Annotated in this window: 45 protein-coding genes (2 of these 45 only partly in view); 13 read left to right on the plus strand and 32 right to left on the minus strand. The window is 69.3% G+C overall.

Translation table 11 applies throughout. The features are described 5' to 3' along the window. Positions 1–278: 278 nt before the first annotated feature. From AB0O21_RS24270 to AB0O21_RS24280, 3 genes are all read right to left on the minus strand, one after another. The gene (locus AB0O21_RS24270) at positions 279–899 is read right to left on the minus strand and encodes a hypothetical protein (protein WP_365173791.1); all 621 of its coding nucleotides are present in this window, start codon (positions 897–899) and stop codon (positions 279–281) included. Between the two features lie 202 nt (positions 900–1,101). Next, positions 1,102–2,007, minus strand: coding sequence for a DNA methyltransferase (locus AB0O21_RS24275; RefSeq protein WP_365173794.1), 906 nt, complete (start codon positions 2,005–2,007; stop codon positions 1,102–1,104). A 22-nt stretch (positions 2,008–2,029) separates the two neighbouring features. Continuing rightward, entirely contained in the window at positions 2,030–2,620 is a 591-nt protein-coding gene (locus tag AB0O21_RS24280; RefSeq protein ID WP_365173796.1) for a hypothetical protein, read from the minus strand. A 543-nt stretch (positions 2,621–3,163) separates the two neighbouring features. Here AB0O21_RS24280 and AB0O21_RS24285 point away from each other — a divergent pair. The 10 genes from AB0O21_RS24285 to AB0O21_RS24330 all read left to right on the plus strand — a co-directional run bounded on the left by AB0O21_RS24285 (position 3,164) and on the right by AB0O21_RS24330 (position 16,017). Then, on the plus strand, positions 3,164–3,979 hold the full coding sequence (locus tag AB0O21_RS24285) for a hypothetical protein (RefSeq protein ID WP_365173798.1): 816 nt from the start codon (positions 3,164–3,166) through the stop codon (positions 3,977–3,979). A gap of 357 nt (positions 3,980–4,336) precedes the next feature. Beyond that, complete coding sequence (locus tag AB0O21_RS24290; RefSeq protein WP_365173801.1) at positions 4,337–4,705, plus strand: pilin; 369 nt, start codon at positions 4,337–4,339, stop codon at positions 4,703–4,705. Between the two features lie 314 nt (positions 4,706–5,019). After that, the gene (locus tag AB0O21_RS24295) at positions 5,020–6,717 is read left to right on the plus strand and encodes a hypothetical protein (protein WP_365173804.1); all 1,698 of its coding nucleotides are present in this window, start codon (positions 5,020–5,022) and stop codon (positions 6,715–6,717) included. 6 nt (positions 6,718–6,723) lie between these two features. Further along, the gene (locus AB0O21_RS24300) at positions 6,724–7,674 is read left to right on the plus strand and encodes a PrgI family protein (RefSeq protein ID WP_365173807.1); all 951 of its coding nucleotides are present in this window, start codon (positions 6,724–6,726) and stop codon (positions 7,672–7,674) included. An 89-nt stretch (positions 7,675–7,763) separates the two neighbouring features. Further along, positions 7,764–9,533, plus strand: coding sequence for an ATP-binding protein (locus AB0O21_RS24305; RefSeq protein WP_365173988.1), 1,770 nt, complete (start codon positions 7,764–7,766; stop codon positions 9,531–9,533). Continuing rightward, positions 9,530–11,932 (plus strand): DUF87 domain-containing protein, encoded by a 2,403-nt coding sequence (locus AB0O21_RS24310; RefSeq protein WP_365173809.1) that lies wholly within the window; start codon positions 9,530–9,532, stop codon positions 11,930–11,932. The genes AB0O21_RS24305 and AB0O21_RS24310 overlap by 4 nt, the downstream gene beginning before the upstream one ends. A gap of 40 nt (positions 11,933–11,972) precedes the next feature. Continuing rightward, positions 11,973–12,968, plus strand: a complete 996-nt coding sequence (locus AB0O21_RS24315) for a replication-relaxation family protein (protein WP_365173812.1) — start codon at positions 11,973–11,975, stop codon at positions 12,966–12,968. Continuing rightward, positions 12,965–13,900 carry a bifunctional lytic transglycosylase/C40 family peptidase gene (locus tag AB0O21_RS24320; RefSeq protein ID WP_365173815.1) on the plus strand — a complete coding sequence of 312 codons (936 nt, stop codon included), beginning with the start codon at positions 12,965–12,967 and terminating at the stop codon, positions 13,898–13,900. Before AB0O21_RS24315 ends, AB0O21_RS24320 begins: the two co-directional genes overlap by 4 nt. Further along, positions 13,897–14,787 (plus strand): extensin, encoded by an 891-nt coding sequence (locus AB0O21_RS24325; RefSeq protein ID WP_365173817.1) that lies wholly within the window; start codon positions 13,897–13,899, stop codon positions 14,785–14,787. Before AB0O21_RS24320 ends, AB0O21_RS24325 begins: the two co-directional genes overlap by 4 nt. Positions 14,788–15,153: 366 nt before the next feature. Further along, on the plus strand, positions 15,154–16,017 hold the full coding sequence (locus tag AB0O21_RS24330) for a helix-turn-helix domain-containing protein (RefSeq protein WP_365173819.1): 864 nt from the start codon (positions 15,154–15,156) through the stop codon (positions 16,015–16,017). A gap of 716 nt (positions 16,018–16,733) precedes the next feature. Here AB0O21_RS24330 and AB0O21_RS24335 read toward each other — a convergent pair. Beyond that, positions 16,734–22,952 (minus strand): RHS repeat-associated core domain-containing protein, encoded by a 6,219-nt coding sequence (locus tag AB0O21_RS24335; RefSeq protein WP_365173822.1) that lies wholly within the window; start codon positions 22,950–22,952, stop codon positions 16,734–16,736. A gap of 489 nt (positions 22,953–23,441) precedes the next feature. Here AB0O21_RS24335 and AB0O21_RS24340 point away from each other — a divergent pair, with 489 nt between their 5' ends. Beyond that, positions 23,442–27,626, plus strand: coding sequence for a ricin-type beta-trefoil lectin domain protein (locus tag AB0O21_RS24340; RefSeq protein ID WP_365173824.1), 4,185 nt, complete (start codon positions 23,442–23,444; stop codon positions 27,624–27,626). Positions 27,627–29,082: 1,456 nt separating this feature from the next. Here AB0O21_RS24340 and AB0O21_RS24345 read toward each other — a convergent pair. The 19 genes from AB0O21_RS24345 to AB0O21_RS24435 form a co-directional block, all read right to left on the minus strand. After that, a complete protein-coding gene (locus AB0O21_RS24345) occupies positions 29,083–29,523 on the minus strand; it encodes a hypothetical protein (RefSeq protein ID WP_365173826.1) in 441 nt (146 codons plus the stop codon). Between the two features lie 37 nt (positions 29,524–29,560). After that, positions 29,561–30,037 (minus strand): hypothetical protein, encoded by a 477-nt coding sequence (locus tag AB0O21_RS24350; RefSeq protein ID WP_365173829.1) that lies wholly within the window; start codon positions 30,035–30,037, stop codon positions 29,561–29,563. A gap of 59 nt (positions 30,038–30,096) precedes the next feature. Next, positions 30,097–30,630, minus strand: coding sequence for a hypothetical protein (locus tag AB0O21_RS24355; RefSeq protein ID WP_365173831.1), 534 nt, complete (start codon positions 30,628–30,630; stop codon positions 30,097–30,099). Between the two features lie 144 nt (positions 30,631–30,774). Continuing rightward, positions 30,775–32,589 carry a vWA domain-containing protein gene (locus AB0O21_RS24360; RefSeq protein ID WP_365173833.1) on the minus strand — a complete coding sequence of 605 codons (1,815 nt, stop codon included), beginning with the start codon at positions 32,587–32,589 and terminating at the stop codon, positions 30,775–30,777. An 88-nt stretch (positions 32,590–32,677) separates the two neighbouring features. Then, complete coding sequence (locus AB0O21_RS24365) at positions 32,678–33,754, minus strand: AAA family ATPase (RefSeq protein WP_365173990.1); 1,077 nt, start codon at positions 33,752–33,754, stop codon at positions 32,678–32,680. A 914-nt stretch (positions 33,755–34,668) separates the two neighbouring features. Beyond that, complete coding sequence (locus AB0O21_RS24370; protein ID WP_365173836.1) at positions 34,669–37,380, minus strand: BTAD domain-containing putative transcriptional regulator; 2,712 nt, start codon at positions 37,378–37,380, stop codon at positions 34,669–34,671. Between the two features lie 130 nt (positions 37,381–37,510). Beyond that, on the minus strand, positions 37,511–37,960 hold the full coding sequence (locus AB0O21_RS24375; protein ID WP_365173838.1) for a pilus assembly protein TadG-related protein: 450 nt from the start codon (positions 37,958–37,960) through the stop codon (positions 37,511–37,513). Continuing rightward, positions 37,957–38,343: a TadE/TadG family type IV pilus assembly protein gene (locus AB0O21_RS24380; protein ID WP_365173840.1), complete on the minus strand. Its 387-nt coding sequence runs from the start codon at positions 38,341–38,343 to the stop codon at positions 37,957–37,959. Before AB0O21_RS24380 ends, AB0O21_RS24375 begins: the two co-directional genes overlap by 4 nt. Before the next feature lie 44 nt (positions 38,344–38,387). After that, positions 38,388–38,801, minus strand: coding sequence for a TadE/TadG family type IV pilus assembly protein (locus tag AB0O21_RS24385; protein WP_365173843.1), 414 nt, complete (start codon positions 38,799–38,801; stop codon positions 38,388–38,390). A gap of 3 nt (positions 38,802–38,804) precedes the next feature. Next, entirely contained in the window at positions 38,805–38,999 is a 195-nt protein-coding gene (locus AB0O21_RS24390; protein WP_365173845.1) for a hypothetical protein, read from the minus strand. Between the two features lie 40 nt (positions 39,000–39,039). Then, positions 39,040–39,939 carry a type II secretion system F family protein gene (locus AB0O21_RS24395; protein WP_365173847.1) on the minus strand — a complete coding sequence of 300 codons (900 nt, stop codon included), beginning with the start codon at positions 39,937–39,939 and terminating at the stop codon, positions 39,040–39,042. Next, positions 39,936–40,850, minus strand: a complete 915-nt coding sequence (locus tag AB0O21_RS24400; RefSeq protein ID WP_365173850.1) for a type II secretion system F family protein — start codon at positions 40,848–40,850, stop codon at positions 39,936–39,938. Before AB0O21_RS24400 ends, AB0O21_RS24395 begins: the two co-directional genes overlap by 4 nt. Next, entirely contained in the window at positions 40,847–42,199 is a 1,353-nt protein-coding gene (locus AB0O21_RS24405) for an ATPase, T2SS/T4P/T4SS family (protein WP_365173852.1), read from the minus strand. Before AB0O21_RS24405 ends, AB0O21_RS24400 begins: the two co-directional genes overlap by 4 nt. Beyond that, positions 42,196–43,059: a hypothetical protein gene (locus tag AB0O21_RS24410; RefSeq protein WP_365173854.1), complete on the minus strand. Its 864-nt coding sequence runs from the start codon at positions 43,057–43,059 to the stop codon at positions 42,196–42,198. The genes AB0O21_RS24405 and AB0O21_RS24410 overlap by 4 nt, the downstream gene beginning before the upstream one ends. After that, entirely contained in the window at positions 43,056–43,589 is a 534-nt protein-coding gene (locus AB0O21_RS24415) for an SAF domain-containing protein (protein WP_365173993.1), read from the minus strand. The genes AB0O21_RS24410 and AB0O21_RS24415 overlap by 4 nt, the downstream gene beginning before the upstream one ends. Positions 43,590–43,829: 240 nt before the next feature. Next, positions 43,830–44,381 (minus strand): hypothetical protein, encoded by a 552-nt coding sequence (locus tag AB0O21_RS24420; RefSeq protein ID WP_365173857.1) that lies wholly within the window; start codon positions 44,379–44,381, stop codon positions 43,830–43,832. 287 nt (positions 44,382–44,668) lie between these two features. Next, positions 44,669–45,061 (minus strand): hypothetical protein, encoded by a 393-nt coding sequence (locus AB0O21_RS24425; RefSeq protein WP_365173860.1) that lies wholly within the window; start codon positions 45,059–45,061, stop codon positions 44,669–44,671. Between the two features lie 562 nt (positions 45,062–45,623). Next, positions 45,624–46,310: a hypothetical protein gene (locus AB0O21_RS24430; protein WP_365173862.1), complete on the minus strand. Its 687-nt coding sequence runs from the start codon at positions 46,308–46,310 to the stop codon at positions 45,624–45,626. 85 nt (positions 46,311–46,395) lie between these two features. Next, positions 46,396–46,869: an ATP-binding protein gene (locus tag AB0O21_RS24435; RefSeq protein WP_365173864.1), complete on the minus strand. Its 474-nt coding sequence runs from the start codon at positions 46,867–46,869 to the stop codon at positions 46,396–46,398. A gap of 446 nt (positions 46,870–47,315) precedes the next feature. Between AB0O21_RS24435 and AB0O21_RS24440 the strand changes: the two genes are divergently transcribed. Continuing rightward, positions 47,316–47,876 (plus strand): amino acid transporter, encoded by a 561-nt coding sequence (locus tag AB0O21_RS24440; protein ID WP_365173996.1) that lies wholly within the window; start codon positions 47,316–47,318, stop codon positions 47,874–47,876. A 128-nt stretch (positions 47,877–48,004) separates the two neighbouring features. Here the strand turns inward: AB0O21_RS24440 and AB0O21_RS24445 are convergent, their stop codons facing one another. Next, positions 48,005–48,781, minus strand: a complete 777-nt coding sequence (locus AB0O21_RS24445) for a class I SAM-dependent methyltransferase (protein WP_365173867.1) — start codon at positions 48,779–48,781, stop codon at positions 48,005–48,007. Between the two features lie 167 nt (positions 48,782–48,948). On the opposite strand from AB0O21_RS24445, the gene gltX reads away from it, so the two are divergent. Then, complete coding sequence (gene gltX, locus AB0O21_RS24450) at positions 48,949–50,343, plus strand: glutamate--tRNA ligase (RefSeq protein WP_365173998.1); 1,395 nt, start codon at positions 48,949–48,951, stop codon at positions 50,341–50,343. On the opposite strand, the gene AB0O21_RS24455 is transcribed toward gltX, so the two are convergent. Further along, entirely contained in the window at positions 50,336–51,322 is a 987-nt protein-coding gene (locus AB0O21_RS24455; protein WP_365173869.1) for a glycosyltransferase, read from the minus strand. The two genes, gltX and AB0O21_RS24455, sit on opposite strands and share 8 nt — an antisense overlap. Beyond that, a complete protein-coding gene (locus tag AB0O21_RS24460) occupies positions 51,237–51,920 on the minus strand; it encodes an HD domain-containing protein (protein WP_365174000.1) in 684 nt (227 codons plus the stop codon). Before AB0O21_RS24460 ends, AB0O21_RS24455 begins: the two co-directional genes overlap by 86 nt. A gap of 5 nt (positions 51,921–51,925) precedes the next feature. Beyond that, positions 51,926–53,647, minus strand: a complete 1,722-nt coding sequence (locus AB0O21_RS24465) for a carbamoyltransferase C-terminal domain-containing protein (protein ID WP_365173871.1) — start codon at positions 53,645–53,647, stop codon at positions 51,926–51,928. Then, positions 53,647–54,444: a radical SAM protein gene (locus tag AB0O21_RS24470; protein ID WP_365173874.1), complete on the minus strand. Its 798-nt coding sequence runs from the start codon at positions 54,442–54,444 to the stop codon at positions 53,647–53,649. Before AB0O21_RS24470 ends, AB0O21_RS24465 begins: the two co-directional genes overlap by 1 nt. A 14-nt stretch (positions 54,445–54,458) precedes the next feature. Further along, positions 54,459–55,565: a hypothetical protein gene (locus AB0O21_RS24475; RefSeq protein ID WP_365173876.1), complete on the minus strand. Its 1,107-nt coding sequence runs from the start codon at positions 55,563–55,565 to the stop codon at positions 54,459–54,461. Continuing rightward, a complete protein-coding gene (locus tag AB0O21_RS24480) occupies positions 55,562–56,671 on the minus strand; it encodes a radical SAM protein (RefSeq protein ID WP_365173879.1) in 1,110 nt (369 codons plus the stop codon). The genes AB0O21_RS24475 and AB0O21_RS24480 overlap by 4 nt, the downstream gene beginning before the upstream one ends. Beyond that, a protein-coding gene (locus AB0O21_RS24485; RefSeq protein ID WP_365173882.1) for a D-2-hydroxyacid dehydrogenase crosses the window boundary here: on the minus strand, positions 56,671–57,671 show its 3' portion. 1 nt of this gene lie beyond the right edge of the window; 1,001 of the gene's 1,002 nt are visible here — the last part of the coding sequence; only part of the start codon is in view: it crosses the right edge, with 2 bases visible at positions 57,670–57,671; its stop codon occupies positions 56,671–56,673. Before AB0O21_RS24485 ends, AB0O21_RS24480 begins: the two co-directional genes overlap by 1 nt. Next, positions 57,663–57,671, minus strand: the end of a protein-coding gene (locus tag AB0O21_RS24490) for a glycosyltransferase family 4 protein (RefSeq protein ID WP_365174003.1). 1,278 nt of this gene lie beyond the right edge of the window; 9 of the gene's 1,287 nt are visible here — the last part of the coding sequence; its start codon lies off the right edge, out of view — the gene reads right to left on this strand; the stop codon is at positions 57,663–57,665. The genes AB0O21_RS24485 and AB0O21_RS24490 overlap by 10 nt, the downstream gene beginning before the upstream one ends.

The raw sequence follows: 57,671 nt of genomic DNA on the forward strand, positions 1-57,671 counted from the left end.
ACCGCTCGGGCCAGGGCGGCAGCAGCGGCTCGATCAGCTTCCACAGGTCGTCGTCCACGATCCACGGCCGAGTACTCACACGACCGTCAACGGCCAGATTATCACAACGGACACGCTCGACCTGCACATCTCACCAAGATCGTGTTACGAGCTCAAAGAACTGCTTACAGACAGACGCGACGAGCGCATCCTGACTGACCCGCAGGGTTGTCGGTCACGAACCCTCGCCGCGCGACCGGGGCGGGATCACGTGGTTTGCGATCCCCCGAGCGTGGTCGTCACTGTGGCGTAACGGAAATCTCTGGTCTCTTGTAGGTGACCAGAACCCCGCCCGAGGTGGTGAACTCTTCTCGCCTGAGGCGAAGCGTGCATAGGCTTGAGTCGCGGCAGTCCTCCATGGTGGCCAGTACAAGCGGGATCGACGCAGCTAGGTCCCATGATGAGGACAACAGCACGAAGGCCCCCAGGCGAATTGCACCCGCCAGACGAAAGGCGATGGTGACTTCGGGTACTGCCCCGCGCCCGGCCCTTGCTGCGGCCCTGCGCTCCCGCAAGCCGGAGGCGCAGCCGCACGGCGTGCCACGATCCCCTTCCGGCCGTAGGAGCGTAGAGCCATCACAAACATGCCAGGAGTCGTTGCCGCTTCGCAGCGCCATACACAGCGAGATGTCGTTCGCACTGACCATGATCGGCAGACTGTCTCGTTCTGTCATGACTTCGGCACCATGGGTGGCCGTGAACACGCTGCCTCCGAGCAGATCCGCCACCTTCCTGGCGACCGTCTGGTCCTTCACAGCGACCCGCCATCCAGACAGGGTCACTGGACGGCCGTCAACGCGCGCCATTGCAGAGAATCTCCCGACGAACCCCTCTGCGACATCACCCGGCATGTGCTTCATGCCATTCCTGATCGCATAGTCGGGGACAGCGGTCTCATCCCAAGGTGCTCGGCATCTACGGGAGAGGCTCCGTCCCACCTCGCCATGGCGTTCCGGCCCCCCGTCCTCATCGCCGACGTCCGGCGATGAGGAGTTGGTCGCGCGTTGCGGCGTCGCCGCGCAGCCGCCTGATCTTGCCGACCTCGAGCCACCAGGGCAGGGTTCATCCTCCGGCCACTGTGATGGCCGTTTCCCGTGCCCCAGCGGCAAATGGCTCCCACACCAGTGAGGCGGGCCGGGTGAAGACGAGGACGTCCTCGTGCTGGACGACGGAGAGGGGAATGCCCTGGCGGCGCGCATCGCGGACGTTCTTCATCTGGAAGAAAGAGGGGCGGGTGATGAGCTGACTGTCGCGGATGCCGGCGAGGAGAGCGACGCAGCGCTCGGTGGGGATGAGGGCGGCGGCCCGTCCGGCGGCGAGGACGGCGGATGGCAGGTCGATGAGTTCGCCTCGTTCGCGCCAGGGGCGGGTGGTGACGACGGCCGTACCGCCAGGGCGCAGCATGATGCGGCACTGGGCGAGGATCTCCGTGAAGGCGGTGAGGAGCTGTCCGGTGGGGACGTGGGCGAGGTTGGCGGGGTCGTGGCTGTAGCGGTAGTCCTTCTTGACCACGCCTGCCTCGCCAGTCTCGCGGGTGGAGCGGACCTGTCCGTGGACGCTGGGCCCGTAGGGGGGTGAGGTGACTACGAGGTCCACCGTTCCGTGCAGGGCTGCCGGGATGAGCTCGGTGAGCTTGCGAGCGTCTCCGCAGTGGACGGCGCCGGAGCCGGTGCCGCCTTCGTGTGCAGCGGAGGCGGCGTTGAGGCGGGCGAGGTGGGCCCACTTGGGTTCGTACTCGACGCCAAGGGCGCTGCGGTGGAGGTGGATCGCTTCGACGAGGGTGGTGCCGATGCCGCACATCGGGTCGAGGACCAGGGCGCCGGGCTTGGTGTAGGTGCGGATCGCGTGGGCCGCGATGCAGGGGAGCATTTTGGCGGGGTGGGCGGCGGAGCCCGGTACGTAGCGGTCCCTCCGCTGAGCGGGGGCGGAGGTGGGGGCGGTGTTCCACACTGAGATGGGAGCAGGCATGGGCGGTCTCTCCTCGCGGCCGTCAGGCGTGGTGGATCGCGGATAGGACGATCAGGTCGCTGTGTGCGACGCCAGGGCTGGCGTCGATGGGCGGGGCGGGCACCAGGTGGTTGCCGGAGGGGTGAGCGTGGGCGATGACGATGTGCTGCAGGTAGCGGAACCCTGCGGTGCGCGCGCTGGCGATGAGCGAGCCGAGCGGGTCGGTGAGGATTCCGGTGTCGCGGCGCTGGCGCGTGGCCAGGAGGAGGAGTCCATCGTGGGGAAGGACGCGGTGGGCGCGGTGGAAGAAGCCGGGCCAGCCATCCTCCATGGCTCCGGGCATCTCGCTTCCGGCGGCCGGGAGGTCATCGTGGGGTGTGGGGAGGGCGTCGGGGTGGAGTTCGGCGAGTAGGACCTGGGCCGTGCCGGTGGTGCCGCCGGCATCGGTGTAGGTCGTGCAGCGGGCACGGGCGTCCATGCCGGGGGCAGCGTCCTGGAAGGAGATCTTCAGCAGGACTGCGGACGTGCGGCCGGGGCGGCGGGTGTATTGGACGCGGATGGTCTCGACCGCCCAGTCGGGCAGCACCCTGCCGGGGGCAGGGGCCGCGTCGGGCTCGTTGGGGGCTGGGAGCAAGATGGTGGTGGGCAGCGGGCGAGTGCTGGGAGTGGGAGCGGTAGCTCCACGGCGAGGCGAGGTATTGGGCATCTGCGGGTGGGGCCCGGGGTTCTGGGATGACGGTCCGTCTGGTGCTGACGTGAGGGATAGGGACGTGGCCGGGCCGGATTGCCATCGCCGCTGAAGGCGTTCGATTCGCACGCGGGCGAATGAGGCCAGACTGCCCACCCGGGGGATCCTCGGCCGCTCCCGTTCCCTTTAGCAGGTCAGACTCCTGCGGCCCAGGGTCGAGCCACCTGCGAGCCACTGCCGAGCCACCCCCCGCCTGCGGTGCGACCGGTGGAAGACCCGGCCGGAAATTTCTTTGTGTTCGAAGTGCGGCTGTGCGGCTGGGTGGCCGCCGCAGGCCAGGCGGGGTGGGCCGGTCGTGGGCCATCGCACAGAGCGGACCAGTGCACCGGGCAGGGCGCGGGCGTCGCGCGCGAGGGGCCCGAGCGTGGCACGGCGGGCTGAAAGGGGTGGCGACAGAAGTTGTCCGCCACTCCTGCAAGGAGAAGTGCCATGCACCACATCGCCCGTCCCTCCCACCGCTCGGACGCACGTGCCGAAGGGCGTTCCCCGCTGCGGAACCTGGAGGAGTCCTTCCTGGCGCTCGCCGCTGCCGCCGCCCCGCTCACGCTGCCCGCGTACCTGGTCTGTGAGGAGCCCGACAGCCTCGTGCTGCCTGTCGACCAGGTCCGCACCCGCCTCGCGCACCCCGCCATCACGCCGGCACTGCGTGAGCGGACCTGGCGTGAGGTGGTCCGCCGTGCCCAGCAGCTCGGCGAGCCCTGGGACACGGTGGCCGTCGCCATGACCGTTCCGGTGTTGCGCCGGATGCTGGCCCGCCTGGCTCGCCCGGCGCACCTGGACCGCGACGAGGTCGAGCAGGAGGCCCTGGCCGCTGTCGCCACTGCCCTGCCGGCGGTGGACGTGAATACCGCGGATGTGAGCCGGGAGCTGTTCTCCGCCGCCGACCGGGCGGTGCACCGCCTTGTGTACGCCGCGCACCGCCAGGCGGGCCGGGAGAGCGGCCTGGCGGCAGCGCACCTGGAGCGGCTCACCGATCACGTTGTTCACGCAGCCGGCCAGGAAGCAACCGGAGCCGCTGATGAGAGCGAGCATGGGGACGAGTTCACGGTGCTGGCCCGCGCGGTACAGGAGCGCATCGTGAGCGTTGCCGAGGCGCGACTGATCGCCCGTACGCGGCTGGAGGGCGAGTCCATGCAGCAGCTGGCCGCTGAGCGGGGGGTGAGTGTGCGCCAGCTCTACCGCCACCGTGCCGCCGCCGAACAGCACCTGGCCGCGCACCTGAAGCTGCGGATGCGCGGACAGTGACGTGACCCGTTAGGGGGATTCGCGGTCGGTGGATGTCAATTTCCTTGCCGCGGGTCTCCATTACCGGTGAGCAGGTACTGGATGCGCTCCATGCACCCGGTGTTGCTTATCGGCGGTTCCCTCGCAGCCCTGAGCTGCCAGGGAACCGCCGGCCAGGTGGGGTGAGCAGGCCCGTCTCGTGCTGACACCCGAGTCCCTTTCCTGATGCCCGCCCTGTGAGTAGGAGGACGGCTCCGGGCCAAGGATGCGTGCTCACCCCGCCCTGTGCACGACACCACGGGACGCGGCTCCGCTCCGCGATGCCGCTCACGCCCTGCTCTTCTTCGCTGCTGTGCCCCTGATGGAGGTGCCTGCGCCATGCCCAGCAAGCTCCGCCGCCCGCGTCGACCGCCGGCCAACCCGGCTGGACGGTGGACGATTCGGATCACGTTCACCAACGTGTTCGCCGTCCTCGTCACTCTGGTACTGGCTCGGCCCGCGTGGGCCGTCGCGGACATCCCGACCGTGATCACGAACCTGCGCAACTGGATCGTCGGGATCCTCGCCGGGCTCGCCACCTTGTTCCTCACCTTCGGCGGACTGCGTTACCTGATGGCCGGCGGGGACCCGGGGGAAGTCGAGGCTGCCAAGCGCGCGGTGAGGGCCGCCGCCATTGGTTACGGGCTGGCGCTCCTGGCTCCGGTGTTCGTGACGGTGCTGAAGGGCCTCGTCGGGGCGGACGGATGAGGCGAGTGGCGACCGGCATCCGGCGACGGGCTCTGGCCCTGGCTGTGCTGACCACCTGGGTGGTCCTGGCAGTGGTCCCGGTGCCGGCTGCGGCTGCCTCCGTATCCTCGTACACACCCGCTTCAGTACCCGCGGCCCCGGAGCCGCCCCGGCCTCAACCGCAGCCCGCGCCCGGCCCCGCTCCCTCACCGGCTCCGCTACCGGCCCCGAGTCCAGGGCCCGCACCAACTCCGGTACCCGGCCGTCCCGCTCCGCGGCCGGAGCGGCCCTCACCGCCCGAGCCGGCACCCGGCCTCGTGCCTCGGGCGTGCGAGGTGGAGGGCTTCCCCTGCGAGACCGAGGGCGGTGGCTTCGGGGACCTCCTCGACATCCCCGCCATGATCGTGAATGCGATCACCTCGTTCCTCGGCATGCTGATCGAGCAGATCATGAAGCCGGTCCGGGAGTTCCTCGCCGACACCCTGCTGGCCACCCCCGACGTCACCCAGCACGCCGACATCAAGAAGCTGTGGGCCGCCATGCTGGGACTCACGGCCGGGATCTACGTGCTCTTCGTGACCGCGGGCGGCATCACGGTCATGGGCTACGAAACCGTCCAGACCCGCTACGCCGTCCAGCAGATCGCCCCCCGCCTTCTTCTCGGAATGGCCGCCGCGGCGACCTCGTTGACCGTTATGGGCAAGGCCATCAGCCTGTCCAACGCCCTCGCCCACGCGATCATGGCCACCGACATGTCGGATGCCGGGCAGGGCATGGTCGAACGCGTCCTGCCCTTCGCGCTCTTCGGCGCTGCGGGCCTGAAGCTGTACTTGCTATTGCTGGCGATCATGATGATCGCGCTGGTGCTCGCTGTGCTGATCGGCTTCCTGGTCCGCGTCGCTGTGATGGCGTTACTGGCCGTTGCCGCACCCCTGATGCTGGCGTGTCATGCCCACCCGCTGACTGATCCTGTCGCGCGGCTGTGGTGGCGGGGCTTGGCCGGATGCCTGGCCATCCAAATCGCGCAGTCGCTGACATTCGTCCTCGCGTTGAAGCTCTTCTTCGCGCCCGGGGCCACCACCCTGGGCATCCCGAAGTCCGACCAGTTGGGCACGATGCTCGCGGGACTGGCCTTGTTCTGGGTGCTGTTCAAGATTCCGGGCTGGACTCTCCAGGTCGTCCTGCGCGGCACGCCCGTCCACAATCCGCACGCCCCGGCGGCCGTGCGGGTGCTCAAGCACCTTGCGCTGTACCGGCTCATGAACCACTACGCGCCCGGAATGCGCCTGCTGCGACGCCCCGGAGGTGGAGGCGCCGGCTCCGGATTCGGCCTGGGGCGCGGCGGACCGGGAGGGGGAGGTCGCCGTCCAGGGGGCGGCCCGCCCAGGGGCGGTCGGGGCGGACCTGGTGGCCGCCGTCCGTCATCGCCTGGGCGTGGGATCGGGCCTGGTGGAGGGATCCGCCGCCGGGGCCGGGCTCTGCTGGCTCGCGGCCGTGCCGCCCTCGCCGGTGCCCCTCCCCGTCCGGGAGGAGTCGGCCAGCCCCCGCCCGGCATCCCGGCCGTCCCCGGCGCACGCCGGGCAGGCGCCTCGAACACCAGGAGGGCCCGGTCGGCCGCAGGCAGTCAGGCCGCAGGCGTACCGAGTTCACGCGCAGGCCAGGGCTCCCGGCGCCGCGTCCCGGGTTTGCCGCCCGTCACCCAAGCACTGAGAGGTCCTCGTGCCGTGATCCATCCTGCCCAGGCCCGCCGTAGAAGGCAGCTGGCTCTTCCCATCACCGCCCAGCGCAGCCCTGCCGGTCCGTCCCGGCCCACTCAGATGTGGCTGCCGATCCCCGCAGCACGACTCCCTGCCTCGTCGGCGTCCGCGTCGCGCGCTCCGGCCGGCACTCCGGCTCCGCCCTCCCCTGCCCCCTTGCCAGCGCCCGCATCCCGCGGGCGCCAGTTGGCCCTGCCCATTCCCGCACGCCGCGTACGGGTTCGCCCAGCTCGCCCCGTGCAGCTGAGACTGCCGCTCGAACCGCCCCGGAGGTGACCTGCAATGACTGAATCCGACGACACAACTGATGTCCCGTGTTCCACCCGCATCCCGGCCGACATCTCACGCCCCGACCGCCTGCTGGGCCCCTTCACCGCCCGGCAGACCGCCATCCTCGCCGTCGCCGCGCTCGTGCTGTACGGCGGCTGGTGGGCCACGCGCCCCTTCATGGCACCCGTCGCGTACGCGGCTTTGGTGGTGCCGGTCGCCGGGGCGGTGGCGGCCCTCGCGCTCGGCCGCAGGGAGGGAATCGGCCTGGACCGCTTCCTGCTCTCCGCCCTCGCCCACGCCCGCGCGCCCAAGCGTCGCGTGCACGCCCCGGAAGGCGTTCCTTCTCTGCCCGGCATCGTTCCCGGTCACTGGGCCCAGGCGGCAGGCCCGCCCCCGGCTGCCATGCGCATGCCGTATGACGGCATCGGCGCGGGTGGGGTGCTCGACCTGCGTGGCGAGGGGAAAGCCGCGATGGCGAGGTGCTCCACGGTCAATTTCGAGCTGCGCTCGGCAGCCGAGCAGCAGGGTTTGACCGCCGCATTCGGTCGCTGGCTCAACTCCCTGACCGGTCCCACCCAGGTGCTGGTGCGCTGCCACCGCGTTGACCTCTCGCCGCTCGCTGACACCCTTCAGCACGATGCCGCCGCGCTGCCGCACCCGGCACTGGAGCACGCGGCCCGCGCGCATGCCGACTTCCTCGCCGACCTCGCTGCAGGCGGCAACCTGCTCGGCCGGCAGATCGTGCTGGTCGCCCGCGAGGAAACCGCAGCGCACGGTGTGCGGCGCTACGTAGGTGAGGGACGGGTCCTCCAGCGCATCCACGAAGCCGCCCGGGCGCTGGCCGCTGCCGAGGTCACCGTCACTCCCCTGAGTGCCGAGGAGGGAGCCGGCCTGGTTGCCGCGGCCTGCAACCCCGACACACCCACCGCACCCGACAACGCATCGGAAGGTGACCTCGCATGACCCCAGTCCTCTTCGGCCGCCACCGCACCACCACCGAGACGCCGACCGTCGACAGCGCTCGCCTGCTGGAGGTGGCCGGGCCCGAGGCCATGGAGGTGCACGCCCGCGCCCTGGCCATCGGCGCGCATCTGGCGACCACGATGGTGGTCACCGGCTACCCGGCCGAGGTCACCCCGGGCTGGCTCGCGCCCTTGCTGAACTTCCCCGGCCACCTCGATATCGCACTGCACATCGAACCCGTGCCCAACCCCGTCGCGGCCGCCGGATTGAAAAGGCAGCGCGCCCGGCTGGAATCCGGCCGGCGCTCCGGCTTCGACAAAGGGCATCTGGATGACCCGGAGGTCGAGGCCGCCGCCGCGGACGCAGCAGACCTCGCCTACCGCATCGCCCGCGGCGAGGGGAAACTGTTCCACGTCGCGCTGTACCTGACCGTGCACGCGGCGGACGAGGAGACCCTCGGCGAGCAGGCCGCCGCCGTACGCGCCGTCGCCGAGTCGCTACTCATGACGCTCGCGCCGACCACCTACCGGGCCCTGCCGGGCTGGCTGGCCACCCTGCCCCTGGGTATTGACACGCTTCGGATCCGTCGCACCTTCGACACCGCCGCGCTCGCCGCGTGTTTCCCCTTCACCAGTCCCGACCTGCCGGTCGCCACCGGCGAGGAAGGCGTCGCGTCGGGAGTGCTGTACGGGCTCAACACGCTCTCCGGCGCTCCCGTGGTGTGGGACCGCTTCGCGCAGGACAACTACAACTCCATCACCCTGGCCCGCTCCGGTGCCGGCAAGTCGTACCTGACCAAGCTCGAACTGCTCAGGCTGCTGTTCACCGGGGTGACCGCCTCGGTGATCGACCCGGAGGACGAGTACGTCCGCCTCGCCGAGACCGTCGGCGGGCAGGTGGTCGCCCTCGGCGCGGACGGTGTACGCCTCAACCCCTTCGAGCTGCCGCCCGCCGCCGACCCATCGGAGGATGTACTGACCAGGCGGGTGCTGTTCCTGCACACCTTCCTCGCCGTTCTGCTGGGCGCAGAACTCACCGGTGCCGAGAAGGCACTGCTGGACCGGGCGATCTTCTCCGCGTACACGCGCGTCGGGATCACCGCGGACTTCCGCACCTGGCAGCGCACCCCGCCCACCCTCGCCGATCTGGCCACCGTACTGGCCGAGGAGGCGAGCGAGGCGGCAGCCGATCTCGCCGAGCGCCTCACCCCGTACACCAGCGGCTCGCACGCTCAGCTGTTCAACGGCCCCAGCACCGTCTCGGCATCCGGCCATCTCGTGGTGTTCGCGCTGCGCCGGCTCCCGGAAGAGATCAAGGCCCCGGCGATGCTGCTGGCTCTGGACGCGGTCTGGCGGCAGGTCACCCACCGCCCCGATGCCGGACGGCACTTCGTCGTCGTGGACGAGGCGTGGCTGCTGATGCGCGAGGGAGCCGGTGCCCGCTTCCTGTTCCGGATGGCCAAGGCCGCCCGCAAGTACTGGGCCGGACTCGCGGTGGTCACCCAGGACGCCGACGACGTGCTCGCCTCCCCACTCGGGCGGGCCATCGTCTCCAACGCGGCCACCCAGATCCTGCTCCGCCAGGCTCCGCAAGCCATCGACACCATCAGCGAGAACTTCCACCTCTGCCACGGCGAGCGGGAGTTCCTGCTGTCCGCGACCCGCGGCGAGGCCCTGCTGCTGACCGGCGACCGCCGCCACAAGGTCGCCCTGATCAGCATCGCCGCCCCCGGCGAGCACGAAGTGATCACCACGGACCCGGGCGAACTCGCGGCCCAGTACTTCACCGAAGAGAACCCCGATACTGATGGCCTTGCCATCGATGAACCCCTCGGCGACGACGAGGAGTGGGAGCTGTGACGGCGTCCGTGTGGCAGCTCGCCGCGCAGCCGGGCGGGCCGCTGGTGGACTTCCTCACCAACCCGGGCAGCTTCTGGACGACGGTCAGCGGCATGCCCGTCAGCTGGCTCAGTGGGCAGACAGCAGCGTCGGCTTGCGGCGGGGCCACAGTCGTGGCCGGCGGCTACGCGCTGAGGCACGGCCTGAATCTCGCACAACAGCGCCGCCTCGCCGAGGGATCGCGGTGCGTGGAAATCCTGGCGCCGCCTGCCGTGGCACCTCGGGGCGGTGAGGTCCTGTGGGCGCAGCTCGCCGGGCTGCTCCGCCCGTGGTGGCGCCGTATCACCACCGGCCAGCCCCACCTCGCCTTCGAATACACCTGGTCCCACACCCGGCTGCGCATCTGCCTGTGGGTACCCGGCACCGTGCCCCTGGGCCTGGTGCGACGCGCGGTGGAGGCCGCCTGGCCCGGCGCCCACACACGCCTGACCGAGCCCAACCCACTGCTGCCGGCCGGGCAGACCGTCACCGCCGGGCGGCTTCGTCCCGCCCGTCCTGATGTCCTGCCCCTGCGCACCGACCACACCGCCGACCCGCTTCGCGCACTGCTCCAGGCTGCCACCGGCATGGCAGAGGAGGAGTCCGCGTGCGTGCAGATCCTGGCCCGCCCCGCCACCGGCCGCGCGCTACGCCGGGCCCGCCGCCAAGCCCGGCGGCTGAAGGCCGGGAGTGGCCCGGCCCGGCTGCCCGCTCTGGCCGCGCTGCTCCTGCACCGTCCTCAGCGAGCCGCGGCCGGAAAGCTGGACCCCGAACACTCCGCCGCCGTACGGCAGGCGGCGGGGAAGCTCTCCGGCTCGCAGTGGCAGTGCGTCATCACCTACGCCTCCACATGCAACCCCAAGACAGAGCGCGCCGACGAGGTCGTGCGGGGGCGAGCACACGCCCTGGCCTCCGCATTCGGCCTGTACGCCGACCGCAACTACCTGGTCCGCACCCGCTTCCCCCGCCCCGAGCAGCCTGTGAACGCGCGGCGCTTCCCCCTGCGTGCCGCTCTGCTGTCGGTTCCGGAACTCGCAGCCCTGGCCCACCTGCCTCTCGATCCGGACGCGCCGGGCCTTCAGCGGGCAGGGGCTCGCTCCGTGCTGCCGCCGCCCTCCGTCCCCGCCCCCACGCCGGGTGCCGGCGTCAAACCGCTCGGCCGATCCGACGCAGGCGCCCAGCGCGGCGTCGGCCTCGCGGTCGCCGATGCCCGACATCACCTCCATGTCATGGGCGCGACCGGCTCCGGCAAGTCCACCCTGATCGCGAACATCGTCCTCGACGACGTACGCAACCACCGGGGCGTCATCGTCATCGACCCCAAGGGCGACCTCGTCACCGACCTCCTCGACCGCCTCCCCGACACCTGCGCCGACCGCCTCGTCCTCATCGACCCGGACGACCCGCACACGCCCCCGTGCCTGAACGTGCTCGACGGCGCGGACATCGACGTCGTCGTCGACAACATCACCGGAATCTTCCGCCGGATCTTCACGGCCTTCTGGGGGCCGCGCACCGACGACGTGATGCGGGCCGCCTGCCTGACCCTGCTCAAGCACCGCGACCGCACCCACCAGCTCGTCACCCTCGCCGACGTCCCTCGCCTGCTGGGCGAGAGCGCCTACCGGCTGCGCATCATCCCCGCGCTGACGGACCCGGTGCTCCGCGGATTCTGGGCCTGGTACGAGTCGATGTCCGAACCCTCCCGGGCTGCGGTAGTCGGCCCGGTGATGAACAAGCTACGGGCCTTCCTCCTGCGCGACTTCGCCCGCCGGGCCATCGCCGCCGGCCCCTCCACCTTCGACCTCTCCCAGGTCCTCGACGGCGGCATCCTGCTGGCCCGCCTACCCAAAGGCGCACTCGGCGAAGAAACAGCACGCCTCCTCGGCTCCTTCATCGTCGCCGGCACCTGGCAGACCGCCTCGGCTCGCGCCCGCCAGCCCGAACACCAGCGGATCGACGCCACCTTGAGCATCGACGAGGCACACAACTTCCTCACCCTCCCCTACCCGCTGGAGGACATGCTCGCCGAGGCCCGCGGCTACCGCCTGTCCATGCTGCTGGCCCACCAGCACCTCGCCCAGCTCCCCCGCGACCTGCGCGAAGGAATCTCCGCCAACGCCCGCAACAAGATCTTCTTCAACGCCTCCCCCGAGGACTCCAGCGCACTGGAGCGTCACACCCTCCCCACGCTGGGCGCGCACGACCTCGCCCACCTCGGCCCCTACCAAGCCGCAGCCCACCTGCTGACCAGCGGCGCGGAAGCCGCCGCCTTCACCCTCACCACCCGCCCCCTGCCACCCCCGGTACCCGGGAGGGCCAAGGACCTGCGCGCCGCCGCGGCCGCCCGCACCGCACCCCGGCCGGCCACCCGCCCCTGAAACCGCCCCCAGCCCTCCTCCCTCCAGGTGGTGCCCCGTCATGCCCGCGCTCCCGCGCCCTGCCTCCGGCCCCGGCTCCCGCTACACCGCCCGCGCCGCCACCAGCCGCCGCCGTCCCGCGCGGCACACCGACGTCGCAGCCCTCGCCCGCATCCTCACCCCCCGCGACTTGTGGTTGGCCCGGATGCTCCACGAACACCGCGTCCTGACCACCCACCAGATCACGAGCCTCGCCTACACCTCACTGCGCTCCGCACAGCGCCGCCTGCGCACCCTCCACGACAGCGGCGTCCTCGACTCCTTCCGTCCCCTGACGCAGACCGGATCAGCGCCCGAGCACTACACCCTCGGCCCCGCCGGCGCCGCCGTCCTCGCCGCCCACGCTGGATGCGACCTCGCCGACCTCGGCTGGCGCCCCAGCCACACCGGCCGCATCGCCTACTCCCCCTCTCTCGGCCACGACCTCGGCGTCAACGAACTCCTCACCCACCTCGCCGCCCGCGCCCGGACCGGCACCACCCCGCTCGCGGGATTGAACATCTGGCTCTCGGAGAGATCCTGCGCCCGCCGCTGGGGCGACATCGTCCGCCCCGACGCCTACGCCGAATGGCAAGAAGGGGAAGCCAGGCTGTCGTTCCTCCTCGAGTACGACACCGGCAGCCAGCCCCTGCCGCGTGTCGAGGCGAAACTCGTCGGCTACGCCGCCTTCTGCACCACCACCAGCACACAGCCCGCCCTGCTCATCCATACCCGTACCCATTCGCGCGACCAGGCCCTACGCCGCCGCCTCGCCGCCCCCGCACGCGAGCTGGGCCTGAGCGTGGCCACCTCGTCCGCGGACTTCACCACCTCCAGCCCCTGGGGCCCCTGGTGGAGCCCGCTCCAGGGCGGCGACACCAGCCGCACCACCCTCACCCAGCTAGCCACCCGCTGGCCGCATCTCACCCCCGCCGCCGGGCTGGAGGCGACCGACGCCGACACCGCCCTCACCCTCCCCGTGCAACCACTGCCCCCCGACCCCGGGGCCGCAGGGTGAGTTCGCTGACCACCAAAACCGTCACGGGTATCGGATGCGCCGTCCTGGCCCTGCCCGTACTCGCAGTCGTCATCGTCGCCGCGGCGATCGGCAGCCTCCTCCCAGGCGGCAGCGTGTCGGCCGCGCCAAGCAAGCACGCCCTCGCCGACATCCCGCCCCACATGCTCGCCCTCTACCAGCGGGCCGCGCCTGAGTGCCCGGGCCTGTCCTGGAGTGTCCTCGCCGCGATCGGCAAGGTCGAGACCAACCACGCACGGCACCCCACCATGGTCTCCTCAGCAGGGGCGGTAGGGCCGATGCAGTTCCTGCCCTCCACCTTCACCGCGTACGCGCATCCCGTACCGCCGGGCGGGAAGAACCCTCCCACCCCTTGGGACCCGGTCGACGCCGTCCACGCCGCCGCCCGACTCCTGTGCGCCAACGGAGCAAAAGGCGGACGGAACCTCCGACGCGCCATCTGGCACTACAACCACAGCGACGCGTACGTCGACGAAGTCCTGAAAATCGCCTCCGAATACGCTGCCGCCGCACCGGCGGCAAGTCAGGCAGCAGCCCAGGCGGTTGCTTTCGCCCGTGCCCAGATCGGCACCCCGTACGTGTGGGGCGGCGACGGCCCGTCCGAGGGAGGCTTCGACTGCTCCGGCCTCACCCAGGCCGCCTACCGCGCCGCCGGAATCGGCATCCCCCGCGTCGCACAGGCCCAGTACGACGCCGGCCCCCGCCTCCCGAAAGGCGCCCCACCCGCACCCGGCGACCTGCTGTTCTTCGGCACCAGCCCCCGCCACATCACCCACGTCGCCATCTACGCCGGAGGCGGGCAGTCCGTAGACGCACCGCGCCCCGGCACTGTCGTCCGCCAGGGACCGGCGAACATCCACGGCGCCTCTTACCAGGGCGCCACACGGCCGACGGCACGAGGAGGCGCCCGGTGAAGCAGCCCGCCGCCCGCGAGGCCATCAAACTCCTGCGGACCATGACCTGGGTGCTGTGCGCCGTCGGACTCCTCGCGCTGATCTTCACCACGGTCAACGTCACCCGTTTCGCCACCACCCGCAACGTGCCCCTGCCGATCGCGATCCTCCTCGACCCGATGATCGGCACCGCCCTGGCCGGCGTCCTGTACGTGGACGCCCGCCTCGCCTCCTGGGGCATCCGCCCACCCGCCTGGTCCACCACCCTGCGCTGGAGCGCCGGATGCACCGCAGCGCTGATGAACTCCTGGGAGAGCCTGTGGCCCGACGGCCAGATCGGCTGGCCACGCCGTGCCGATCCGGCAGCCGTACTGCTGCACCTGACTCCGGCCCTGCTCCTGATCGCCCTGACAGAGACGATCGCCGCCTACCGGCGGACCGTCACCGATCTGCTGGACCGGATCGGGCCCGCCGATCCCACCGATCCACCCGCAGTCCCCGTACACCGATCGCCCCGAACGCGTACCGATCCGGGCGACGCCAATCCAGATCCGGTCAACACTCCACAGCCGAAGGACAGATCCACCGTCGAAGACGTCGTGGGCACCGGCCCCGGCACCATACCGGGCCCCGGCACCACACCGGGCCACAGCGGCCCCCACACGGGCGACAGCCTGCCCGGCGGCAAGCCCATGCCCCCCAAATCCGACCCGGACCCCCACGGGGCGGCGAACGCCGACGTGTGGCCACGTGCCGTCGCGCTCGACCGGACTGCCCGGGCCACGACGGGCAGTCCGGTGAGCATCTGGCGTCTGCGCACCGATCTCCATCTCGGTCCTCGCCGCGCCCGGCAGATCCACGAGCAACTACTTGCCCGCCACGCCGATCCGGGCCACCCGTCCAGATGATCCGAGCCGTCTGACATCCGATCCGCCTGTCCGTATCGCCGATCGGACGGTCGCCCCCACCGCCGCGCTGTGACCGCTCGCCGATCGGCGCACACCGGATCCGGGACACGACCGCACACCTCTCTGACGTGGTCTTACACGGGGTCGATCGACCCGCTTGACTTCCTACCCGACATCGAGCGTCCATGGTCGTGGCCGACGAACCGAGCGGTCCCAGATGCACAACCCGCTCGCGCCACAGCCATGTTCACGCCCGAGACCAACGCGGTGCGCACGCGCTCGGCTGGACACCCGCGGACCTCACGACCGGTCCGCACCCCGGCCGGGGACCTCACCCCCCCTTCTCACGGAAGCGAGGCCCCCCTCATGTCCGACACGACCCCTGACAGCACCCGTACGCTGCACGTGGCGCCCAACCCGAAACCGGTCAACGGACTCACCGGCGCACCCGCCGCGCTGTACACCGAGCTGGCGGGGCTCATCGAGCCCGCCACGGTCGCTGAACTCGCCCTCGCGGCCGGCCTGGGGCGCTCCACCACGGGCAAGGCTCTGGTCACCCTGGAGGAGCGCGGCCTGGCCGTGCGCATTCCCGGCGGCCACGACGGCCCCCGCCGCACCCCCGACCGCTGGCACCCCGCCCCCTCCACCGAGGCCACCAACGGCGACGAGCCCCGCCAACCCCACGCCGACACCCAGCCGGAAACCCGGCCGGAGAACACCCCTGCGCCGGACGCTAACGACACGGACACCCCCACGGGCTCGACCGAAACCGAACCCGACACCACCTCCGAGCCGTGCGACCCCGCCGAAGCCCCGCCCACCCTCCCAACGACGGACACCCCGCAGGTTTCACCGCCCCAGGAAGCCGAGCCCGCTGCGGGAGACGACGGCGACGAAGACCCGCACGGCGAGGACTCCCACGATGACCCCGAGGCCACTCCCACCCCGCAGGCCGACACGGGACGAGCGGCTCAGACAGCGGAGCCGATCCCCCTGCCGGGCGAGAAGAAGCGGCTGGCACCCGGAGCCCTGCGACAGATGGTCATCGACCACCTCCAGGCCCACCCTGGCGCGGCGTTCACCGCGACCAAGATCAGCCGCGCGATCGAGAAGTCCTCCGGGGCCATCGCCAACGCCCTGGTCACCCTCACCCACCAGGGCATCTCCGAGCAGGTCAGCGACAGGCCGCGCACCTACCGGCTGGCCGCCACCGAAGCGGGCACCGAGTAGCAGCCGACACGCCATGAGGCCCGGCGGCGGGCATCCCATTCACGGGGTGGCCGCCGCCGGGCCTCGCGGCGTCGCATCGCACCCGACATGGTCTCCAAACCACATCACCAACCGAAGATGCGCCCGTCCGATCGCAGGCGGCGGGTCAGCCTCGCGTACTCGGACTGGTGCCCTCTGTGGACACGGGGATGACCCGCCGTCTGGTGGGGGCGTGGGCCTGTGGCCGGGCCGACGCAGTGGACAACGGCCGCGGCGAAGAGATTCCCCTGCTTGTATACGCTTTCCGGGACCCTTCGGAGCCCGCGCGTCCTGCGCCGTCGTCCGCTTCCCCTTTCGCAGGTGACGGCCGGTGATCCTACGCGAGCAGCAAGGTGAGGGACAGAGTCACGGAGAGCACTCCTACAGCAAGAAAAACAGCCCCAAACACAATTATGTGCTTGCGAGTTGGACGAAAGCCATCCGAGGGCTCGTTCACTTTCTCGAGTATTCCGCTTGCCACGTCGGAAACTTTACGAACTCTAGAAGTGAAGATTATTCCAAGTAGACAGAATATCAAACCCACGAACCCCAGAAAGACCTTCCCTCCCACAGAAGCCTCGACTGCGATCATAGTTTGCTGCATTCCTACACTCCCTCCCGTTCTCCAATGCTCCCCTACAGTACAGCCCGAAGGGCCCTCGCGAGGAATGTGGAACTCGCGAGAGCCCTTCAAATTGCTATTCCTCCCAAATCGGGAAGACGAAAGTATATCCCACGGAGGCCGTGACGTTGGCCGGAACGATTGGGGGGATATAATTCAGCCCCAACCCTCCCCCCACTTGCATCACCCACACCTGGCCACCGGCAGAGTTCAGAGTACCGCCAGTCCCAAGTGAACCATGCAGAACGGGCCCCTCGCCGACATTGACGTCCAGCTGGCCGGCCCAGCCAGCCAGTTGCTCCAATTCGTCGGCGTTCGAGTACATCACATCCCCAGAAATATTGGCTTCCGCGCCACCGAGGCCGAAAGACGGCGTGAGTGTAATACCCATCGAATCCTTCCCGTCATAGTCGGACACGAGGCATCCTGTGAAGCCAACTGCAACGCCCGCCGAGACTGAGGCGGTGCCGCAGAAGCCAGTAGTTTTCGGGAAATATTTATCCGCGAGGTCTTCTACTTTCCCGCTGATCTTACTTCCTACCTGCTTCAGTGCCATCTGGAACGGACTAGGAGCTTGCGGCTTCTGACTCTTTCCGTTGCCGGACTTTCCGGTCCGACCCCTCTTGTTGCAGTCAGGATCATGGCGGCATGCGCCCTTGTTGCGGTTCTTCTGCTCCAGATACTCGGGGGAGAGTGCTCCGCCGCTGTTGCTGACCTCTCGCTCGTAGTTGTTTCCGTATCCGGTGGGTTTGGTGCCGGCGTTGGTGCAGGTGTACATGCCGCTCTTGCACTCTTCGAGGGCTTCGCCGGTGGGGTCAGATTCGGTGAGGGGGCTGTTGTTGGCGTACTGGTAGGCGTTGTGCTGGCGGGGGTCGTCGACCACCATCTTCGGGTCTACGGAGATGAAGCGGCCGAGGATCGGATCGTACTCGCGGGCGCCGAGGTGGGTAAGGCCTGTGGTCTTGTCCTGGGTTCCTCCGACGAAGCCTCGTTCGCCCGGCCAGGCGGCCGGCTTGGTGCCGCGGTCTTCGCCGAACGGTTTGGTGACGCGGCGCTGGACCTGGAGGGTGGTGGCGTCAATGGCAGTGGTGCCGGTGTTGTGGTGGTCGGCGGCGATGTAGGAGAGCGTGCCGGTGGAGGTGCGGACGATGGTGGTGCCGCCGGGGGTCGCGTAGTAGCGGGTGCCGGTGACCGTGTTGGTGGTGGTGTTGAGGGTGAGTTCGTTCGAGCCGAGGTAGAGGGTGGTCTTACCCGGGTCCTTGCGGAGCAGGCGGTTGCCGTCCGCGTCGTAGAGGTAGGTGGAGGTGCCGACGGCCGTCGTTGCTGTGGCGAGGCGGCCTTCGGGTGTCCAGGTCAGGGTTTGCGTGGTGCCGGCGGCGTCGGGGCGGGTGAGTGTGTTGCCCGCCGCGTCGTAGGTGGTGGGCTTGGTGACGGCTGGGCCGGTGCCGGTGGTGCGGGTGTTGGAGGTCGGGGCGTGCGGGCGCGGGGAGCCGGGGGCCGGGTAGGTGTGGGTGGTGGTGACGGTCTTGGCGGTGTCGCCGACGGGGTCGTGGTCGGTGGAGGAGGTGCGGTTGCCGGTCACGTCGTAGGTGAAGGACTGGTGGTAGGGGGCCGTGCCGCCGATCTTCCCGGCCTGCGGGGTGGTGTTGGTGCAGCCGCCGATGCCGGGGACGGAGGGGCCGGGCTGGGTGGTGGTGGTTCCGGTGTCGGTCCAGGCCTGAGTGAGGCGGCGCAGGTAGTCGTAGGTGAAGCACTGGGTGTCGCGTGCGGCGCCCTGGGTGCTGGTGACGGAGGTGACGTCGCCGGCGGGGGCGTAGGTGTAGTCGGTGACGTCGACCGGGGTGGCTGAGTCCTGCTTATTGAGCTGGGTGTTCAAGAGACGGCCGGTAGCCTGGTCGTGGGTCTGGGTGAGGCTGACCTGGCGTGGATCGTCGCCGAACGTGGTGCGCTGGACCTGGCCGAGTTCGTCGTAGTCGGTGAAGTTGACGTAACCGTCGTTGTCCGCGCCGTAGGTGACGGGCAGGCCGTTGATGTTGCGGCCGGTGTAGAGGCGTTCGTAGGGCAGGCCGCCCATGGCGGGCAGTGTGGTGCGGCGTTCCAGTCCGGTGATGGGGTTGTAGTCGGTTGCGGCGGTGTAGGTGCCGGTGAGGGCGCCTTCGCCGGCGGGGACGGTCAGTTTGGTGCCGGTGGGCCGGTAGCCGATGTCGTAGCCAGTGGTCTCCTGCCGCCAGGGCTTGCCGTCCACCCAGCTGGTGGAGGCGGTCAGCTGGCCGGGCAGGAGGGTGTCGTATTCGTAGGTGGCCAGTGTGGTGCCGTCGGCGGTGTCCTTGTTGCGGGAGGTGGGGCGGCCGAGGATGTCGTAGCTGGTGAAGACCTTGGTGCCGCGGGCGTCCTGGGTGGAGACGGGGCGGTCGGCGTTGTCGTAGGTGACGGTCGAGGTGCCCTTGTCGGGGTCGACCGAGCGGATCTGGCGGCCGCGGAGGTCGTAGTCGTAGGTCCAGGCGTTGCCGGCGGGGTCGGTGATCCGGGTCAGTTTGCCGTCGGTGTTGTGCGCGTAGCGGGTGGTGTCGTACTCGCCCGTGGGGTTGCCGGTCTTGTATTTACGCCGCTCCACTGTGCGCCCGAGGGCATCGGTGATCACGGTGCTGGCGCTCTCCCCCTTGGGTGGAATGGTGTCGGTGCGGTCGACTCCGGGGTAGGCGGTGACGGTGCGCCACTGTTCCTGCGCCTTGGAAGAGAACACATTGGCGGTCGGGCGTCCGAGGCCGTCGTAGAGCGTGGTGGTCGTCGACGGGATCATGTTCTCGTCGGCGATGAAGCGGGTCTTGCTCGGGGCGGAGTCCGCGTTGACGTAGGTGTTGTTGGTCTTGGCGGCGCGGCCGTGGCTGTCGTACCAGGAGTCGGTGATCAGACGCCGCTCCGGGTCACCGTTCTGCGGTACCGCTTGGACCTGGACCTGTTGGCCGAGCGCGTCGAGGATGGCGATGGACGTCGCGTAGGACTGGTCGGCGCGGAGGGTCTGGGTGGTGACCGTACTGGTGGTGGTGTTGCTGAGGTCGTAGGTGAACACCTTGCTCGCGGTGGAGGTGCGGGCGCGGCCGGGCAGCCAGACGGCGGTGGTGCGGCCGAGCGCGTCGTAGGACACCTCGGTGGTGCGGTTGTTCTGGTCCACGGTCTTGACCGGGACCCCGCGCAGCGGGTGCAGGGTGGTCGTGGTGGTCCAGTCCTTGGCGTTGGTGACCTTGAGCATGGTGGCGCGGGCCGGCGCGGCCGGTTCGTACGCCGTCGTGGTCTTGGCACCGGCGACGTCGGTGGCGCTGATGACGCGGCCGTAGGCGTCGTAGGCGGTGGTGCTCTTCAGGCTGTACTTCGGCTGTCCGGCTTCGAAGCGGTCCAGTTCCTCGGTGCTGGTGACCTGGCCGGGACCAGTGAGGGTTCCGTGGGGCTGGCCGTCGTAGAACGTGCGGTTGCGGCTGAGGGTGTTCGCCTCGGTCGCGGCGGTGGCGCAGTCGCTGCTCTGGATCTGAACCGTCTCGGAGGCGCGGTCAACCATCCAGGCGGCGGTGTTACGGGCGTAGGAGGTGGTGGTGCAGGTGTCGGGAAGCCCGTCCGCCTGGTCTCGGGTCCACTCTTCCATGCCGTAGGTGTCGTCGTACTTAACGGTCTCCGAGGTGGTCTGCCAGGTCTTGTCGGCGCGCAGCTTCTTCTCGCGGGAGGAGCCGTCGCGCTGCATCTGGGCGGTGAGCGCGGGGAGCTTGGTGCCGCGGCTGCGGGTGGAGGTGACCTCGGAGAGCCAGGGCTCGTTCTGGGTGATGGCGACGAGTTCGCCGCCGTCGGATGCGAAGGTCTGGGTCTCTCGGACGGCGCCCGCGAGCGGGTTGGAGTCCTTGATCGTGTTCCCTGTGAGGCCGGTGAAGGTGGAGGTGCGCTTGGTCGTATCGGCCTTGACGTCGCCGTCCATGCCACGCAGGTAGAAGGTCGCGGTCTTCGAGACGGCGTCGGGGGCGGTGCCGGCGCGGGTGATGACCTGTTCGTAGCCGCGGAACTGGTTCCAGGTGCGGCGCTTGTCCTCGGTGAGCTCCTCGTCGTCGCGGTGCCAGGCGGCGCCGCCGACGTACTCGTACCGTGTCTCCTGAGGGCGGGAGCCGGCGATGTTGTCGAGTTCGGTCACTCGGTTGACGACGTACTTGTGGAACCAGTCCAGGGTCGGATCGTTCGGGCTCTTGGGATCCGGGTTCCAGTACACCGGGTAGCAGCGGGTGGCATTGGAGTCCTGGGCCGTGGGCAGGCCCGTACCCGGTGCGCAGTCCGGGTCGGCGTAGCCGATGTCGGTGATTCCGCCCGTCTCGGACTTGATCTTGACGATGCGGTGCCGGTTCATGGCCGGCCTGTTGTCTCCGCTGGAATCGACGCGGTTGTTCCTCAGCTGGCCGTAGAAGACGACCGGCTTGGACGGGAGCGCGGTCGCACCGTCGTGGCCGGTGTGCAGGAGGGAAGCGAGCCACAGCGCGGGCGCGGTCTGGTCCTGCGGGTTCGGGAACTGGTGCGTGAGGGCGTAGGAGTCGACGCTGTCGTAGTCGCCCGTGGCGTTCAGGACCTGGGTGGTGATCTTGGTGAGGCGCTTGGTGGTCCAGAACGTGGCGGAGTAGTTCTCGCAGGTTCCGGTGGCCGCACACTTCTGGTCGAAGGGGACATCGGGCCACTTGGTGGCCGCGTTGTCCTTGGTCAGCTTGTCCGGTGCGCAGTCGAAGGCGGCGTCCGGGAGGCAGCGCTCGGCGGTGTCGAAGAGGACCTGGGCGGTCGGCTTGACCGTGTCCGGGTCGGTCAGCTTCGAACCGTAGGTGATCTTGGCGAGGTTGCCGCCGCGGATGTACTGCTCGAGGGTGCCGTTGGGCGTCGCCTCGGACACGCCGCGCTTGTAGTAGTTGGTCTCCGTGTCATACCAGTGGGTAGTCACACCGCCGCGCGGGTCGACGACGAAGTCGAGGTTCCAGCGCCAGGCCTGCTGGCACCAGGAGGCGTCGAAGGTCGACTTGTTGCACTCCTCACCCGCATTGTTGCCGTACACGGGCGTAGTCCAGGCAGAGTTGGTGGCTGGCGCCGTGGGGCTGCCGGGCTTGCGGCCGGCGCCAAAGTAGTACTGGGTCCCGTCCGGTGTGGTGATCTTCCAGTACTCGCCGTTGTTGTCACCGTTGGTCGCGCCGGTCAGCTTCTCGACCTTTGAGGCGTCGTCGTTCTCCAGCCGCCACGTGCCGGAGGTGTCGTCGCGGACCAGGGTCGAGGACTTGCCGTCCAGGGACACCGTCGCGTTGTGACCGGACAGGCATTGCTCGCTGGAGTTGGCCTGGCCGTCCTTGGCGCAGGGCTTGAAGGTGCGCTCGACGAAGCCGGGTGAGTAGTCCCAGCCCTCGCCGATCCATGAGGCCTGGTTGTTCGTGGCGGCGGTGCGGCCGTCCACGGACTGCGAGCTGTAGGAGAGGGAGATGGCGGGCTTGGTGCCGCCCAGCGCGTCCGGTACGGCGATCGGGTACGACCAGGAGAAACCGCCTGTGCTCTTGCCGCTGGTCCACTTGCCCGAAGGTGCCAGGCTGGTGGCGGCGTAGGTGCCGGCGGGTCCGCCTGGCGCGGTCGTCACGCCGAGCACCGTGGCCCCGTCCGAGGCAGTGGAAGCCGTGCTCATACGCATGCTCTCGGCTGCGGAGCCGCCCTTGAGGGGCACTTCCGCGCTGAGCAGCCCGGCCCGGTCACCGTCGCGAACGGTGGTCACGGGTGTCTGCGTACGGCACTCCGCGCGCTCAGGGGTGGTCAGCGCGCACTGCGGCAGCGTGACCAGACGGGTCCGGTAGAGCCAGTCGCCACCGAAGGCGCCCGCGATGTGCGAGACGTCCACCGAGACCTTGACCGGACCGGCCTTGACCGCTCCCCCGGCCGGACGGACCGCGAGCAGCAGGCCCTGGATGCCGGCCTTCTCGGCGGCGGCCTTGTCCGTGAGCTGCACCGCGGCCTTGCCCGAGCGCGGAGCGTCCTTGGCCGAGCCGGGGCTCACCCAGACAGGAGCCGCTCCCGCACGGCGCGGGTCGGCGACGGGAGCCGCCGGGACATCGGAAGGGACGGCGGCGGTGAAGAGCGAACCGTGCGGAGCGGCGGGTGGCACGGCACCGAGATCGACCTCGGCCTGAGAAGCGGGTGGCCAGTACACGCCCTTCGGGCGCCAGACTGCGGCGCCGCCACCCTCGATGGTCTTCGGATCGATCTTCGGGGCGTTCTTCCCGGAGACCGACTCGGTCTTCTTCAATTTGCCTGGTGACCAGCGGCTTTGATCTTTAGGCTGCCACTGTGCGGCCTGGGCGGTGCCCGAGCCGACGACCAGTGATAGTGCGACTAGAACCGGAACTGCGATGCGCTGTTTGAGCTTCGAGTTTCTTCTCATCGCTCGAAGTCCAGCCGCTGATGCCGACACGGCATTCCCCCCACGGTCGCCGAGTTGATCAATTGGCCTGGAATCCTAGCCTGTTGACGGTTCGCAATACATGAACCAATCAGGACAAGACATCTCCACCTGACCTGCGAGTCCCCAAAGATTTTCTGAAAAATAACTGTTTGCATGCACGATGGCTCGAATTCACCCGATCGATTTGTCGCGATCCTGCGAAATGGTTCCCGGGAATACCGGGTTCCGGATGTACTGTCACAGGCGGCCTTAGCGGATGGGCTGTTAGCGTTCACGCCGAATCGCCGAAAACGATCACACTGGGGAGTTCCCGTGGGGGGAATATCACGAAGAATGCGACCGGCCCGTCGGCCCGTCGCACTGGCGGGGCTGGTCGCACTGGCCCTGTCCGTCACATCCGTCGGCGCAATGCCCGCGTCGGCGGCCGACAAGCCGGCAGCGCCGGCCGCTCAGACGCCGCCGGAACGGCCGACGACCGAGCGGGAGCGAGCGGAAAACGCCGCGTTGGCCGAGGCGAAGAGCACCGGGAAGCCGGTGCCCGTACCGGCGGCGACGACCGAGACCGACACCGTGGTGGCCAACCCGGACGGCACGCTGGGCCTGACGCGCGGTGTCGCCCCATTGCGTACCAAGCGCGACGGCAAGTGGGCCGACCTGGACGCCACGCTCGTCAAGGCGGCCGACGGCTCGCTCCGCCCGAAGGCCACAGCGAGCCGTCTGACCCTGTCCGGCGGCGGCACCGCGCCACTGGCCACTCTGGACCAGGACGGCAGACAGCTCGTGCTGAGCTGGCCCGAGCCACTTCCCGCACCCGTGCTCGAAGGCGCCAGCGCCCTCTACCGCGAAGTCGTACCGGGCACAGACCTCAAGGTCACGGCAACCGAGGGCGGCGGTATCTCGCAGATCCTCGTCGTCAAGTCCGCCGAGGCCGCCAAGCACCCCATGCTCGCCAAACTGACCACCGGTCTCAAGGGCCAGGGCGTCACCGTCTTCGCCGACGCCAACGGCAACCTGAAGGCCGCCGACGCCTCGGGCCGAACGGTCTTCCACGCCCCGACCCCGACCATGTGGGACTCCACCGCCCCCGTCCAGGCCCCACTCGCCAAGGCATCGAGCGCCACCGCGTTCTCCCAGGCGGCGATCGGCTCCCAGAGTACGGACGACGAGCCGGCCAAATCCGCGTCGGACAGCGACGGCCCGGGCGACTCCGCAAAGGTCGTCCGGCTCCAGGCGGACCTGGGCAAGGACTCGCTCGCCCTCACCCCCGACCAGACCTTCCTGGCCGACCCCACCACGGCCTACCCGGTATACATCGACCCCGCCTGGCAGCCGACCAGCCGCGGCACCCAGCACTGGGCCTGGGTCCAGGAGGCCTACCCGGACACCGTCAACTACGACGACTATGCCGACTCCTACAATCCGGGTGTGGGCTACCAGCGTTGGCAGTCCCGGACCGGTCTGGAGCGGTACTACGTCCAGCTGGACACCGGCGACCTCGGCGACAAGAGCATCAAGAAGGCATCGTTCAACGCGACCCAGTCCTACGCGGCGGACGCCACCTGCTCCAACACGTACAACGTGGACCTGCACTCCACCGAACCGCTGCTGTCGGACATCTCCTGGAGCAGGCAGCCGCGGGACTGGGAGGTGCTGCGCACGACCTCGATGAACAGTGCGGGCGGCTCCGGCTGCCCCGGCTCGACCACACGTGGCGAGTGGGATGTACGCGACCATCTGGCAGGCAACGCCTGGCGGGGCAACGTCACATACGCCCTCTTCGCGTCGAACGAGTCGAAGACCAGCGGCAACAACTCCTTCAAGCGCTTCACACGCGACAAGAACAACCTGCCCTTCTTCTACATCGAGTACAACCGCGCGCCGTACAATCCATGGTCCCTCGCCATGACCCCCGCGCCGCAGAACGCGAACGGCAACGGCTGCGGCTGGATCGGCGCCACCGGCTACGCCGGACTTCGCATCGACGCCTGGGTCGGCGACCCGGACGACCAGCCCAACAGCGCCCGCTTCCTGGTCCACGACGTCAACGGGGCCGTGGCCTACGACAGCGGGTGGGGCAACGAGGCGGCCGGCACCCACTGGGCAGCCGCGTATCCCAACAACCTCTCCGACGGCCACACCTACTGGTGGCAGGTCCAGGGCGGTGACGGTGACATGGCATCCGCCTGGGTAAACGGCTGCATGTTCAGCATGGACACCCAGCCGCCATCGGTCCCGGTCGTCACCTCGGCCGAATACCCGCCCTCCGGCACCCTGCCCGGCTCCACCAAGCACATCGGCCAGCCCGGCACCTTCACGGTGAAGTCGGCCGACACGATCAGCGGGGTCCTGTACTACGAGTGGGCCTTCAACTCGGCCATCCCCCTGGGCGGCGCCAACCGTATCGACGCCGCCGCCGACGGCAGCGCCTCCATCCCGCTGACTCCGACGACCTGGGGCACCAACGTCCTGCGCGTCCAGTCCGTGGACCGCGCGGGCAACCGCTCGCAGCAGCACACCTACACCTTCTACGTCCCCGACAACCCGAACGCCAAGACCACCCTCGGCGACATCACCGGCGACGAACGCGTCGACTTCATCGCCCCCGCCGACAACGGCGACCTGATCGTGTACCCCACCGCCACCGACCCCGCCGCCGGCGGTGTACTCGCCTCCAACTTGGCCAACAGCCCCGGCGGCAAGGGCTGGGGCAACGGCACCCTGACCACCCACCGTGGCGGCAACGGCATCCGCATCGACGACCTGTGGGTACACCGCGACGGAGAGCTCAAGCTCTACCGCAACTCCCTCACCCAGGGCGGCCTCGCAGCCAACGGCGGGCTCTACTACCACGCCTCCAAGGCCCTGGGCGTCGAGCGGCCCTACGCGAGCGACTGCACCGTCGCCGCCACGGGCCAGCCCTGCGGCGGCGAATACGCCGAGAACTGGACCCGGGTCAAGCAGATCCTCGCCGTCGGCGACGCCCTGCCCGAAGCGGGCGCCACACCTCGCAATGACCTGCTCACCGTGGAGAACGACGGCACGAACAACTCGCTGATGCTCTTCCAAGGCACCAGCGCGGACGGCGAACTACGCGATCCCCTCGTGCTCGTCCTGAGCCCCTCCGGCTGGGACAACCTCACCCTCCTCGCCCCCGGCGACGCCACCGGCGACGGCCTCCCCGACCTGTGGGCCCGCGACAACACCACCGGCGATGTCTACCAGTACGCCAACGTCGCCGGAAACCCCGCCGCCCTCGGCGACCACACCAAACGCACCAAGATCGGCTCAGGCGTCAGCGCAACCACCCACCCCGTCGTCGGCTCCTCCGGCGACACCAGCGCCGACGGCGTCCCCGACCTGTGGGCCCTGGACAGCCTCCACCGGCTGCGCACCTGGGATGGCGTCGCCACCTCCGGGAAGGTCACCGGATTCCGTGCCGGTCACACCATGGGCGACGCCCGCATCTCCACCTCCCACTGGAAGCTGAACGAGGGCACGGGCAGCACCGCTGTCGACCTGCGCGGCCGTAGCAACGCCACCCTCAGCGCCACTGGCGCCACCTGGGCCGCCGACACCGTCGCGGGCACCGCCACCAAGGTCGTCGCCCTCAACGGAACCACGGGCACGGTCACCGCCTCCAAGCCCGCCGTCGACACCACCCGCAGTTTCACCATCTCCGCCTGGGCCAAGTCCAACAAGCCCACCGGTGTCGTCCTGAGCCAGGACGGGCAGCATGCCAGCGGGTTCATGCTCTGGCACGACCAGGACGGTACCTGGCGGTTCGCAATGTCCAAGAGGGACGACGACGGCTGGGACTACGACCAGACCCTCGTCATGAACGACGCCGCCAAGGTCCAGCTCAATGTCTGGACCCAGCTCACGGCCACATATGACGACCGGACGGGCCTGATCGCCCTCTACGTCAACGGCACCCTGGCCGGCACCGGCCACCACGCCAAACCCAACGCATGGAACGCCACCGGCCCCCTGGTCATGGGCCGCTACAAGACCGTGAGCAAGCCGTCATCCTTCTTCGAAGGGGGCATCAGCAACGTCTCCGTCTACAACCACTCCACCGTCCCCACCGCAATCGGCACCAAGCTCGTCTCCGTGCTGAACTCCGCGAAGTGCGCAGACAACCCCGGTGGCACCAGCACCGACGGCAACCGCATCCAGATCTGGGACTGCAGCAACACCGACATCGACCCTGCTCAGAGGTTCGCCATCACCGCAGACGGTGAACTGCGTATCGGTGGTAAGTGCGTCGACATCGCAGGGGGCGGTACCGCCAACGGCACTCCGATCCTGCTGTGGACCTGCGCCACCGGCGCCTACAACCAGCAGTGGCTCCCCACGGCAACCGGTGGCTTCTACAACCCGCAATCCGGCCGCTGCCTCGACGTGCCGTACGGCCGTACCGACAACGGCAACCAACTCGAATTGTTCGACTGCGCCTACGGCAACAACCAACGCTGGCACGCACCTGGCCTCGCCACACCCCTGGGCGCCAACGGCTGACCCTGCCTACCGCCCCTGGCCCGCTTCCCCCGGCAACCCCGGAGGAGGCGGGCCAGCGGTCTTCCAGTGCCGGTATCAGCCCGGTGTGATCCACCCATCAGGGATTCCAGCCGCCGATGCATCCTCAAGGAATCCGGTGAGATCACGGATCTCCAAGTGTGCTGCCGATAGCGCAGCTTGACTGTGCGGCAGCCACCTCAGCCCTTCGCGACCGCCTGCAGGGCACAGCCCAGAAGGACAGCGCACGTGCGCGGTGGACACGGGCTCGACGTTGCGCTGACTTGCACGAGCTCACACGCAGACAGAAAGCCCTTGTCGGCCACCACTCTGATTTTCCATGGCCCGCAATGACCTCGCTTCGACATGCATCAAACTGATAGTGGGCGGTATCCCAGCATGTCAACTCTCATCTTCAGCGGCGGCTCTCGCCGCTGGTAGTACCGATGGCCACGCCCGGCGGCGAACGAGGCCGCTCGTGAGCGCACCAGTGTCCTCGGCCGCGAGTTCCAGGACGGACTTGCGGGTGTCCTCCAGCGTTTCAAGGTGGCTTCAGGGGCTGCGAGTTGCTGCGCGAGCAGGGTGATCTGCTCGCGCAGCCGTTCGGCGACCTCACGGACGAGTCGCTGCCGCCGCCCGGTCCGCAGTCTGCATAAGCGCCAGGAGAACCTTGCCGACGGCAGTCCGCGCACCTGTCTGCATGGCATTGAGCTGGCTGCGTGCCACCTCGGTGAACACCAGATCTCGTATCACATAGTTCCCTTCGCCAGTCTGAACGTGAAATCTACGGTGTGTCAGATACCGGGACCAGGGCGGTCCGGAACAGGCACGACGGGCAACCTCTCGAAGCCGTCGCTGACCGGCCGTGGAGGTCACCGCCGCCCGCCGCATCCGGCGTGACCGCAGCCGCCGCAGAAGCCACCGTTCCTACACGCGCAAGGGCAGGGTCCGGCCGGGCGGCTGCAGAACGGCGTCCGGCCACGGATGGTATGGGCACGCGGGGCGGGCGGCAGTGCCGTTTCTGGGGCGGTGTGCCGGACGGCCGCAGCGAGCAGGTCGATGCAAGCGGCACGGGGGAGCTGGTCGAGTCCTTTCAGGCAGGCATCAAGTCGTGGTTCGCTCGGCATGACGGTAATGCCGGCCCGGGCCGCCACGTGGGCGGCGGCCTCCGCCACGGCCTGGGCGAGGACTTGTTCCTCCAGGCCATGGGGGTCCCCGGCGAGTACGTGGTCGGCTGCACAGCTGAGCAGTGGGGCCAGGTGGGGAAACTCCTCGCCTCCGGGGCCGGCGAGGCGGGCGTGAGCGATTGTGAGGATTTGGTGGACCAGGAGGTGGCGCCAGGGCGGCAGCGCGATTCCGGGCATGAGGGAAGCTTCCTTCCGGTGTCGGAGCTGGTGAGGTTGGCCGGAGGGGTATGGGGCCCGGGCGGTCCGGGCCCCATGTGGTCAACTGGTCTCGGTCACGCTCGGCGCGTGCTGTCGGCGGCCTGGTAGCTCTTCATGACCAGGGAGAGCTGGCTCATCTGCTGGACCAGTCGTGCGGCGTGCAGGTCCGATACGTGGCCGAAGTGGGTCACGTCGCCGTCGGTTGGCGTGAACGTGGTTCCGGGGGTGGCGAGGAGCGTGTCCAGCCAGTCCCGGACGTCAGCGGCGTGGCTGTACAGCTGGGCGTGGAGGTAGTCGGCTTCGCATGCTGTGTTCCACAGCAGGTCGGCGAGTGCTCCGGTTGCGCCTCGGGTGCCGCGCTGGCGGCGAAGGCGGCCGACTCCGTGGATGCCGAGGGTGGCGAGCAGGACCCGGGCGCCCGGGGGTGCGGCGGTTGGCGGGATGGAACCTGCTCCGGATGACGGGAAGGAGTTCTTGGCGGCAGTGCCGCGAGTACGGCTGGTGTTGTCGGGCATGGCGGTCGGTGTCCTTCCTTGGATCGGAGGGGGCGGATCAGCGGGTGTCGCCGTAGCGGCAGGTGGTGGTGTGGCCTTCGTCGCGAGTGAAGGTGTCTGGTAGCGCGTTGTTGTGCGAGAGGTCGCCGGGCGTGAGGGGCGGGCGGGCGAGGTGGGTGCCGAGGTCGGCCAGGTGGCGGATTTCGGCGAGTGGTACCGTGCCGCCGCATTCGGGGCAGGGCCCGAGGAGTTCGAAGGGCTCGTCGTCGTAGATCGGGCTGCGGGCGAGGAAGGTGTACTTCTCGCCGGTGGCCGGGCAGGTGGCGGTGGCCAGGACCGGCTCGCCTGGGGTGGTGCGCCGGCGCAGCCAGTCCGGGTTGGTGGTGATGTGCTCCAGGTCGAGGCCGAGGGCAGCGGCCAGCCGGATGGCGGTTCGGCCGTGTTCCTCACCCCGATAGGGGCCGTGCGGGCTGCTGGTGGTGGTGCGGCGGATGTAGACGGCCGCGGCGTGGGCGCGCTCGGAGAGGGGCTTCACGACAGGTTCTCCGTTCCGTTTGGGGCGGGGGCCGCCCCGGGCGGCGGCCCCCGGAGGAGTCAGAGCATGTGGGGGAAGAGGCCGTGGTGCAGGGCGGGCGGGCAGTCCCAGGCGATGGTCAGCGTCTTGCTGTAGCCGTCGGTCAGGGAGCCTTCGGGGATCAGGGCATCGCCCAGGCGCCAACCGCGCAGGTACCGGGTTGCGTGCACGTCGAGGCGGTCCGGGTTGATCACGTAGACCCAGTCGTGCCAGAGGGGCTGGAGGTCGGCGGCGGTGAACGGGCGGGGCGGGTCGGTGCGGTCCCCGTGGCAGTAGCAGCGGTTGAGGCGGTGCTGGGCGAAGCTGAGCCCGACGTTGCCCCGGGTGGGTTCGATGAAGCCGGGGTCAGCGGCGAAGTTGCCTCCGAGCGCGGACCATCCGGCGGGGTGGTCGTCGATCAGGTAGTGGGCCAGGGCTTCGGCGTCCCCGCCGAAGTGCCCGGCTACGGCACTCAGCAGCACCGGTACGACGTGGGCGGGATCTCCGCCGTGGAGGTAGGTCCCGGCCAGGCCCCCGTCGGGGGTTTGCCGGGCGATGACGGCGCGGATGGACATGTCCCGCGTTCCTTCCTCTGCGGTGTGTGGTGGCGGGGCGGGGTACAGCGCGGTTGCTCGTTCCGGGCCCCGGCCGGAGGCCCGGCAGCGGTGCGGCTGCCGTGTGGGGCCGCCGGGCGGGGATCGGGTGCCCGGCGGCCGGGGTCAGCGGGTGCTTGCCAGGGCAGCGGTGGCGGCCTTGCCGATCGCGATGGCGGCGTGGGCGGGGTCGGTGAGTTCGAGCACGGTGGTGCCCGGCAGGGGGCGGGGGTCGGGGTCGAAGGCGAGCCACAGCACCGCGCATCCCGTCTCCCGTAGTGCGTCAATGCGTTGGGCAGCGCGGGCGGCTTCGCCGGGCGAGTAGTAGCCGTCGGAGGCGATCACGAGGAGTCGGCCGGCTCCGCCCTGGTCGAGGTCGAGGGCGGCTGTCAGGGCGTCGATGGCTTCGGCGAGGCTGTGGCCCATGCCGGTGGCGGCGAATTGGGTGACCTGGGCGGGGGTGCGTCCGGGTGCGGTGATCGCGGTCACGGACTGGTCGTAGGCGACAGTAGCGCTGCGTGAGTCGGGGTCGGTAAGGGATGCGGCTTTGGCGACGATCCAGGCGGCGGAGGCGATCGGCCCTTCGCCGGCACCCATGGAACCGGAGACGTCAACTGCGATACCGGCCCTCAGCGGCGGGGTGGGACTCGGCCGGTGCACGGTGCGTGTCCAGGGGGTCGCGGTCGGGGTGGCGCCTGCTGCTCGCTGGGCATCCCGGGCGAGGGCCTGGCGCATGTTCAGGCGGCCGGGCGGGGAGGCGGAGGCGGTGACGGTGGTGGTGCGTTCCCGGTAGGCGGCGGCGCGCAGCGCCCTCGCGAGCTGTCCGGCCGCCGCCTTCTCGGCGGCGATGGGCGGCCGGGTGCCGGTGATGGGCGATCGGGGAGGGAAGGCTTTGCTGGGTTTGCCGGGGGTGTAGGGGCGTCCGCCGGGCACGAAGACCTTCTCGGCCGTGCGCGCGGACTGCCGTGCCTGGGCGGCCTGGGCGGCCTTCGCGCGGGTCCGGGCTGTTCGGGCGGCTTCGATACGTTCCTGGGCAGAGGCCTGCGCGGCCTCGTGCGCGACCACCCGGGCAACAACCTTGCCGATGGCCTCCGCCAGTTCGCCCCCGCCCTCGCCGGGGGCAGTCGCGGCGGGTTCGGGCTGATCGTGTTCGGTACCGAGCGCTTCGCACCAGGCGCGGGCGTGCTCCAGCATCGCCTGCCCGTCCTCGTCCCCGGTGGCGTGGGCCGCTGTCCAAATCTGGGCGAGGGTGTCGAGGAGGTCGGGGCCGAGGATGGCGGTGACCGTATTCTCCAGCGGATCGGTTTCGTCCTCGTCGAGGATTCCGGCGTCCCGGCGGGCCAGGATCAGCCCGGCCGCCACGGCCGCCTGCCAGCGATCGCTGAGGGGCTGGGCGGTGAAGTCGTCGAGGATCAGAGTGTGCACAGCGCTGCGCAGGTACGTCCGGTCGCCGGGGCGGCGGTCAAGGTGGGCGCATTCGGCGCGGGACTCCTCGAGCACCTGGGCTGCCGCGTCCAGGGCCGTGCCTCGGAGAGCGTCCGGGATGTCCCACCTGCTGTGGGCGGCGTGGGCGGCCTCGTGCACGAAGGCTCCCCAGGCAGTCGGGTAGCGGTTCTCGTCGCCGGGGCGGTCGGGGTTGATGGTGGCCGGGCGCAGCGGGGTGAAGAGGGCGGTGTCGATCTCCAGTTGGGCGGTGGTGGGGTAGAAGGCGGCCGGGGCGCCGGAGCGGGTTCCGTGTTCGCAGGTGACGATGACGTCCTCGCGTCCGGCGAGTTCGGGGAGGCGTTGGCTGAGGGCGGCTGCGATGCGCAGCCACTGCCCTGCCTGCGGGCGGGGGCGGGGGTCGTGGGCGGGGCCGCCGTCGTCCTCCCAGCGGGCCTGGTCTCGTTCGTCCTCGGTCCAGGTGGGCAGGGCGGGCAGTACGTGGGGGTGTGCGGGCATGACGGACCGAATTCCTTTCAGGAGGCTGCGGGTGGGGGTCCCGGCCGGGGCCGGGACCCGTGCAGGCGGGCGTGGGGCCGGGGGTGGGTCAGAGTTGGCGGCCGAGGGCCAGGGCGGTGACCGGGCGGCCGATGGCCTTGGTGACGATCTCGGTGACCGTGTCGCGGTCTTCCAGGGGGGCGATGCCGACCAGGTTGGCGAAGGCGGTTTCGGTGCCGAGAACGTCGGCGATCTTCTGGAAGGCGATCAGTTCCCGCAGTTGGGGCGCCCAGCCGACCTCACCTGCCTGTTGGTGGGCGGCCAGGTTGCGTGCGATCCGCACCGCCGTGCGGTTGATCTTCAAGGAGGCTGCGAGGTCGTAGTCGGAGCCGACCTGGATCTGTACCGAGAAGCGGCTGGCGAGGGCTTCGGTGAGGACCGCGCCGTGTACTCCGGGGTTGTGTCCGGCGATCACGTAGAACCCTTCGGCGGCGGTGATCGTCTCGCCCTTGTGGGCCTTGACCTGGATCTGCCGTCGGCCGTCCATCGCCGGGTAGAGGGCCGCGAGCACCTTCGGGGAGATCAGGGTGGCGTCGTCCAGGAGGAGGGCCCGGCCCTCCTGCATGGCGGTGACCAGGGGTCCGTGGATGAACTCGTACCCGCCGTTTTCGTCCTGGGTGTACTCGCCGACCAGGTCACCGACCGTGGTGTCCCCGTCTCCCGCGACCGTGATCAGGTCCGGGAAGGCCGCCTCGATCAGCGAGGTCTTTCCGGTGCCCGGTGGCCCGTACAGCAACACCGCCACCTGCGCCTCGCGGAGCTTGCGCAGTGCCTCGACATCGGGGAGGTTCGCCAGAGCCCGGGGGTGGTACTGCTGCCCGTTGGGCCGGGTGACCGGCAAGGGCCGCCCGCTGGGCGGCGGTGCCGCAGGCGCCTGAGGTGTCGTCGGCCGCGCCGGGGGTGCCTGCCTCGGTCCGGGCAGGGGCGCTACGGCGCGCTGGGCTGCAGCGGCGGTTGCGGAGGTCGCCCGGTACATGCGCGGGTTCATGCCGACCCGTTCGGCCTCGCCCCTGCACACCAGGGTCTCGCAGGCGTTACCGACCGCTCCGCCGGAATGCCCCAGCGTCCTCGCCAGTTCCGTGACGCTGAACATGGCCGCCGCATCGGCAGCGAGCACCTGCGCAATCCTGGCGCGCAACTCCCCCGGCCGCGCCTTCGCGTTCGCGCTGGGTGGTGAACCCGCCGGTACCGGCGCGTTGGAGGAGGGCTGGTGCTGGCTGGCCCCGGGTGGGGACACGGAGGATGCGGCGGTATTGGCCATCACAAACCCTTTCGCTGACTAATCCGGGGCGGCCGAATTTGATTCACAGAGGCCCCCTTTTGGGCGCACTTGACCCGAATCCGTTTTCGGGCGGCCCCATTGGGAGGGTTCTCATTCCCGGCCTTCCCGGGAACAATTCAAATATAGCTCGACCCGCGCACCACCTGAAGCCATATTCCGGCTTGATAATGCTGGAATTCTCGCGAATTCACGACCGAAATTCAGGAGGAATACAGAATGCGCGACGCAAGGCGTCGTGACCACTGGCCTGCACGACCGTTCCCCAGGCACCCGCGCACGCCGAAAACCTGCGAATTCGAGTGCATGCGCGAGGGCGCGGCCCCCGGCGCAGCCCCGGCGCAGCCCCGGCGCAGCGGCACCCTCGGCGGCGCCTGGGTGGCCGCCGCGCTCGCACGTTTCAGGAGCTGTGCCGGCCAGGGGGTTTGAGGGTTGGCAGTTGGTAAGTGAGAAGGATGAGAAGTGCAGGCCAGAGATGCAGCATGAGCAGGGATACGCTGGAACGGGCACCGGTGCACGGGATGTAGGGGGTCGGGCGCCGGTTGCATGTAGATCGGGATGCGTTGCTGCACCGATATACAGTCGGCCCCGCTCACCGGTGGCTCGCAGGGCCCCTGACCTGCGCTCTCTGCCTGCTCGGGGGCGTCGTATCCAAGTGCGCACGCGGAAGCGGCTGCTGAGACGACGGCGGATACGGCGAGGTGAACGACATCGGATCCGCTCGGAGTGATGCAGCCTCAGGTTGGCGTTGAGCTGGGCTTTTACCGCTTCTGGCGGGAGTGCTCCAGGGATGTGATGAGGGCCCCGGTGGCCGGCTCGGGTTCGAGGCCGAGGTCGGCGAGGTGCCTTTTGAGGCGGGTGTAGATATGCCGGGCGGCGTCGGGGCGCCCGGCGGCTTGGTAGAGCCGGATCGCGTGCTGGGCGAGTCGCTCGTGGTCGGGATGGATGGCGCTGAGGTGCTCCAGTAGCGGGAGAACCGTGTGCCGCTCGCCCGGCTCGGCGCTGGCCCGTTCTGCTCTTCGGGCCAGGCGGATGACGGCGTCAGTGGCCTTCATCGCGAGATGCTCGCGGATGGCATCGCCCCAGAGGTAGTCGCCGCCGTGGGCGAAGGGTCCGCGGTATAGGGCCACGGCTTCCCGCGCGGCATCGAGGGCGTCATTCTCGTCCTCTGCGGAGAATGCCCGGTTCAGCTTGTGAGTGAATTCTGCGAGGTCGGTCTCTACGAGCTGCTGGTTCAGTTTATGGAATTCTCCTTGGAGGAGGATGAATTCTTGTGAGGTGATGCCGGTTGCCGTGCGCAGGGTGCGGCGTACGGCGCGGCGCAGGTTCTTCAGCGCGTTCTGCTCGCTGCCTGGGTCGAGGTGGAGTTTGTCGGCGATGTCGGAGGCGAGGAGTCCGGTGGGGTGGGCCGCGAGGAGGGCGAGGAATTCGTGGGCTTCGGGCCGCATCTGGGTGCCGATGGGGTCTGGGGTGCCGCGGGCGTGGAGAGTGATGGGGCCGAGGACGTGCAGGCGTACGGGTTTGCTCTGTGCCGGCCGCTGCTGGCCGACGGGGTGCGGGCCCGGGGGGTCTTGTTCCGGGGTGGGCTCGGTCTCGGTTGCGGCTTCGGTTTCGGTTTCGCGGGGCTGGCTCTTGGGTGTTGGGATGGCGGCGGGCAGGACACGAAGGCGGGGCCGCTGTCCGTGAGCGGTGAGCAGGACGTCGATCACGTCGCGTCCGGCCTGGGACGTGAGGTGGAACAGTCTGAGCGGACTGGGATGTTGTTCGCCAGCTGAAGGGTCGGTGGCGGTGCCGTCCGCGGCGATGTGCCAGGTGGTAGCACCTGGGGGTGGGGCGCCCAGGGTGAGGACGATCAGGGTGCCGGGGCGGCTGCGGGCGGCCAGTGTCTGAAGCTGCCCGGTGTGTGCGGTGTCCGGCTCGGTGAGCAGGAGCATGGTGCCAGGGCCGGTGTCCTGAGCGGAGGCTGCCGCAGTCGCTTCGGTGCCGGCGGCCTCGTTATCCTGCTCGTCTTCGGTGTGGGCGTGAGCGAGAAGGTGCTGCTCGGCGGCCTGGATGGCGCACGCTGTATCGGCTTCCTGGGTCAGGGCCGTGAACTGCGGCGGTAGTCCAGGCAGCAGACGCTCGGCCAGGTCTTCGGACACGACGGCCTTGACGCGCGGGGGTCCGGGGCGTTGGCGCTCAGCGGCGGTGAGGATGCCGGTGAGGAGAGCGCGGGCGGCGCTCTCTGCGCCGGGGCCCTGCCAGGCGCATCCTCCGGGCAGGGCCACCTCGCTCAACGAGACTTCCGTGTCGTCGCGGACGCCGATCGTGACCGTGTCCGCACTGCGTGGTGACTGCGGAGGTGTGCGGCGGGTGACGAGGGATTCCGGGTCGTGTGGGCGGTGGGGCTGGGTGGCGGCGTGGGCGGCCTGTGCTGCCTTGTCCACCAGGGGGCTCAGGGAGGGGACTTCGCCGTCCAGGCTGGGTTCCCTTCGGCGGCTTTGGTGCCAGTACCAGTAGCGGCGGGCGGCCAGTAGGCCGGCCGCAGTGGTGATACCGATGAGGCCGGCCTCTCCGAGTCCGATAGCGGCAGGGCCCATCCGGCTGTCCGCCGCGCCGGACCGCTGCTCGGTGTGACGACCTGGTCCCGTGTTGGCTTCCTCCGTGCCCGGCTGGTGTGCGGGTTTCTGCTCCGGTCCGAGAGATGGTGATGCGGGCACAGCGGAGGCGGGTGACGCGGGCCTGGCGTCCGGTTCGGGGCCTGGAGCGGCGGGGACGGGTGGCGGCGGGGTCGCCTTCTGGGTGACGGGGAGGGTCAGTTGCCAGCCGGGCTGGATCCGGTCGGGGTCGGTGAGCCGGTATCCGTCGCTCTGGACTCGATCTTTGTTCAACTTGTAGATCCGCGGCCACTTGAGGCTGTCTCCCAGGTGGGTGTGCGCGATGTCCCAGAGGGTGTCGCCCTCGACCACGGTGTACTCGACGTGCCGGACAGCTTCGTCAGCGGGCGCGGCCTGAGCCGCGTTGAACCGGGCGGCCTCGGAGGAGGAGTCGGCTGCCACGGCTGCTCCCACGAGGTCGGTCTGCCGGCTCGGAGCGGGGACGCGAGGGGCTGTCGCGGCGGTATGCGCCCTCAGCTCACCTGTGAAGGCAGGCTGCTGGGCGTCGGCGGTCTGGGGGCGCCACAGGCCGATCAGGGCCACGACGAGGGTGCCGATGCACAGCGCGGCCAGCGATCCCTTGACGGACAGCGTGGCCACATGCTCGGCGTGCGCATGGCGGTCACGCAGCAACTGCGGGAGGTGAGTCGTGTACCAGATGGCCTCGCGGACCACCGTGCAGGCGAAGGCCGCCCAGCACATCCACCCCACCACAGCCAGCAGTTCGATCAGCAGCGGATCGCCGACTGGCTCGGCCAGCCGGTCCGCGAATTGTCCCCAGGAGTAGACGCGTTCGGGCCAGGGGAGGCCGGCGGCCCGCCAGAGGACGTAAGGCATACCGGCCAGTAGCGCGAGCGTGACAGTAAGAGTCCCGCCCGCGGTGAAGGCTGCGGTCAGCCTCTGGCGTAGCGCGAGAGGGTGCATCATCGCTCGATCTCTTCGGCCGCAGAACGCGGAGCATGGTCCTTCACGGGGTGGCGCGTTCGGCGTGTGCGGTACCGGTCGCGTGCACGGTGAGGTTGCGCACGCCGATCAGCTGCAGGATCTGCGTGCGCTGGTGGTGGGTGACCGAGACGGTCACGGCATCGCCCTTGACGGTCGCGCTCCCCCGGCTGCCTGTGGAGGCGACGTAGGAGCGTGCAGCCGCTACGGCCCGCTCACGCACGAGCCGTACTTCGCCCCCGCGCCGGAGCTGGCCGACGTCGAGCTGCTGCGCGCCGGTACGGGCGGCTTCCTGCGCCACATCCAGCGCCTTTGCCTTGCCCGCCAGGGCGAGCCCGCCGTCGACGACGATCCCGGCGAACAGCCACAGCGCGGCGACGACACCGACGACGAGGGCAGTGACCCTCCCCCGATCGTCGCCTACTGCGACAAGGGCACGGGCGTGGGATCGGCCCGGTTGGGTTCGTCGGTTCACGGGGAACTCCGGAAGGAATCGACCACGGAGAAAGCGGTGTCGTCCAGCAGCACGCGGCCGGGCATCCCGGTCAGGGTGAGGTCGCCGAGGTCAGCGGTGCAGGAAACCCGCGCGGTCACGGAGGCACCCGGGGCGAGGCCCCCGGTGGACAGACGCACACGTGGCCGTGCGCAGGAGGTTCCGGCCGCGCGCAGGGCCTCGTTCGCCGCTTGCCGTGCCCGAAGGTGTGCCTCTTTCTCGCTGCGGGCCAGGGAGCCGGCCCGAGCCGCCTGGTGTGCCGCGTCCGCCACCAGCAGGCGGGCATCGGAGAGCCGCCCCAGCGCCACCACGACCAGGAAGACGAGCACGAGCAGCGGCGTGACCATCACCAGCTCTACCGCCACGGAACCGCGCTCCCTGTCAGCACGTGTGCGAATCAGGCGCTCGATCACGGCCGCGCTCCGGTGGGAATGGTGATCCTCTCGGTGGGCCCGGAGGCTGTACCGGAGGCGTGCAGCACCAGGCCGGGGACCGGGACGACCCGCATCACCGTTCCATCGACGCGCACGGTGGTCCGCGTTGGGGAGCGGTGGACCGTCACCGACGGTGTCGTCAGGACCCGACTGCCCAGTACGGCCAGGCTGCGCCGGGCCTGGTCCCGGCCCCCCGTGGCACTCCCGTCCTCGACACGGGCAGCGGCCAGCGCTCTCTGGGCGGCGAACTGGGCGACATGCGAGGCGTGCCAGAACAGCGCGAACTGCACCGCGAGCAACGCGAACAGTAAGAGCACGGGGACGACGAGGACGAGCTCGGTGCACACCGCACCCCGATCGCTGGCAATCCTGCGAAGGAAGACGGTCACCGGCTAACCGAGGCTGATGCCGTTGGCCTTGGCGATGACCTTGGCCGCGATGATGCCCACGACGGCCAGGGACAGGATCGCCAGCAGGGCGGTGACCACGATGGTCTCGGTGGTGTAGCCCGCATCCGATCGGGTGTGCCGACGGACGTCGGCAAGGTGTGCGCGCACCAGGGAGGCGAGGGTGTCGAGGTGGTTCACGGCAAGTGCTCTCTCTGTCGTACGTGAGATGGGGGTGGGTTCAGCTCATGGACATGACGTGCGCCAGGGCGGGATAGCCGATCAGCAACAGGAAGGCGGCGAATAGCCCGACTACGGGCAGTGACATCCGTTCGGTGGCCGCCTGCGCGGCACCGTCGGCCTCCGAGATCCGGCGCCTTCGCATCGCTCGGGCCTTCGCCGCGAGCGAGCCCCGGATCTTGGCTCCTTCGCTGCCGGCGAGGCTCAGCGTCGAGGCGAGCTCGGTCAGGTCGGCCACGGCCAGCTGCCGTCCGAGATCGCCCAGGTGAGTCCAGGGACTGGTGCGGGTGAGCTCGGCGAGGTGGAGGGCGTGCCGGAGCTTGGCCGCCGCCCATCCCTGTGGCGCGGCGACGGCTTGGGCGAGGGCCTGCTGGATGCCGGCCCCGCCCGCCAGGGCGATCACGGTCAGGTCCAGTACGAGGCTGAGGGTGTGCCGCATCTGTTGGCGCCGGCGCGCAGCCTGCTGGCGCAGGCTCAGGTCGGGAGCGAAGAACAGCGCCGTGGCCAGGGTGAGCGACCCGGCCAGCGGCAACGACCAGCCCGTCGTCACATCAGCGCCCAGGCGCAGCAGCAGTACGGCGGCCCACGGGGTGACAAGCCCGGCAATCGCACAGACCGCTTTGCCCGCCAGGTGGTGGTCCTCGCCGGTGCCGCATACGGCCAGATCCGCGCGCGAGGTGGCGGTGGGGAAGCCGAGCACCCGTACCAGGGGCACCAGGCGTGTGCCGAGGCGGGTGGCCCATTCCGGATCATCTCGCCCGCTCATCACCGGCCCCGGCGGCGGCGCCGGTGTGTTGAGAGCGGTGAGGACATCGGCAAGAGCCGGGCGGGGCGGGCGCAGCCCGTACACGAGCGCGGTCGCCCCGGCACCGAACAGCGCGCCGAGCAGCATGACGATCACCGCTTGCCTCCAGCCGCAGGTTCCGTCCCGGCGGGGTAAGGGGCGCATCTGATCAGGCGGATTGGCTCGTCGATGCGGCCAATCACCGTCAAATAGCTGAAGCTGGCGGCGAAGAGAATGCCCACCACTGCGAGGACCAGCTGTCCTGTCAGGGTGTCGAAGGGGTCCAGGTACGGGCGGTTGAAGACGACGAGCCCCACCGCCATCCCCAGGGTGACGATCACCGTGACGCGCACCCCGGTACGCACGCTTGCCCGCCCTGCATCGATGCGCTGTCGCATCGCCACCTGTTCACGCACGGAGTCCGCCAGCTCCCCCAGCAGCGGTCCGAGCTGCCTGGCCTGCTGCTCGGCAGCCATCACCAGGGCTGCCACCACCACGTCCGCCAGAGGATCCTCGATCTCTTCGGCGAACACCCGCAACGCACCCGGGAGAGGACGCCCCGAGCGGACAGCGGCAGCCAAACCTTGCAGCTCTGACTCGAGCGCCGCCGGCGCGATGTCGGCGGTCGCCAGCACTGCCTGCTCAAGACCGGCCGCCGCGGAGAGGGTGTCGCGCAGCATCTCCGTCCAGGTGGCCAGCGCCTCCATCTTCTCCGTGCGCCGTGCCGCGGCCCGATCCGGTCCGAGCAAGCCCGGGAGGGTCAGCATGCCGACGGACGTCAGCACGGCCGCGACCGGCCAGGCCGTCAGCGCCCCCGCGACCGCGCCGGCCACCAGCGCGATCAGAACACGCCGTGCGGTCCAGGCCGCAGGCAGCCGGGCCGCCAAGGCCACCCCGATGCCGGCCCGCTGCTCGCGTGCGGCTCGCCGTACGGCGCCGTACCCGATGGCCACCAGGCCGAGCCCGAACACGGTCCCGCACGCCACCGCGATCCCAGATGTGGCCTCGGGACCGAACATGCTGCTCATCGCGCCGTCCCCCACCACTGCTGGGCCGCGATTTGGGGGTCGAGCCCTGCCGCCACGAGGTCATCGAGCGTCTCGGGGCGCAGCGGGGCGGCGGGCACCGCACTCCTGTCCGGCCCTGGCCGGTAGACCTCGTTGGAGACGACCTGCGCCCCGTCGGCGTCGATGACCTCGCGGACCGAGTCGATGACCCGCCGGCGATTGGCATCCCAGCCCAGGTGAACGACGAAGTGCACCGCGGAGGCCACCATCAGGTTCGTCGCCTCCAGCGTGAGCCGCTCCGGTGCCTGCGCGGCGTAGGAGGCGAGTTTGGTGAACACCCCGCGCGAGGTGGAGGCGTGGATGGTGGACAGGGAGCCGTCGTTGCCCTGCGACATGGCGTTGCACATCGGGATGACCTCGGCGCCGCGGATCTCCCCAACGATGACGCGGTCCGGGGACATGCGCAGACCCCAGCGCACCAGTTCCGCCTGGTCGATGCCGCCCTGGCCCTCGATGTTCGGCTCGCGTGCCTGCATGGCCACCACGTTCGGGTGCGCCGCGGGGTTGGCGTCCAGACCGAGCTCGAAGGTGTCCTCGATCGTCACGAGCCGTTCATCGGGCGGGATCTCGTGGGCGAAGGCGCGCAGCACGGTGGTCTTGCCGACGTTCGTACCGCCGCCGATGACGATGTTCTTGCGCGCGTGCACCAGCGCTCTCAGGAAGCGGGCTAGCTGTGCGTCGCACACGCCCAGCCGCACCAGTTCGTTCATGGAGGCGGCGGGGAAGCGGTGACGGCGGATGGTGAGCGACACGCGTCCCGTCACCGCCATCACCGCGAACATCCGGGACCCGTCAGGGAGCCGCAGGTTCAGGCGGGGCATGCCGCGGTCGAAGCGCCGTTCCTCATCGCCCGCATGGACCGCCAGATCGCGGACCAGCACGACAAGCTCGGCGTCCGAAGCAGCTACCGGCGCCTCACGGCGCCAGGTGCCCGACGAGTCCTTGACCCACACCACGTCACAGCCGTTGACGCAGATGTTCTCGATCGTCTCGTCGGCCAGCAGCCGCTCCAGGCTCCCGGTGCCGAACAACGCGTCCTTGACCGCCTGGGCGATGCGATCCTCCACTGCGGCATCGATGACCTGATCGCCCTGGGCCAGGGCTTGGCGCCGACGCGCACCGAGTTCTTCGGCCAGCAGCCGCGCTACGGTTGCCTGCCTGGCAGTCTCGTCGTCCGGTGGCAGACCGGCCAGCTCGCGCTCGCCCGCGTACGCCGCCAGCCGTGACGCCACCCTCTGCCGGACCACTCCGGCCAGCTCGCGCTCGTGGTCCCCGAGTACCGCACCCGGCAACACCATCAGCTCGCTCATGATCCGGTTCCCTCACTTCCTCCCAGCACCTGGGATGGCTCTCCGCGTCCTCGCCCGGCCATCCGCGCCCCACCGCTGTCAGCGGCATACTCGTACTCCGCCTCGCCGACCGTGGTCCTGCTCTCCGAAGCACCAGTGAGCTGACGGGCCAGCGCCCCTGCAGCAGACAAGAGTGGCGGCGTCCAAAAGCCGGTGGTGCGAGGCCAGACGCCTCGCCCTGGGGTGCTGATCGCGGCCACGCCCTTGGCGTCCCAGGGAAAAAACACCACGTGCTCGATGCCGAGCGACCTCGCGATCTCCTCCGACGGATACGGGCACGGCCCGGCTACCGCCAACGTCAGCCGCCCGGAATACGAATCAGCGTCCAGTCCGTACCTGGACACGTGGGTGAGGGGCTCCGCGCCGCCACGCGTGACGATCACCACGTGGTCAGCCGCGTCGACCAGCGGGGCGGCGTCCTCGCCGAGCCGGCCCACGTCCAGCAGCACCGTTCCCACATCGCCGTCTTCACCTCGCAGTACACGCCGTCCGGCCTCGCCGGCCACCAGCCGCACCGCCTGGCTGCACGGGCCACGGCCCGGAACCGCGGCCACCGCCCGCACTCCGAAGGGCAGTTCACAGACCGCTCCCAGCAGCGAGCCTGGGTACTGCTGTCCTGCCGTTGCCGCAACGTCCAGCAGCGAGGGAGCCGTCGGCAGGCCGAAGCGGATCATGAGGTCACCGCCGGAGGGGTCCGCCTCCACGACGACCGGCCGCACGCCGCCGTCCGTCTCCTGCGGCCACATGGTGGCTAACGCCAGCGCCGCCGTGGTCACCCCCGGCGCACCAGTGATCGATCCGATGATGACCAGCCGCCTCACGGGGCCTCACGCCCCTCCGCAGGGAGCACCACCACGCGCGGATGATCCAGTCGCACCGCTCGCCGCGCTGCCCCCGTCTCGACCAGCACGGTCACGACCCTCGGTCCGCCGGCGGACTCCGGGGCCCTCACACCCGTCACGGTCCCAGCCACAGGTGAGGCAGCCTCCTCCTCGGTACTGGCCACGGCGCCCGCACCAACAGGGCCGGGAAGGACGGCGACGCGTTCTCCAGGAGTCAGATCCGGCGGCGCCCCGCCCGCCTCCACGGCGAGCGCCACCTGCGACAAGCCCTTCGGAGGGAAGGAGGCATCCGTACCTACCTGTCCTGGCGCCAGCAGCGACCCGGCCACCAGCGGCACCTTCGCCTTCCGCCCCAGCACACTGTCCCGCTCAGCAAACGGCACCACGCCCGCGTCAGCCGCCACCGCCACTACACGCAGGTCACCCAGCCCAAGCACCTGGCCCGCCGGCACGTCCCGAGCCAGCACCAACACCTGGCCCCGCTGCCCGGCGGACTGCACAACCCACATGAAGCCGACAGCCGAGACCACCACCGCCCCCACTCCGGCCCATACCCAGCCCACTCTGCGCCGCCGACCGCCCGTCACCGCCGGCTGCTGCTCCGGACCCGCCCGGCGCGCGCCAGGCACCCTGAGCCCACCGCCCTTCACAGCAGAGGAAGAGATGGAGGTACCCACAATTCACCTCGCGATCAAGAGAGTTCCAACGTCCATCGATCCGGCGTACCGCTCTACGGGCCGGTCGGCTCGTCACCGCATGACAACGGCCTGTACCTCGTCCACCACCAGCTGTCGCCCAGCAGTCATCACCAGCCCAGGCACCACACCGGCCTGTCCGCCGCCATGCCACTCAACGTCCCAGGTCACCCGCACGGATACCGTGTACGCCTTGCCGGGCACGGAGACCGAGGCACTCCGGTACGTGTAACCACAGTCCGGCGACGGCGCCTTGGGGCTGAACGCCTCCGAATACGGCGTCCCCGGCCCCCGGCACACCACGCTGCCGCCCTCTCCCATGGACCACACCGCCTGCCGAGGTCGAGCGATAGCTGTCACCGTCACCCCGTCCACAGCAGCCGAAGCAGACACCGGCCCCCACGTACCGCGCTCCACCCACATCCACGTCGGCACGTGAACCACCTGAACAAGGTCCTCATCCGGGCTCATGCGAATCACCGGCCGAGGCAATTCCAACCGCTCCACCGCCCGCTGAACGACCCACTCCACCGGCACGGGACGACTTCCGGCCGCCTCCGGCCGTTTCTCTTGGTCCTCGATGTCGAACCGCGGCAAGATCCCCACGCCACCGCCCAGATCAAACTCCCAGCCCGTTGAGGTGATCGTCGGCGGTCCCGTCTGCCTTCCGCCGCCGGACTTCGACGACTCTCGATCAGGGGACGGCCGACTCTTTGCCGAGCGGCCTGCGCCTGGCTTTCCCCTGACGCTCGTCGCCTCCGCGTCGCACGCACCAGGCCCGCATGTAACACCAGCGCCCGTACTCAACCCGTCGTCGGCTACCACACCATGCGCGGTTAAGAGCACCGTGATGCAGGCCGCCGCCACTGTCACCGGCCCGGCGGAAGCTCGCCTCAGCAACTCCCGACCTGCCCGATGTACAAGCGGTCAACCCACCAGGCGCTCCCCCTCTGAAGAAGGGTCGCGTCGATGCGATGGTGTCCGCCTGGTACGTCATTTTCCCGCTTGCCGTCACTCGTGTAGTGGAGCCAGTCGGTGGCGTCCGCGCAATCTCGGATCACCACCTCCATCGTTCCGTTGTCCTCCACGACAGGGTCGAGACGCAGCCGACCCTTGGTGACGACCTCCTTCTTGCGGTCCTCCGTCATCATGTGGCGCAGCAGCTGCAGCGCTCCGCCGGAGGCGTGCGCACCCAGTCCGGGATGCTTCGCGTCCGAATTCTCCGCGGCGGCAGCGAGGTCGTCCCACATCGCCCGGTAGGCAGCGAGCGCCTCCGTTGGCTGCACCGTAGGCGTTCGAGACTCAGCCGCCGGCCTCCCTGGCAGCGGCCTGGCATCTGATGAGGCCTTCGCACACCCCGCCAGTAACGACCCCACGATCGCCGCAATTGCCCCTACCCGAAGAGCAGAGGCTCGCCCGTTCGACTTCACCATCCCCGCCTTCCATCACTCAATGCATATGAACGAAGACTCTACGTAGTTAGTTGCGGCTGGAGTTACCCCGCCCCGTGGCCCTGAATCGGGTCGCTGGCTGTCGATTGCCTTTTGTTTCCGGCCCGTTACACGCGCGGAGCGCGCTTCGAGACCCCACGCGAACGAGGGCGGCGTATCGCTCGATTGAGCGATACACCGCCCTCGCATCCGTACACCGAGCCAGAGCTTCGTTCAGAGCGCCGACCGGGCGGGCGCCCACCCCAAGCGGCAGGGCCAGCTCTGCTGACTTCGTCCCGTTCCGGCATCGGAACCACCCTTTACTCCTGGCCAGTTCGTAAATAATGGGCAGGCCGTGCCCGCGCTCGGACGAGTGAAGCAACCGACCGCCTGAGCGAGGAGGCGGCGTTGTACGCCGTCATCGCACAGGGGGACAGTCAGCCCCGATCGCGGCGCAGCGTGCCTCGAAGTCCGGCGGTAACCAGCCTCCGGAGAGCAGCCTCGGATGGGCGGGGAACGCGACGTGCGCGGCAAGTGCGAACATCAGCGATGCCCACATGGAATGGAGTTGGACGGTGCAGTGTCCGCCGCCGTACACGTCCTGAAACGAGCACTGAAAGACCTCGGGGCCGACCAGGTCCACCGCGTGGAGCCCTGACCAATTCAAGTCCAGGAACCTCTGCGTCTGACCGAAGTACGCACGCCGGTTGGTGACGGTCAACTCACCCGAGCCGTCCGCCACCCAGCGGGGTTGTGCATCCGCAGCGGCCCTGTTCCTGCGGGCGGCATTGCCGAGCGCCGATCCGACCATGCTGCCGATGACGAACGCCGGTCCACCGAACGCGACCACACTGTTGTGCTGATACGTGCCGTTGCCCAGCGCCCGCCAGGTGAAGCGGGAGGCCGGCCCCACGGCCAGCGACAGCTCCCCGGGCGCGAGCCGTGCCGCGGAAGGCACGGGTCGGCGCTCGGAGAGCCGTCCCTGCATCAGGTCATGCACCACGCGGACGGTATAGAGCAGGTGGTCATCGAACGCGGTCCAAGCAGGCGGGGCCGGCGGCCGTTGCTCGGTGATCGGCTTCACCGCATACGGGTTGTAGTCCATCTCTCCACCGTCCCCAGCCATCCGCACCAGTGATCCTTATCCTAGGGATCACGCACCAGGCACACCCTCAGATCGGCGCTTCAGCTCACCCTCGCGTCAGGCTCAAGGCGAGCCAGGCCACCTTGCTGCTGTCGTCGACCACGCGAAAGCCCCACACCCCGGCCGTCAGCTCGTGCACGATCTGCAGGCCGCGCCCGCGTTCGGAGAGCAGGGCGAAGACCGCGTCCAGGTCGCCCTCGGGCTCGGCGCGACTGTGGCCCAGCGGCCCCGACGCCTCAAAGCCGGAGAGGTCAGGGACCTTGCGGTCGTGGTCAAGGACCTCGCAGATGATGTCGGCGGCCGTCACGCGCAGCCTCAGCTCGTACGGGCCCTCCGCGTGTTCAGTGGCATTGGCGACAAGCTCCGACGCGGCGAGCACGCCGTCACTGACTGCCTCTCCGGGGAGCCCGAACCGTCCGAGGGTTCGGCGGAGCACTGCCCGCGCCTCCGCAGCCGGGTTGGGCGTACAGCTCGTCCAGCGGTACAGGGCCTCGGGGGTGCTACGCCTCGCGGTGGTCATCGCGGCGTACCTCCCCGAGCAGCGTGGCGGCGTCGGTCGATGCGACGGTGTCGCCCGCGACCAGGGCGCATGCAGGCAATCACCTCCCCCCTCAGCGGGGGCACACCGATAGCTGCGGCAGGCAGCAAGAGAATGGATGCGAACAGGACGGTCGGCAACATGGCAGCCTCCCCGGGAATCGCGATCGGGACGCGACCACCACACCGTGGAGTGCGGCAAGAGCGGAACTGCCCTCTGACGAGGACTTTTGAGGACTTCTGCCTCCCCGCGTCACAGCGAAGTGGCTCCTGCGGGTCACGGGCAAACCATTGCGGCTCTCGCGACTTCCGCCGATGGGGGTTTATGAGCGTCCGGGGGCCGTGATCGTGCGGACGGACCATCCCAACTGGGACCATGGGGACGTGAGTAACGCACTGGGCCAATGGGCCCCCCTCAGCCCAGCCGAGATGTCCAAGCTATTCGAGGGAGCGAAGTTCCCTTGGTGGATCGCCGGCGGTTACGCCATCGAACTGGCCGTAGGCCACCCACTGCGGCCGCACGACGACGTGGACATCCTCGTCCTGCGCCGTGACCAGGCCGCCATCCAAGCCCATCTCGCCGGCTGGGATCTCCACGTGGCCGATCCGCCGGGAGCCGGCCAACTCCGCCCGTGGCTTCCCGAGGAAACCCTGGATCTGCCGCTGAACGGCATCTGGTGCCGCCCTGCCCCCGACGCGCCCTGGACGTTCGAGCTGATGCTTGACGAAGCCGACGGCAACGACTGGGTTTCGCGACGCGATCCGCGCGTGCGGCTCCCCATCGACTGCCTGGGCAGGGTCACCCCGGACGGCATCCCCTACCTGGCTTCTGAAATCCAGCTCTACTACAAGGCAAAAGCAGTCCGCGCCAAGGACCAAGTCGACTTCGCAGCCGCCCTACCGCTGCTCGGAAACGAGCAGCGGCTCTGGCTTCGCGACGCGTTGGAGACGACGGCACCGTCCCACCCCTGGATTGCGGCCCTCAGGTAGTGCCACGGCCAGGCAGTCACACGGCACCCGCTGCCGATCAGCCGATGGTCAGCGGCGGCACGTAGTAGAGGTCCGGGATCAAGCTGGTGAGGTCTGTGAGCTTCGCCCCCGTTATGGCCGCGACGAATCTAGCGCCGGGTAGCAGTCGTGCATACCGTTTGCCGGGTCTCGCAGAACCGGCCAGCGGGATCGAAGCGGGCGAGCCCGCTACGCAGGTCGGCCTCGTACGCGGCCTGACGGTCACCGAGAACGTCAGGGCTGGTATACGAGAAGGAAAATTGCAGTCCAACCAGCTCCTCCAAGGTGAACTCCAGCGACTGCTCGAAGACGGCAGTCTCCACGTGGGAGAACGCCGAACCTGCGAGTAGGTCGTCAAGGCCCCCGACAGGGCCGACGGCGGGTCCATACCGAGTCCGGTAGTCGGGCCCGAGGTAATTCGCTCCGACCATTTCGATCACCTTGAGCCACGGTGGCGGCTCCGGCGGGGCGACGCTGGACACGAAGGCAAGGCCGCCATCCGGGGTGATCACACTGTCCAGATCGGCCAGAACCTGGGATCGGTCCATCCAGCCGAAGGCACGACCCATGGTGCACACCATGACCTTGGGGAGCCCTAGATCAGGCAGTCGGGACGCGTCAGCGACCTGCCACGCGATGTTCACCGCGCCCCTGGCTTCGGCAAGCTTCAGACCTTCAGCAACCATCGCAGGCTCCGGGTCCACCGCGTGGACGACCGCCGCGTACCGCGCGAGCGGGATGGCCAGCGTCCCAGGCCCGCACCCCAGGTCCAGAAGATGTTGAGTTCTGTCCAGCCGGAAACATGTACGAATGTGGGTGTAGACGGCCTTGGGGTAGGCCGGCCGGAAGCGGGCATAGTAGGGGGCCGCGGCTGCAAAATTGGTCATGTGGATCTCTACCCGCGCGGTGACCTGGAACGTCGCCGTCGGGTCTCAGACGGGCGCTAAATCACCCGGGCGGCGGTCGGAAATCATTGCTGCTGACGTGCCGTCGGGGCCGATATCCTGGCCCGATGAACTCGATCCGCGTCCGATTCGCCCCCTCGCCGACGGGCATGTTCCACGTCGGCGGAGCCCGCTCCGCTCTCTTCAACTGGGTCATCGCCCGACAGCAGCAAGGCAAGTTCGTCCTGCGGATCGAGGACACCGACGAAGCCCGCAACCGGCCCGAGTGGGTGGACGGCATCATCAGCGCCCTGTCCTCCATCGGCATCAATACCGACGATCCCACCTTCGAGGGACCCTACTTCCAGTCCCAGAACACCGAGGAACAGCGGGCTGCCGCCCTCCGGCTCCGCTCCGAGGGCAAGGCGTACTACTGCGACTGCACCCGGGAGGAGCTGACCGTCCGCACCGGCTCCCAGCACCTGGGCTACGACGGGTTCTGCCGGCACCGGAACCTGGAGCACGCAGACGGCCGGGCTCTGCGCTTCCGCACCCCCGACGACGGCGCGACCGTCGTGGACGACGTGGTACGCGGGCGAACCGAGTTCCCCAATAGCGCGCTGGAGGACTTCGTGATCGCCCGAGGCAACGGTAGCCCCGTGTTCATCCTCGCCAACGCCGTGGACGACATCCAGCAGGGCATCACGCACGTCATCCGAGGCGAGGAGCACCTGTCGAACACTCCCAAACAGCAGCTGCTGTGGGACGCGCTCGGGACCCCGGCGCCCGTCTGGGCGCACCTGCCTGTGATCGTGAACGAGAAGCGGCAGAAACTGTCGAAGCGCCGCGACAAGGTCGCTCTGGAGGACTACCTCGCCGAGGGCTACCTCCCGGACGCAGTGGTGAACTACCTGATGCTGCTCGGCTGGGGGCCCAGCGACAACCTGGAGGTCCGCCCGTTCCCGGAGCTGGAGAAACTGTTCCGGCTGGAGGACGTCAACAAGGCGTCCGCGTTCTTCGACGTCAAGAAGCTGTCCGCGTTCAACGGGGACTACATGCGGGCACTGTCTCCGCAAAAGTTTGTTGACGCCTGCCGGCCGTGGCTGTCTGGCGAGGCGGCGCCGTGGCAGGAGGCCGCATTCGATGAGGCGGTCTGGCAGACGGTGGCCCCATACGCCCAGACCCGCATCACCGTGCTGTCGGAGATCACGAACTACGTGGATTGGCTGTTCCTCGACTCCCCTCCGCGCGATGAAGCGTCCTGGGCGAAGGCCATGAAACCGGGCGCAGAGAACATCCTGACCGCTGCCCGGGAGCGCTGGGCGGCCCTGGACGACTGGACCGCCGCGGCGCTGCACGCGGGCCTGGAGGACGTCGCGGCCGGACAGGGGCTGAAGCTGGGCAAGGCTCAGGCGCCCGTGCGGGTGGCGGTCACCGGGCGCACGGTCGGCCTGCCGCTGTTCGAGTCGGTCGAGGTGCTGGGGCGTGACCGGGTCCTGGCCCGCCTGGACGCCGCGTCGGTGCGTCTGACGGGCCAGGAAGAAGCAGCTGCTCCGGTTAGCTGATCTTGGCGAGGACAGCACTCCAGGCATCGGCGAAGTAGCCGGTGTCGAACTGGGCCAGGGCCGCGTATGCGGCCCTGGCCTCTTGCTGTGGTGAGGCGGCCCTGTCTCGGACCTGTTGCGGCAGCCGGGCCGGGTCAGGGGCGGGCTGACCGCTCAGGGCGGCCAGGTCACCGAGGCCGGCGAGGGGCCGGATGAGACACGGCATCCCGAGCAGGACCGCTTCGGCGGCGCAGCGGCTCCACCCTTCCTGCATCCGGGGCATGAAGACCCCGACGTCGCACGCCCGCAGCAGCCTCAGGTAGCGGTCCCGTGGCAGGTCGTGGTGGGTGCCGGCGAACCCGATCGTATTACTGCCGGTGGCGAGGACGCTCATGCCCGGGGCGCCGTCGAGCTGGCCGGCAACGTGTTCGGTTCCTTTCCAGTGGACGGCCTTGCCCGCGTAGACGGCGATAGTGTCCACTGCGAGCCCGAACTCGGCCCGACACGCCGCCCGGTCGAGACCTCGTACGGTGTCGATCTCGGTCATGTCGAAAGCGTTGTAGATGACGTGGACGTTCTCTACTCCATGGTGGTGGAGGAACTCAGCCCAGTACGGTGCAACGCACACCACGGCCGCGCACTGGGGCAACAGGGCGAACAACTGCTGCCACAGGACAGCTTCCAATGGTGCTGAGTCGTGCTGAAGAGGCTCGTAGTGGTGGAAGACAAACACGGTGCGCGCCCGCATGCCTGGGGTGAACAGCAGCAGGCTCAGGTCGTCCCACACGAACGAGGCGTCGGGCCGGTCGAGGGCGGCGATGACCGGGGCCAGGCGCTGGAGATGCCGGACTTTGCGCCAGCGCCGGATACGGTCGGCCCGCTTGAAGTCGGGAACCGTGCCCCAGCGCAATTGTTCAGCCGTGACGTTGTGGATCATTCGGAGGTATTCCCGGCCGCCAGTCCTGCCCGTTGGGTCCATTGAGTACAGGGTCTGCACCATGGCGCTTCTCCTCCTGGTGGGTGTCGCACTCATGCCGCAGCACCCGGTACGCCGCGGCAAGTTGAGGGCTGTCCGTCCGGCGGGCTTCGGCGAGCGGGAGGTAGAAGACGGCCAGGTCGTCCAGGAACCGGGCGCGGCGCGCCAGGTCGGGAGAGTTGGCCAGGTCGCGGGTGTTGTGGATGCGGTCCGCCAGCCGGATCAGCAGCGGCACCGGCTCCAGGGCCGCGGTCTTCTCCCGCCATACCTGACGGTCTCCAGGCCCCTTGGCTCGCTGCTCGAGCCGGTGGTCGGGGGTGATGTCGGCGAGCCGGTCGGCGAACTTCACCCCAAGCCGTCGGCCGATCAGATCGCGGGCACCAGGGTTGATCTCCAGCACGTCGTGAAGGAGCCCGGTCATGAGAGCCGTGGGGCAGACAACGCCCAGCTCTTCGCGGAGAATCGCCACCACTGCCATGGGGTGTTCGATGTACGGGGTGCCCTGGTCGCGGGTATGCCCCTCGTACAAAGTCACCGCGATTTCGGCGCAGGTACGAGCCGTCGTCTGCTGGTCAGGCTCCCAGCTTGCCGCGCCAAGGGCAGACCAGACTGCCCTCCCCATATCGGTCACGCCGCCCACCCCCGGGCCGGCGCGGCGTGCTGACCGTGATCGGCGACCAGGAGGGTGGTGCCGACAGCGAGCGCGTCGAGGCCAAGCCCGGCGGCGGCCTGAGCGGCCTGCGCGGCGGTCCGCAGGATCGGCGTGCCCTTGAGGTTGAAGCTGGTGTTCAGCAACATCGGCAGGCCCGTCTGCTGCCGGAATTCCTCCAAGAGGCCGCCCAGGCCGGTGTGCCCGGCGGTGACGGTCTGGACGCGGGCTGTGCCGTCGTGGTGGACGACTGCCGGGACATCTGCGGCGTGCTCAGGCCGGATACGGGCGACGCGGTTCATGAACGGGTCTGCGTCGCCGGTGAACCAATCACCGAGGTGGGTGTCGAGGACCGCCGGGGCGAACGGTCGGTACCCCGCGCGCCGCTTGATCGTATTGAGGCGGTCGCGGCTGTCTGCGACACCGGGGTGGGCGAGGATCGACCGGTGCCCCAGTGCTCGCGGTCCGAACTCCATGGGGCCCTGTACCCATCCGACCATGCTGCCCCCCGCGAGGAGCCCGGCAACGGTGGGTCCGAGGCGGTCACCGAGCTCGCCGAGGCTCTTCCAGCCCTCGGGGACATCCCGCAGGGGCAGGGTGCCCGGGACGGGGCCCCACCCGGCGTCGGCCGGTGCGGGCAGCGGGTCGTGCCCCAAGTGGTGGTGCCATCCGTAGAGGGCGGCTCCGACAGCGGTCCCCGCGTCATGTGGCGCGGGAGCAATGAACAACCCGTCGAAGCCCGAGTCCTGGGCGAGGGTGCCGTTGAGGTGAGAGTTGAGGGCGCAACCTCCCGAGAACACAAGGTCCGTTGCGCGAGTCAGCCGGCGCAGGTGTCGGGCGGTGTGGACGACGGCGGCGGCGAACGCCTCCTGGACTGCCGCGGCGAAGTCGGCACGTTCACTCAGCGACACGTTGGCGACGCCGGCCTGCGTCCATGCCCGACCACCCGCCATGAGCGGGGTGCGGCTGTCCACTGACCCGTAGGGGGCGGTGATGCGGACAGTGCCGTCGTCGCCGAGGTGGATCAGCTCGCCGATCGGCTTCCGGTAGCGGGCCGGGTCGCCGTAGGCCGCCAGCGCCATCATGCTGCCCTCGGGTTCGTCTCCCGGAGGGATCACTCGGTGAGCCATGTTGCGGTAGAAGTGCCCAAGCGAGTGGTGGACGCGCTCAACGCCCGTCGGCCCTGCGCACAGGCCGGGAAGGGTCTGGTGGACGCGGTCGATGTGGCCTGGGCGCAGGTCGTAGCCGGTGATTCTTTCCCTGCCGGGTCCGAAGTCTGCGCCGAGGGGTGAGCCCCCGGCGTCTATGACGAGGCCAGCAGCGTGGCCGAGTCCGGAAATGAGGTAGCCGGAGAGCATGTGCGCGGTGTGGTGGGACATTAGCCGCAGCCTTTGGCCCAGTGGGTCCGGAAGCAGGGCGGAGAGTTCCTCGTGTTCGGTGGCCAGCCACTGCCCGCCGACCGGGTGCGGCCGCATCCCGGCAGCCCAGACGACGTCCACCTGGTCGGGCTCGATGCCGGCAGCCTCCAGGCACCAGGCGAGGGACGCGGTGGGCGAGGTGAGTACGCCCTTGTGCTGGCCGTGGGGTCGATGGTGCTTTAGGCCGGACCAGCGTTCCTCTTCAGCCGCGTACAGCTGCCCGTCAACGATGAGCGCAGCTGAGGTGTCGTGGTGGAAGTTCAGGCCGAGAGCGACAGGCATCAGGCAGCTCCAGCGGGCGCGGGCACGACGGCGTGCCCGGAGTCGGTGTATTCGTGACACTTGAGGCAGAAGCGATAGTGCTGGGCGCGCGGAGCGAACACCTTCTGGGCGAAGTCGTCGTCCCACACGGTGAATTCGCTGTCCTCCTTGGCCATTGCGTTGAAGCAGCGGTAGCAGGAGCCGTCGATTTCAACCATGAGGTGCTGGTCGAGGTAACGGGCGCAGAGTCCCCCCAGGGGGTTCTCGGCCTGGCCGACGTCGATGTGGTGGACGTGGTTGGTGATGTGGATCGCGCCGGTTTCTGCGCACAGCGCGGCCAGCTGGTCCAGTCGGTCGCTGCTGATGGCTTCCAGGACGCTGTTGACGACAACGGTCTTACCCGCGCCCCGGAGCACAGGCACAACCTGGTGGACCTCGTCGTAGTTTCCATGCTCGTCGTCGCAGCCGATGAGGACTTGGTCGTACACCTCCCTGGTCACGTTCAACAGCCGCTGATTGCGGGCCAGGGTGATCGCGTTGGTGCCCAGCACCATCACGGTGTCGGGCAATCGGGCGCGGGCCAGCCGGGACAGGTCGGGGAAGCCGCGGTGGACGGTGGGCTCGCCGCCATTGATGTGTAGCTGACGGAACGGGACGGTTTTGAGCCGGTCCAGAATTGCGCTGAACAGCTCCGGGCTCATGTTCTCGCCGTGAGCACCGTCGGCAAAGATGCAAAAGTCGCACGACCTGTTGCACTTCGTGGTGATCTTCACCTTGGCGGTCTTCAGTACCCGTGGGGGTAAGAGCGCGGCGGTCATAGTTGTGATCCCCCTCAATTCTCCGGTGTCGGGCCGGTCAGGAAGTCCTCGACAGCGGAGCCAGCCGCGCGCCATCGGTCGAGTAGCTCCCGCAGAACCTGGGTTGTGGTGGGCGTTCCGGGTGGCGGCAGTACGGCGGCCATCGCGCCCGCCATGCGCCCTTCTGCTGCCGTGCCCTGTTCGGCCAGGCGCGCCAGTACGGGCGCCGCCGTGCTCAACTCCTTGGCTTCGCGGGCGATGAGGTAGCCGGTGGCAACGCCTGGAGGCGGGTTGAGGTAGTACCACCAGCGGGCCGGTTTCACCCGGAGCATCCCCACCGCCATGGTCCACGCCCGCGCCCGCCCGACCCGCGGGTCTTCCTCAGGCGGGTCGGCATCGGGAGGGCAGATGTGCCGCATGGCGGCATCCACTGCCGCGTGCGCGTGCCGCAGCAGCTGGCGAGGGTCCTCGCGGGGCTGGGGATCCGATTCCGCATGGGCGGCGAACCGTTCGGCATGGCCCACCGTGCTGCCCGGCCTCCACGCGGTCAGTGCCACGAGTTTCCCCGGCAGACGGCTCCGGGTGGCCAGGCACGCGGCGGCGAACCAGCACGGGGCGACGTAGTGCCAGGCCACACAGTGCCGTAGATAGCCGATCACGTCCCAGTGCACGTTGTCCGTCGCATCTTGGGACAGCCGGTAGCGGCCCCCCACACGGGCTCGCAGCAGAGCCCGGTAGAAGCGGGAATCGGAGGCGGTCCACGGTTCAACCTCGGCGGCCTTCGCCCAGGTCCCTAGTCTCTCCTGCTGCCCGTGCAGGAGAGACCAGGTGGTCACCTCCGCGCCCTGGACAAGTCCCTCGTCCAGCTCCTGCGCAGTGAAGGCGAACCCTGGCGGATGTTCCAGCAGCCGGCCGTGCGCCGAATCGACGGCCACGGCCGCGGTGTGGGCCGTGGCCAGACTGCCGTTGAACTCCTCCCATGAGGCAGGGGCGGCATCGAGGATGAGCCTCAGGTCGAGGTCCGAATGCGGGGCGATCAGATCCGGGCGCTCCCATTTGTGCGTGACCATGAGCGGATGCGCCCCAGCGCGGCCGAGCTCATCCACATACAGGCCGGCCGTTGATTCGTACAGACCGCTCACTGCCCGGATCCACCCGCCTGCCGGACCGCGCAGCCGCCGCCACTGGTACTTCCGATCACCGGGAGGAGGACGGGAGCGCCTTCGGGGCGTTCCATACGGTCCCACCGCAAGTCGTAGTCCACGTAGTGATAGCCACCCCAGGCCGGGTTGCTGTTGCGCTCCAGCATGGAGGTGAGCAGGTGTGCGAATGCGTCGTCCAGGGTGCCGGCGCTGAGGTGGTCGCGAAGCTGGATGTCGCGGTTGTGGAGGATGCAAGGGCGGGCCACGCCGCTCGGGGTGATCTTGATGCGGTTCGCGTCTGAGCAGGTCGCGCACGACGAGTTCGAGATGAACCCGATTGAGCCCTTCCAGCCATCCGGCTGGAGGTACTGGCCAGGGCTACGAACCCCGAGTTGGGCGCGGGAGACCTCCCCGGCGCAGGCGAACCACTCGCCCAGTCGGCCCCGGACTTCGGCCTCCGAGATGAACTCGGTATCGAACATGTCCTGGGCGGGGCCGATGTTCTGCAGCTCGATCAGCCTCACCGCCACCGGCAGGGTGCGGGCGAGCGCAGCGACGGCGCACGCGTCCTCGATGTAGGAACGCATCAGCACGCAGTTGATCTTTACCTTGAGTCCGAGGTCCAGGGCCTGGTGGATGGCATCCATGGAAACCTGCGGGTCCCCGCCGCCCATGATGTCGTGGGATCGGCCGGGGTCGGTGCTGTGGAGGCTCACGTTCAGGTAGGTCAGGCCCGCTTCCGCGAACGCCTCGACGCTCAGCCCCTTGCGAAGGTTGGCGTGCGTGGTCATGCCGATTTGCGCGGCCTTCCCCAGCCCTTCGGCCAGAGCATGGATGATGTGGAGGATGTCTTTGCGCAGAGTGGGTTCCCCTCCGGAGCAGTGCGCCTTGCGCATACCCCAGCGACCCGCCGCGCGCGCGATCGCTGCGTAGTCGGGAACCTTCAGCGTGGTGTCCTTGTGCCCGTAGTCCGGCATGCAGCGCGGCTTGCAGAAGACGCAGTCGCGGTCACAGATCGAGTTCAGCGTGAATGCCAGATACGGGTGGTTTCGATTCGTGGCCGCGAACTGTTCCAGCAGCGCGCGATGTTCGGCATCGAGCACCATCAGCCGATTCCTTTCGTCGTGTCGGGGAGTGCGCCTTCGATTGCGCCCCGGAGTGGGCGACCGGCGAGGTAGCGCTGCATGTTGTCTGCAAAGAAGCGCACCGCCCCGTCCATGTAAGCCCTGGAGAACACAGCAGATTTGGGGGTGAGCAGGACCCGCGGATGGCGCCGGAGCCGGTCACGCCGGGGCAGTGGTCGTGGAACGGTGACGTCGAGAGCGGCGCCCAGCAACGGCCTAGCATCAAGGGCGTCCAGCAGTGCAGCCTGGTCGACTGTGGAACCCCGGCCTAGGTTCACGAACACGGAGCCGGGCTTGAAGGCGGCGAACGCCGACGCATCGAACATGCGGGCCGTGTCCGAGGTGCCAGGAAGCAGGTTCACGACCACGTCCGCAACAGGCAGCGCCTGCCTCCAGTCCGCGGCTGGCAGCCACTCGACGCCGAGTCGAGGGCCTGCGGGCAGACTGCGGCGCACGGCGATCACCCGCATCCCGAACGCTTGCCCCAGCAGAGCCAGATGGGTTCCGATGTTGCCGCAGCCGACGATCAACATCGTCGCGCCGACGAGATCGAAGAACTCCGCCGCGAGATCATCCTTCCACCAGCGCCGCGTCCTCTGTAGCCGGGCACTCGTGAGCAGGCCCCGGGAGAAGCCCAGGATCATACCCATGGCGTGCTCGGCCATCGGCTGAGCATGAAAGCCGAACGAGCGGGTGAGCACTGCACCGGATGCGGCGATCTCGTAGGCGGGCAAGTGGTCGGTTCCGGCAGCCGGAGTGGCGACCCACTTCAACCGGGGCGCGAAGGGCAGCCAGCCCGCCTCGAGCCGCCATCCGAAGTACACATCCGCCTCGGCGAGAGCGACGGGCAGCTGATCGTCCGCCACAGCGCACACATCAAGGTCGGGGAAAGCCTCACGAAGCCAATCCAGATGCTCGCTGCTGATCGCCCAGAAGCTATGAGGGGAGTTCAAGGCGATCACCACTTTCCCGGTCACCCGCA

It is taken from the genome of Streptomyces sp. NPDC091371 (assembly GCF_040684275.1).
In the GTDB taxonomy this organism is placed as follows: Bacteria; Actinomycetota; Actinomycetes; order Streptomycetales; family Streptomycetaceae; genus Streptomyces.

What these genes read in the sequence shown, in the direction of transcription:
- AB0O21_RS24270 (WP_365173791.1), bottom strand. Translation starts at nt 899, where the DNA reads ATGAAGCACATGCCGGGTGATGTCGCAGAGGGGTTCGTCGGGAGATTC.
- AB0O21_RS24275 (WP_365173794.1), bottom strand. Translation starts at nt 2,007, where the DNA reads ATGCCTGCTCCCATCTCAGTGTGGAACACCGCCCCCACCTCCGCCCCC.
- AB0O21_RS24285 (WP_365173798.1), top strand. Translation starts at nt 3,164, where the DNA reads ATGCACCACATCGCCCGTCCCTCCCACCGCTCGGACGCACGTGCCGAA.
- AB0O21_RS24290 (WP_365173801.1), top strand. Translation starts at nt 4,337, where the DNA reads ATGCCCAGCAAGCTCCGCCGCCCGCGTCGACCGCCGGCCAACCCGGCT.
- AB0O21_RS24300 (WP_365173807.1), top strand. Translation starts at nt 6,724, where the DNA reads ATGACTGAATCCGACGACACAACTGATGTCCCGTGTTCCACCCGCATC.
- AB0O21_RS24305 (WP_365173988.1), top strand. Translation starts at nt 7,764, where the DNA reads ATGGAGGTGCACGCCCGCGCCCTGGCCATCGGCGCGCATCTGGCGACC.
- AB0O21_RS24315 (WP_365173812.1), top strand. Translation starts at nt 11,973, where the DNA reads ATGCCCGCGCTCCCGCGCCCTGCCTCCGGCCCCGGCTCCCGCTACACC.
- AB0O21_RS24330 (WP_365173819.1), top strand. Translation starts at nt 15,154, where the DNA reads ATGTCCGACACGACCCCTGACAGCACCCGTACGCTGCACGTGGCGCCC.
- AB0O21_RS24340 (WP_365173824.1), top strand. Translation starts at nt 23,442, where the DNA reads ATGCGACCGGCCCGTCGGCCCGTCGCACTGGCGGGGCTGGTCGCACTG.
- AB0O21_RS24345 (WP_365173826.1), bottom strand. Translation starts at nt 29,523, where the DNA reads ATGCCCGACAACACCAGCCGTACTCGCGGCACTGCCGCCAAGAACTCC.
- AB0O21_RS24355 (WP_365173831.1), bottom strand. Translation starts at nt 30,630, where the DNA reads ATGTCCATCCGCGCCGTCATCGCCCGGCAAACCCCCGACGGGGGCCTG.
- AB0O21_RS24360 (WP_365173833.1), bottom strand. Translation starts at nt 32,589, where the DNA reads ATGCCCGCACACCCCCACGTACTGCCCGCCCTGCCCACCTGGACCGAG.
- AB0O21_RS24370 (WP_365173836.1), bottom strand. Translation starts at nt 37,380, where the DNA reads ATGCCTTACGTCCTCTGGCGGGCCGCCGGCCTCCCCTGGCCCGAACGC.
- AB0O21_RS24400 (WP_365173850.1), bottom strand. Translation starts at nt 40,850, where the DNA reads ATGAGCAGCATGTTCGGTCCCGAGGCCACATCTGGGATCGCGGTGGCG.
- AB0O21_RS24405 (WP_365173852.1), bottom strand. Translation starts at nt 42,199, where the DNA reads ATGAGCGAGCTGATGGTGTTGCCGGGTGCGGTACTCGGGGACCACGAG.
- AB0O21_RS24415 (WP_365173993.1), bottom strand. Translation starts at nt 43,589, where the DNA reads ATGTGGGTTGTGCAGTCCGCCGGGCAGCGGGGCCAGGTGTTGGTGCTG.
- AB0O21_RS24430 (WP_365173862.1), bottom strand. Translation starts at nt 46,310, where the DNA reads ATGGACTACAACCCGTATGCGGTGAAGCCGATCACCGAGCAACGGCCG.
- AB0O21_RS24435 (WP_365173864.1), bottom strand. Translation starts at nt 46,869, where the DNA reads ATGACCACCGCGAGGCGTAGCACCCCCGAGGCCCTGTACCGCTGGACG.
- AB0O21_RS24440 (WP_365173996.1), top strand. Translation starts at nt 47,316, where the DNA reads ATGTCCAAGCTATTCGAGGGAGCGAAGTTCCCTTGGTGGATCGCCGGC.
- AB0O21_RS24445 (WP_365173867.1), bottom strand. Translation starts at nt 48,781, where the DNA reads ATGACCAATTTTGCAGCCGCGGCCCCCTACTATGCCCGCTTCCGGCCG.
- gltX (WP_365173998.1), top strand. Translation starts at nt 48,949, where the DNA reads ATGTTCCACGTCGGCGGAGCCCGCTCCGCTCTCTTCAACTGGGTCATC.
- AB0O21_RS24455 (WP_365173869.1), bottom strand. Translation starts at nt 51,322, where the DNA reads ATGGTGCAGACCCTGTACTCAATGGACCCAACGGGCAGGACTGGCGGC.
- AB0O21_RS24460 (WP_365174000.1), bottom strand. Translation starts at nt 51,920, where the DNA reads ATGGGGAGGGCAGTCTGGTCTGCCCTTGGCGCGGCAAGCTGGGAGCCT.
- AB0O21_RS24465 (WP_365173871.1), bottom strand. Translation starts at nt 53,647, where the DNA reads ATGCCTGTCGCTCTCGGCCTGAACTTCCACCACGACACCTCAGCTGCG.
- AB0O21_RS24470 (WP_365173874.1), bottom strand. Translation starts at nt 54,444, where the DNA reads ATGACCGCCGCGCTCTTACCCCCACGGGTACTGAAGACCGCCAAGGTG.
- AB0O21_RS24480 (WP_365173879.1), bottom strand. Translation starts at nt 56,671, where the DNA reads ATGGTGCTCGATGCCGAACATCGCGCGCTGCTGGAACAGTTCGCGGCC.